The sequence below is a fragment of the Salinarimonas ramus genome, assembly GCF_014645695.1.
GTDB lineage: Bacteria > Pseudomonadota > Alphaproteobacteria > Rhizobiales > Beijerinckiaceae > Salinarimonas > Salinarimonas ramus.
In genome coordinates this window covers 164,110-220,951 of record NZ_BMMF01000003.1, presented here as the reverse complement: position 1 = coordinate 220,951, position 56,842 = coordinate 164,110, and the positions used below count along the sequence as shown (strand labels likewise).

Genomic DNA, 56,842 nt, shown 5'->3' with positions numbered 1-56,842 from the left:
GCGATGAGCAGCGACTGGTGCAGCCGGATCGCCTGCAGGAGCGCCTCGTTGCCGCAATGGCCGAGCAGCTGCACGTGCATCTCGTCCTCCAACGCGTCCAGATCCGCGCCCGTCAGCCGCTCCGGCGCGGCGAGGGCGTCGGCGAGCCGATCCTCCATGCGCGCGAGGAGCGCCTCGGGCGCGCGGGCGAATGCCCGGCGCAGCGCCTCCGGCTCGAGGATGGCGCGCACCTCGTAGAGCTCGCCGACATGGCGGGCCGAGAGCGCCGGCGCGATCCAGCGCGCGCGCTCGCCCTTGCGCACGATCCCCGCCTGCTGGAGGCGCCCGACGACGTCGCGCGCGACGGTGCGGCTCACCCCGTAATGCCGCGCGAGGTCGCTCTCGACGATGCGCCATTGCGCGACGAGGGTGCGCGCCACGATCTCGCTCTCGACCTCGTCGTAGATGCGCTCCCAGGAGGCGACCGAGCGCAGCGGCTCGACGGAGGGCGGTCTGCGAAGGGGCTGCTTCGCGGCGTGAATGGAGCCCGCGCGCACCCGGTAGCCGCGCCCCTCCGCCTTGTCGAGGAGCCCGGCCTCCGCGAGACGCGCCAGCGCCTGGCGCGCGGGAGGGCGGCTCACGCCGAAGCGTGCCGCGACCTGCGTCTCCGTGAGACGCGTGCCGTCGGCGAGGCGCCCGGCCCCGATCTCGTCCGCGAGGATCGTGTAGACCCGCTCGTGCAGGCGCGGCACGGGGCCCGTGATCGGAGGCTCTCGTCGCTCGGCTGGCACCGGCACCTGTCGCAATTCCCGCACGCTGACGTCCGGGACCATGCCCGGGCACAGAGGATAGCCACGCCCGCACGCCCGCGCAATTCGCACGGCGGCGCCGTGGGTTCGCGCATTCGACGAAGATCACCCAAGGTGAGGCTTGCGCTTCGTCTCCAAAAACGTACAGTGCACACAATAGACGTTCTCGAAGGAACGCGCAGGGGAGGAGACGCGATGAGCGGACGGCTCGCAGGAAAGCGCGCGCTGGTGACGGGCGCGGGACAGGGCATCGGCCGGGCGATCGCCGTCGCCTACGCCGCCGAGGGCGCGGAGGTCGTGGCGGCGAGCCGCACCCTGTCCAAGATGCGCGACCTGCCCGAGCGCCACGCCACGATCGCCCCGGTCTCCCTCGACGTCTCCGACGAGCACGCGATCGCGGCCACGCTCGGACGCGAGGAGCCCTTCGACGTCGTCGTCAACGCCGCCGGCTGGGTGCATCAGGGCACGCTGATCGACTGCTCGCTCGCCGATTGGCGCGCGAGCCTCGAGCAGAACGTCACCTCCGCCTTCCTCGTCCTGAAGGCGACGCTGCCGGGCATGATCGCGCGCGGCGGCGGCTCCGTCGTCAACGTCGCCTCCGTCGCCTCCAGCGTCACCGGCGTCGCCGAGCGCGCCGCCTACGGCACCAGCAAGGCGGCGCTGATCGGGCTGACGAAGGCGATCGCGCGCGACCACATCCGCGACGGCGTGCGCGCCAACGCGCTGTGCCCCGGCACGACGAGCTCGCCCTCGCTCGAGGCGCGCATCGCCATGAACGACGATCCCGAGGAGGCGCGCCGTCGCTTCGTCGCGCGCCAGCCCATGGGCCGCCTCGGCACGGCCGAGGAGATGGCGGCGGCGGCGCTCTACCTCGCGAGCGCCGACGCCTCCTTCGTCACCGGCACGGTGATGGTGATCGACGGAGGCCAGACGCTGTGAGCGCGACCGGATCGGAGGGCGCGCTCGAGCGCGTGCGCGAGGCGGACCTCGCCGCGTTCTGCCGCGAGGTCCTCGCCTTCGCCGGCGCGGATCTCGAGACGGCGGACGCGGCGACGCGCGCGATGCTCCACGCCTCCCGGCTCGGCGTCGACAGCCACGGGGTGCGGCTCCTCGACCATTACGTCCGCGTCCTGCGCGGCGGGCGGGTCAACGGCACGCCGATGCTGCGCTTCGACCGCGCGGACAAGCCCGTCGCCATGCTCGACGCCGACCACGCCCACGGGGCGCGCGCGACCTACGCGGCGATGGAGCGGGCCTGCCTCGCCGCGCGCCGCTACGGCATCGGCGCGGTCGGCATCCGCAATTCCTCGCATTTCGGGGCCGCGGGCGCCTATGCGCTCGCGGCGGCGGAGGTGGGCCTGATCGGCCTCGTCGTGTGCAATTCCGACGCCTTCGTGCGCCTCCACGGCGGGGCGGAGCGCTTCCACGGCACGAACCCCATCGCGGCGGCGGCACCCAGCGGATCGGGCCGGCCCTGGCTCCTCGACATGGCGACGAGCGCCATTCCCTACAATCGCATCGTCCTCCACAGGAGCCTCGCCCGACCGCTCCCGGAGGGCACGGCCTCCACCGAGAGCGGGGAGGACACCGAGGAGCCGGATCTCGCGGCGATGCTCGCGCCGCTGGGCGGCGCCTTCGGCTACAAGGGCGCGGGGCTCGCCGGGCTCGTCGAGATCCTCAGCGCGCTCCTCACCGGCATGGGCACGAGCGCGGAGCTCCTGCCCATGACCGGGCCCGATCTCTCGACGCCGCGCGGGCTCGGCGCCTTCGTCCTCGCCATCGACCCGCAGGCCTTCGTCGGCCGCACCGAGTTCGAGGCCGGCATGCGCCGCTACGTCGCCGCCCTGCGCGGCTCCGCGCCCGCGGAGGGCGCACGCGTCCTCGCGCCCGGAGACCGCGAATGGGAGGAGGCCGAGAACCGTGCCCGGCTCGGCATCCCCATCGACCCGCATTCGCTCGAGGCCTTCCGACGCCTGTCGGAAGAGCTCGGCGTGCCCCCACCGGCGTCCATTCAGCGATAGAGGGACCCGAACCCGGCTCCAACGATCGAGCCATTCCAGCGACAAGGGAGGAAAAAGCCATGCGCGTTCACGAGAAGGCCGGAAGGCTCGCCGCACGCTCCGCCGCACGCTCCGCCGCAGCGCTCGCCATCGCCGCGCTCGCCACCGGCATCGGCGCCGGGAGCGCCCTCGCCCAGGAGCACACGCTGCGCTTCAACCACGTGCTCGGTCCCAACGAGCCCTTCCACCGCGGCTTCACCGCCTGGGCCGAGCGCGTCGCCGAGCGCACGAACGGCGGGCTCGAGATCCAGGTCTTCCACTCCGCCCAGCTCGGCGTCGAGGAGGACATCATCGAGCAGATCCGCCAGGGCGCGAACATCGGCCAGAACACCGACGCCGCGCGGCTCGGCACCTACGTCCCGGGCATCGCCGTCGTGAACGGGCCCTACTTCGTCTCCTCCGCCGAGGAAGCGTTCTCGCTCGCCGACGCGCCGACCATGCAGGGCTGGCTCGCCGAGCTCTCCGACCAGCACGGCATCGAGGTCGTGTGCTTCGACTGGGTGCAGGGCTTTCGCAACTTCTTCACCAACGAGGAGATCCGCACGCCGGCCGACCTCGAGGGCCTGCGCATCCGCACGCCGCCGGCGCCGATCTGGCAGGAATCGATCCGCGCGCTCGGCGCAGAGCCCACCGCCATGGCCTTCGGCGACGTCTATCCGGGCCTCCAGCAGCGCGCCATCGACGGCGCCGAGCTGACCTATCCGAACATCACCGCGGGGAACCTGAACGAGGTGCTCGACACCGCCAACGAGACGAAGCACATCCTGCTCGTCAACTTCCAGATCGTCTCCTCGCAATGGTTCGACGGGCTTCCCGCCGAGTACCAGGCCGCCTTGAAGGAGGAGTGCCGCGCCGCCGGCCAGGCGACCTCCGCCGAGATCGCCGCCGCCGCCGAAGCCGCCAAGCAGCAGCTCGTGGACGCCGGCATGACAATCGTCGAGGACGTCGACATGGAGGCCTTCCGCGCCGCGGGCGAGGCCGCCTACGAGGCGCTGGGCCTCTCCGAGGAGAAGGCCGCGCTCCAGGCCGAGATCGGCGGGTGACGCGGGTCGAACCGGGGCCGAGCCTGCGCCGAGACCTCTCCTTCCCCTACAGGGAAGGAGCAGGCTCGCGGCGGACCATGTGCGTACGCGTCACGGAGAGGCCGGCGGAGGCGTCATGAAGCGGATCTACGCGTCTCTCGTGAAGGCCGAGGCCGTCCTCGCCGGCTTCCTGCTGATGGCCATGGTGGGGCTGATCTTCGCGGGCGGGATCGCGCGCATGATGCGCAACCCGCTCAACTGGACGATCGACCTCGCCACCTGCTTCTTCGCCTGGGCGGTGTTCCTGTGCGCGGACATCGCCTGGCGCAACGACAAGCTCATGGCCGTCGACCTGATCGGCCCGCGCCTCCCGGCACGCGGCCGTCATGTGCTCGGCACCCTCAACTACGCGATCATCTGCGTCTTCCTCGGATACGTGATCTATGCCGGCGCCTGGCTCTCCTGGGTGAGCCGGGCGCGCTCCTTCCAGGGCATTCCCGGGGTGAGCTATTCGTGGGTGACGATGAGCCTCGTCGTCGGTGGCGCGCTCCTCCTCGCGACGACGCTGATCAAGCTCGCGCGCCATCTGCGCGGCGGCGCGACGCCGGCGAAAGGAGCGTGAGGCGATGCTCCTCGTCGTGATCGCCTTCGTGGTGCTCCTCGCCATGGGCATGCCGGTGGCCTTCGCCATCGGCATCTCGGGCGCGCTCTTCTTCGTGCAGCATCCCGAGCTGCCCTTCACCATCCCCGTCCAGGTGACGGTCTCGCAGACGCAGAACTTCGCGCTCCTGGCCGTGCCGCTTTTCATCCTGGCGGGCAACTTCCTCAACCGCTCGGGTCTGACGAGCCGGCTCGTCGATCTCGCCTCCGTGCTGACGGGGCGCATGCGCGGCGGGCTCGCGCAGATCTCGGTGACGCTCTCCGCGCTGATGGGCGGCGTCTCCGGCTCGGCCATCGCGGACGCCGCGATGCAGGCGCGCATGCTCGGCTCGGAGATGACGAGCCGGGGCATGACCCGCGGCTTCGCGGCGGGCGTGCTCTCCTTCAGCGCGATCCTCACGCCGATCGTGCCGCCGGGCATCGGCATGATCCTCTACGGCACGATCGGCAACGTCTCCATCGGGCGCCTCTTCGCGGCCGGCATCGTGCCGGCGCTGCTCTTGTGGCTCGCCTTGAGCCTCGCCGTGTGGCTCACCGCCCGTGCCCGCGGCTACCCGCCCCAGCGCACGACGCGCCCGACGCTGAAGGAGGCCTCCTTCGCGGTGCGCGCCGGGATCTGGGCGCTGCTCTTCCCCGTCTTCCTGCTGCTCGGGCTTCGCATGGGCGTGTTCACGCCTTCCGAGATCGGCGCCTTCGCCGTGCTCTACGCCATCGTGATCGGCTCCGTCGTCTATCGCGAGCTCTCCGCGCGCGGCTTCGCCGAGGCGCTGGAGACGAGCCTCTCCGACGTGGGCGCCGTCATGGTGCTGATCGCGCTCTCGGCGATCTTCTCCTACGGCATCGTCTTCGAGCAGATCCCCGCCGCCGTGTCCGCCTTCGTCGTCGGGATCTCGGGCAACCTCGAGATCGCGATGATCCTGATCGTCGCCTGTGTGATCGCCATCGGCTTCTTCGTCGACGCGACGGTGCTGATCATCATCCTCACGCCGATCCTGCTGCCGACGATCCGGGCCCTGGGCGGCGATCCGGTGCATTTCGGCATCGTCTTCATCGTGGCGGCGACGATCGGGAACTTCACGCCGCCGGTGGGGGCGGCGATGTACGCGGTGTGCACCATCCTCGACTGCAGGGTCGGCGAGTACACGCGGGAATCGCTCGGCCTCCTCGCCGCCGTGGCGCTCGTGGCGCTGGCGCTCGTCTTCCTGCCGGGGCTCGTGCTCTTCCTGCCGGACCTCCTCTTCGGCTGAGGCCCGGCGCCGGCGGAGGCGTAATCCCGCGCGGACGCGGCGCCCGTGCACGCCCTCTCTTGCATAAAACCCGCATTCCGCTTATGTGCGGCGCGACAATCCCCGTCCCATCGCGAGCGTCATCACGCGGTCATGGTCGCGCCGGCACACAGGCGCGCCCCGAGGGCGGACCTTTTCGGAAGACACCATGCAGCTGCGCAACATCGCGATCATCGCCCACGTCGACCACGGCAAGACCACCCTGGTCGACAAGCTCCTCTCCCAGTCGGGCGCGTTCCGCGAGAACCAGCGCGTGGCCGAACGCGTGATGGATTCCAACGACCTCGAGAAGGAGCGCGGCATCACCATCCTCGCCAAGGCGACCTCGGTCGTCTGGAAGGACGTGCGCATCAACATCGTCGACACGCCCGGCCACGCCGATTTCGGCGGCGAGGTGGAGCGCATCCTCTCCATGGTGGACGGCGCCATCGTGCTCGTCGACGCCGCCGAGGGGCCGATGCCGCAGACGAAGTTCGTCGTCTCCAAGGCGCTCAAGATCGGCCTCAAGCCGATCGTCGCCATCAACAAGATCGACCGTCCGGACGCGCGTCACCAGGAGGTGATCAACGAGGTCTTCGACCTCTTCGCCGCCCTCGACGCCACCGACGAGCAGCTCGACTTCCCGATCCTCTACGGCTCCGGCCGCGACGGCTGGATGGCGGCTGCGCCCGAGGGCCCGAAGGACCAGGGCCTCGCCCCGCTCTTCGATCTCGTCCTCGACCACGTGCCGCCGGCGGAGGTCGACACCGGCCCGTTCCGCATGCTGGGCACGCTGCTCGAGGCCAATCCCTTCCTGGGACGTATCGTCACGGGCCGCATCGCGTCGGGCGTCGTGAAGCCCAACCAGACGATCAAGGTGCTCGACCGAAAGGGCAACCTCGTCGAGCAGGGCCGCGTCTCCAAGATCCTCGCCTTCCGCGGCATCGAGCGCCAGCCCATCGACCAGGGCGAGGCGGGCGACATCGTCTCCATCGCCGGCCTGTCGAAGGGCTCGGTCGCGGACACGTTCTGCGACCTCTCCGTGGAGGAGCCGATCCAGGCGCAGCCGATCGATCCGCCCACCGTCACCATGTCCTTCATCGTCAACGACAGCCCGCTCGCCGGCACCGAGGGCGACAAGGTGACCTCGCGCATGATCCGCGACCGCCTGATGAAGGAGGCCGAGGGCAACGTCACGCTCAAGATCGAGGAGAGCGCCGACAAGGACTCGTTCTTCGTCTCGGGCCGCGGCGAGCTCCAGCTCGCCATCCTCATCGAGACCATGCGCCGCGAGGGCTTCGAGCTCGCCGTGTCGCGCCCGCGCGTCGTCTTCAAGAAGGACGAGGAGACCGGCGAGACGATGGAGCCCGTCGAGGAGGTCGTCATCGACGTCGACGAGGAGCATTCCGGAATCGTCGTGCAGAAGATGTCCGAGCGCAAGGGCGACATGGTCGAGATGCGCCCCTCCGGCGGCGGTCGCCTGCGCCTCGTCTTCCACGCCCCGACCCGCGGCCTCATCGGCTACCAGTCGGAGCTGCTCACCGACACCCGCGGCACCGCGATCATGAACCGCCTGTTCAAGGCCTACGAGCCCTACAAGGGCGAGATGGCCGGGCGCGTGAACGGCGTGCTCATCTCCAACGAGATGGGCGAGGCGGTGGCCTACGCCATGTGGAATCTCGAGGACCGCGGCCCCATGGTCATCGATCCGGGCGCCAAGGTCTATCAGGGCATGATCATCGGCATCCACACCCGCGACAACGACCTCGAGGTCAACGTCCTCAAGGGCAAGAAGCTCTCGAACGTGCGCTCCACGGGCAAGGACGAGGCCGTGCGCCTCACCCCGCCGATCCGCATGACGCTGGAGCGCTCGCTTGCCTGGATCCAGGACGACGAGCTCGTCGAGGTGACGCCGAAGTCGATCCGCCTGCGCAAGGCGATCCTCGACCCCAACGACCGCAAGCGCGCCGAGAAGCAGAAGGAGGCGCTGGCGGGGTGAGGGATGGTGCGGGCCCTGCCGAGGGGCCCGCATTCACCGCATGCCGAAGCCCCGAACGGGTGCGGCTCTCGCGGAGACGCGGCTGCGGAACATCGCTCCGTCGAGCCGCGGAAAGGTCGTCTGCGCCGTGAACGGCCGCAGGTGCGCGAGCTCGTCGAGGAGATCGGGACCCTCGACGAAGGCATGGTGCCGCTCGACGTCCTCGTCCTGCGTGATCGCCGAGACGGTGAACGGCGGCGGACCTGCCGGGAAGCGCGACTCGATCGTACGGGCGAGCGCTCGCCCGAGGCGCCCGAGGTCGTGCTCCTCGTAGAGCAGGACGAAGAGAGGGATCTCCCCGCTCTCGGCATGGATCTCGCCGACGATCTCCTGCGCATCGTCCGCGCAGGCTTCGCGCGCATCCGCGAGGAAGCTCTCGAGGTCGCTTTCGCGAAGGTCCATCGTCATCTCCTCCATGGGTCGAGCAGTAGCCTCAATGACGCGGATGCACAACAGAAGTTGCATCCGTGTGCTTCGAATAGCTGAGGTGAAGCGCAGCCATGCCGTTGCCGGGAACGTCCCGGCCACGCTCCGCATTGTCCGTGCGACCCATCCGCGCGGATACGCATGCTCGAGATCTGGCTGAAAGCCGCCCACATCGCCGTCCTGTCGCTCTGGGCGGCGGGGCTGGTCGCGCTCCCTGCGCTCATCGGCCCGCGGGGCGAGGCGTCGGACGACGAATACGCGCGGCGCCTGCGCTTCACGCGGCTGGCCTTCGAGCTCGTGATCTCGCCCGCGGCCGTCTTCACGGTCGCGACCGGCGTGGCGCTGATCTTCGTCGCCTCCTGGGAGACGCCCTGGCTCGCGGGCAAGCTCGCGGCCGTGGGCGGAATGGGGCTCCTGCACATGCTCGTCGGGCGCGGGCTGTCGCGTCACGCCGAGCGCCTCGAGCCGGGGCCGGCCGCGCGCGCGCTGATCACGCTGGGCGTCGTCGCCTGCATCGCCGCGGTCCTGGGCTTCGTGCTGGGCAAGCCGATGCTGCCGGAGACGATCTTCCCCGCCTTCATGCGCGACGGTCGCCCCGACGGCTTCCTCGACGGGGTCGACCTGCTCGGCGCCGTCTCAGGGCGTATGCGCGAGATCGCCGCCGCCGGCCTTCTCGTCCCCGTCCTCCTCCGGCGACGCGACGCCGAAGCGGTGCTCGAAGACGAGCTTGCCGCCGTGCCAGCCGGCGAAGCCGACGAGGAGGAGCTGCAGGCCCGACAGCGCGAGACCCCAGGGCAGCACCGCGGCCTCGAAATCCTCGATCCGGTGCGCCCAGTTCAGCGCCAGCACGGCGAGCAGCGTCATGGCGATGACGCCGTGCGTCCACGCCGCGGCGCGGCGGCGCGCGCCCGGCACCAGCATCATCTCGCCGAAGCCCGAGAGCGCGGCGGCGCAGCCCATCAGGAAGGCCGCGCCCGCGCCCCACAGGGCGGAGCGCGCGAAGAACGGATCGAGCGTCCACCAATAGGCCGCGTCCGACGCCGCGACCCAGAAGGCGCCGGCGATGGGAAAGGCGACGAGCATCGCATGGATCGGATGCCCGAACAGGGCCACGCGGCTGTCGAGGTCGCCGAGCGACCGGGGCTTGTCGAGAACGGTCTCGACGATGTTCGAACGGTCCGCGCGCATCTCGTCTCCTGGTCTGGGACCCGCCCCGCGGCGGGCCTCTCGGTTCTCGGGGCGAGCGGGCTCGCCGGCTGCGCGGGCCCGCTCTCGACGCTCGATCCCGCCGGCCCCGCGGCCGCCGACATCGCGCTCCTGTGGTGGGTGATGCTCGCCGGCGCGGTGGCGATCCTCGTCTTCGTCTGCGCGCTGGCGCTCGTCCCCTTCCTTCAAGCGCGGCGGGGGCGTCCGGTTTCATCGCGCGCGCCGCGCGATGCGGTCTGGCTCGTCGGTGGCGGCCTCGCCTTTCCCTTCGCGACGCTCACGGCGCTGATGCTCTGGGCCTTCGTCATCGAGCCCATCGACGACGCCGCGCTGACCGGCGAGGAGCCGGTACGCATCGCCGCGACGGGCCGGCAATGGGTCTGGAGCTTTCGCCACGAGGACGCGCCGGGCGGCGCGCTCGTGCTCGACGGCGTCATGCACGTCCCGGCGGGGCGGCCGGTCGAGGTCGCGCTCGCGAGCGTCGACGTCATCCACTCCTTCTGGGTGCCGCGGCTCGCCGGCAAGCGCGACGCGATCCCCGGACGCGTCAACACGATCACGATCCTCGCCGAGGAGCCGGGCACCTATGCCGGCGTCTGCGGCGAATATTGCGGGGAGGGACACGCCTACATGCGGCTCGACGTGATCGCGCACGCGCCCGAGGCGTACGAGGCGGCGCTCGCGCGTCTCGCCGCCGAGACTGCCGAGCCCGGCGGCACGACCGGGGAGGCGCCGCGATGACCGATCCCGCCACCGCCGCGCGGCGCGCCACCGCGATCCGCCTGCATCGGGCGCTCTACGCGATCTGGGACACGCCGCCGGGCCGGGCGCGTCTCGGCGCGGTGAACCATTCGATCGTCGGGCGGCGCTTCATGCTCACCGCGCTCGCCTTCTTCATGGCGGCGGGCCTGCTCGCGATGCTCCTGCGGACGCAGCTCGCGCTGCCGCTCAACGACGTGCTCGGGCCCGGCGCTTACGCGCAGGTGGTGACGCTGCACGGCACGGTGATGATGTTCCTCTTCGCCATCCCCTTCATCGAGGGCATGGCGCTCTACCTCCTGCCGAAGCTGCTCGGCGCGCGCGACCTCGCCTTCCCACGCCTCTCGGCCTTCGGCTACTGGTGCTACCTCATCGGTGGCTCGGTGGTGCTCGGCTCCATCGCCTTCGGCGCGGCGCCCGACAGCGGCTGGTTCATGTACACGCCGCTCTCGACGAGGCCGTTCTCGCCGGGCATCGGGGCCGACGTCTGGCTGCTGGGCATCACCTTCGTCGAGGTCTCGGCCATCGCCGCGGCCGTCGAGATCACGGTGACGATCCTCAAGATCCGTGCGCCGGGAATGTCGCTGGGGCGCATGCCGATCATGGCGTGGTACCTGCTGGTGACGGCCCTGATGATCCTGGGCGGCTTTCCGCCGCTCATCCTCGGCTCGATCCTGCTCGAGGTGGAGCGCGCCTTCGGCTGGCCCTTCTTCTCGCCCGAGGCCGGCGGCGACCCGCTGCTCTGGCAGCACCTGTTCTGGCTCTTCGGCCATCCGGAGGTCTACATCATCTTCGTGCCCGCCGCCGGCGCGATCTCGACGATCCTGCCGGTCTTCGCGCGCCGCCCCATCGTCGGCTATTCCTGGGTGGTCGCGGCGGTGGTGGCGCTGGGCTTCCTGTCCTTCGGCTTGTGGGTCCACCACATGTTCGCCACGGGCCTGCCGCGGCTCTCGCTCGCGTTCTTCTCGGCGGCCTCGCTGCTGGTCGCGGTGCCCACCGGCGTGCAGGTCTTCGCCTGGCTCGCGACGCTCGCGAAGGGGCGTCCGGTGCTCACCCTGCCGATGCTCTACATCCTGGGCTTCTTCTTCGTCTTCGTGGCCGGCGGGCTGACGGGCGTGATGGTCGCCATCGTGCCCTTCGACGAGCAGGTGCACGACACGCACTTCGTCGTCGCCCACCTGCATTACGTGCTCATCGGCGGCTTCGTCCTGCCGATCCTGGGGGCGATCTACTATTGGCTTCCGCAGATCAGCGGTCGGCTGCCGGTGTTCCGGCTCGGCAAGACGGCGTTCTGGCTCATCTTCGCGGGCTTCAACCTCACCTTCCTCGTCATGCACTGGACGGGGCTGCTCGGCATGCCGCGGCGCGTCTTCACCTACGAGGCGGGGCTCGGCTGGCACGCGCCCAACCTGATCTCGTCGATCGGCGCCTTCGTGCTCACCATGGGCTTCGCCCTCGTGGCGCTCGACCTCTTCCTCCAGCTGCACCACGGCCGCTCGTTCCGGCGAAATCCCTGGAGGGCGAGCACGCTCGAATGGGCGATGCCGACGCCGCCCGCGCCGTATGCCTTCGCGAGCCTGCCGCACGTGACGAGCCGCGATCCGCTCCACGACGACCCGACCCTGCCGCAGGCCCTCGCGGCCGGCGAGGGCTATCTCGGGCGCGTGCGCGAGGGGCGCATGGAGACCCTCGTCGTCACCATGGTGGACGCGAAGCCCGAGCAGATCCTCGTCCTGCCGAACCAGGACTACACGCCTTTGTGGACGGCGCTCTCGCTCGCGGTCTTCTTCGGCTGCATGCTCGCCTCGCTCTATTGGCTTGCGCCGCTCGGGCTCGTCCTGACGCTGGTCTTCGCCTGGCGCTGGGCCGCGAGCGGAGCGATGCGCGTCGATCCGCCCCCCGAGGACGCCGGGCGCGGCGTGGTGCTCCCGCTCCACGTCGCGTCGGCGCGACCGCCGACCTGGTGGGCGACGCTGTTCCTGCTTCTCGCCGACGCGATCCTGTTCTCCTCGCTGGCCTTCGGCGTGATCTTCCTCGCGGCCTTCGCCCCGGGTTGGCCCGCGCCGAGCGCCCCCGAGCTCCCGGGCCTCGCCGCCATCGTCTGCGCCGCCGCCCTCGGCGTCGCGGGGATCGCCGGCCTCGCGGCTGGATGGGCGAACCGCAGCGCGCGCGTCGCCCGCGGGGCGGCGCGCGACGGCTGCCTCGCGTTCACGGCGGCGGGGAGCGCGGTGGCGCTCGGCGGGCTCGGCTGGATGGCGCTCGGCCTCGCGCCGACGAGCCACGCGCATCATGCCGTCGTCGGCGCGCTCCTCGCCTATGTCGCGCTGCATGCGACGGTCGGCCTGATCCTGAGCGCGTTCTCGCTGAGGCTCGCGCTCGGCGGCGCGATCTCGGCGCTGCGGCGCGCGCCCGTGGAGATCGCCGCCATGTGGCAGGTCTATACGGCCGCGACGGGTCTCGTGGCCCTCGTCCTCGCGCTGTGGGCGCCCGAGGCCCTGCGCGCGCCGGAGGCTCTGCGATGAGCGCGCTCTCGCGCCCGATCGGGCTCCTGTGGCTCGTGGGGGGCTTCCTCGTCTGGTCCTCGGCCTTCCTCGTCCTCTACGGCCTGCACGCGATCGGCTGCACGTATGCCTGGGACGCGTCGACCCTGCGGATCGCGCTCCTCGGCGCGTGGGTCGGCCATGTCGTCCTCGCCGGGGCGCTCGTGCCCCTGTCGCGGCGTGCGGGGCGCGGAGAGCGTCCCGACGACCGCGGTGCGGGCTTCGTCGCGCGGGCGTCGCTCGTCCTGTCGGCGGCGGCGCTGGCGGCGACGATCTGGATCGGGCTGCCCGTTCTCGCCTATCCGCTCTGCCGGTAGAGGGCGAGATCCCCGTCGTCGTCCGCCTCCGCGGCATCCGCGCCCGGCAGGAAGGCGTCGATGGCCGCCAGCACCGGCGCGCGGATGGCGTCCACCTCGGTGAGGAGCTCGTGGCGCGCGCCGGGCACGACGAGGGCGTTGCCGGTCTTCAGCCGCGCCGCGAAGCGCTCGACCGCGGGCGTCGAGACCACGCGATCGGCGCCCGCCGCGATCACCAGCGTGGGGATGCGGATCTCGAGGGCGGCGCGCGGCTCCTGGAGACGACGCATCAGGGCGAAGGCCCCGCGTGCCCACCCGATCGTGGGATCGCCGATGGCGCCGTCCTTGAGCGCCGCGGCCGCGTCGGCGTTGCGGGCGTAACGCAGGCGATCGGAAGTGAGGAGGTTGGTCGCGAAGGGCTTCGTCGCCATGGAGGTCTCGCCGCCACCTGGTATCCAGGCGCCGCCGAAGCCCGCGAGCCAGGCGAGCGTCGTCGCCGCATGCGCGAGGCGCGGGCGCGTCACCTGCGCGAGCCCGATCATCGGGGCGAGCGCGACGATGCGCTCCGCCGGCAGCCGCCCGCGCCGGGCGAGGTCGAGGGCGATGGCCGCGCCCATGGAATGGCCGAGCACCGCGTGCGGCCCCGGGCAGTCGCGCGCGAGCACCTGAGCGGCGATCGCCTCGACGTCGCGCGCATAGCGGCCGAAGCGCCCGACATGACCTTTTCGCGGATCGCTCAGCACCCGCTCCGAGCCGCCTTGGCCGCGCCAGTCGAAGGCGACGACGGCGAAGTCGCGGGCGAGGAGGTCGCGGATCGTCTCGAAATACTTCTCGATGAACTCGGCGCGCCCCTGGAAGATCACCACCGTTCCCCGCGGGCTGGGGCAGCGCGCGGGCCAGCGGGCGACGCGCAGCGGCGCGCCGTCGCGCGCGACGATGCGCCCGACGATCGCGCCCTCGGGGATCGGATTTCCAGGCGTGGGGACGAGCTTCATGAGCCCGACCCTAGCTCAGGAGGCGAGCAGCGGGAAGGTGACGCCCAGCGCCCAGGCGAAGGCGACCGCGTTCGCCACGCCGGCCACGAGCGGATGGCCGGTTGCACCGTAAAGGAAGCGCGAGAACAGGCCGTAGACGAGGAGGAAGGCCGCGATCACCGGGACGATGATCACGAGGAAGAACAGCCGCTCGAAATCGAGCGCGACCGCGAGCGCGAGCGAGAGGACGAAGGCGAGCTTCGCCGCCGGATAGCCGAGCCGCGCTGCGCCGGGCCCGCGCGTCGCCCACTCGTCGGCGAGGAAGAAGGGCAGCGTGCCCACCAGCATGAGCGCCACGAGCCAGATCCGCTCGCGCCCCGGCACGAAGCTCGTGACGAACGTGTCGAGCGGCCAGACGATGGCGACGAAGAAGAAGGCGATCGTCGCGGCGAGCGCCAGGGCGAGCCGCCGGCGATCGACGGGGATCGCCCGGGCGGCGCTCCGGTCGCGTCGCCGGATGACGACGAGGCACGCGGCCGCGATCAGGCCGTAGAGCAGGAAATGCGCCGCGAGATAGTCGGCGACGAGGACGGGCAGGACCTGCGTCGGCACGAGCCGCAGGACGAGGGGCGTCGCGATCGCTGGAACGAGGAGGGCGATCCAGAGCCGCCGCCAGGGCAGCCCCGCGCCGATCGGCGCCGGCGCGACCCTCGGCAGGAGACGCGAGAGCGGGCGCGCCGAGACGACGATGCCCGCGAGAAGCAGCAGGATCAGCGGCCCGCGGCGGTCGACGAAGATCGGCTCCGTGCGGGCGATCCCGAAGGTGGCGTCGAGCCAGGCCACCGTCTCGGCCAGCGTCTCGCGCGCATAGAGCACGCCCACGTGCTCGACGCCCTCGGCGAAGACGACGCGCCGCCCCGTGCCGGCGGCGGGGTCGCCGACCGTGGTGCCCTCCGCCACCCGGGCCCCGTCGGCGGCGAGCGCGAGCACCCGCAACGCCTCCTCGCGCAGGCCCGCTTCGAGCCCGCCCACGACGACGAGGAGGTTCTCGGGCTCGTCCGCCGTCACGGCGGGGGAGAACATGGACACGGCGATCGTGGCGGCGACGACGGGCGCGCCGGCGTCCTCGTTCAGCGCGCGCGCCGCCCGCACCACGATGTCGGAGGCCATGGAATGGCCCAGCAGCGCGAGCCTGCCGTCGCCGAGCGCGCGTGCGGCGTCGGCCACCGCTCGCGTCTCCGCGACGAGGGTTCGCGTCGCGCCGTCCTCCTCCACGATGGACCCCGCGAGCGGGCGCGGATTGCGGCCGTGGCCGGCGTAGTCGAAGGCGATCGCGACGTAGCCGTTGCGGGCGAGCGTCACGGCGAAGGCCTGCATGAGCTGGCGCGACCCCGCGAAGCCGTGGGCGATCACCACCGCCGGCCCCGCGGCCTCGTTCGCCGGTCGGTAGACGCTCGCGGGCACGTGCCCGACCGTGACGCGCTCCACGACGAGGGGCCGCGTCGCGGCGTCGAGCCGCCACAGGGCGAACGCGATCGCCGCCGCCGCGAGGAGCGCCAGCACGCCATCGAGAGCCGAGAACCCGAAGCGCCGCGCCATCCGTCTCCCTCGTCCGCTTCCCGTGCCGTCGACAGGGCACGCCGCGACCTTCGCAGCCCGTCCCGCGGGGCGCAATCGCGGGCAGCGCGAGGTGCGTCCAGGGAAGCGCGACAATTTAAGATGATGCAACACGTGTTTATGCACTCGTTTACTTCCGCTCCGTAGAGTTCTGCGTCGGGGTCGGCCCTCCCGGTACCCCCGAGCCGATGGAGCCCGTGATGACGCCATTCGCGCCGCCGCTCGTCCGCGTCGCCGAGACGATGCGCGGGAACGCCGTGGCATGAAGCTCGCGCTGCCGGCCCGCATGCGCGCGACGCGCCCGCGCGAGCACAGGCTCGTCCCGGCGCTCCTGTGCCTGCTCGGGCTCGGCGTGATGCTGCTCGCGCTCCTCCTCTTCAAGGAGGCCGAGACGCTCCGCGGCAACGAGGAGGGCGCGACGGCGGAGCTCGCGAGCCTCGTCGACGCGGTGGGCCTCCAGGCCGCCCTCGCCAAGGACGTCGGGCTGCACGCCGCCCTCGCGGTCTCCGCGCCGGAGGACGAGGCCGCGCAGGCGGCGCTCGCGCGTGCGCTCGCCCTGCAATCCGAGACGCTCGCCGCATTCCGCGAGACCCTCGACCGCGCCCGCGACGCGAACGCCATGCGCGAGGCCTTCACCATCCTCGCCCTCGACGTCTGGGACGTCTCCCGCCTCGCCGAGGCGGTGCGCGACGGGCAGGCGGAGATCGACGCCCTCGTCGCGGCGACGGACGCCGTCGTCGTGCGCTCGGCCGAGCTCGTGGGGATCCTGCGCGACGAATCGCAGGCGATCCAAAACAGCCGTCACGACGAGCAGGCCCTGCTCGAGACGATCGCGGGCGCTCTCGTCGGCTGCCTCATCGCCGTGTGCCTCGTGCCGGCGCTCTTCCTGCTGCATCGTCAGAACCGAAACCTCCACGGCGTCTCCCGCGATCTCGAGGCGGCGGCGGAGGAGCTCACCGTCATGTCCGAGATGGCGCACGTGGCGCCCTGGCACATCGACTGCCGCACGGGCCGCGTGCGCTGGGCCAAGCGCCTGCGCGAGCTCCTGCGCATGCCCGAGGACGCGCTCGAGACCTTCGCCGGCACGCTCGCGCTCTTCGAGCCGGCCTCCGCGGAGCGGCTCGCGCGCCTCGTCGGCGACGCCCGCGAGAACGGGGTGGGCTGGGACGTCGAGCTCACGACCTGCAAGGCGGCCGGCAGCCGCCGGCTGCGCTGCTTCGGCCAGGCGATCCGCGAGGGCGAGGCGGTCGTCGCTATCGCCTCCGCCATGCAGGACGTGACCGACATCGCAAGGGCGCGCGAGCGCTACGAGACCGCCCGCCAGCGCCTCGCCATCGCCACCGAGGGCGCGAATATCGGGCTGTGGGACTGGATGCCCGGCACGAACGAGAACTGGTACAACGAGACTTGGTGGACGATGCTCGGCTATCGCCAGGGCGAGCGTCCCGACGCCATGGAGAGCTGGCTCTCCCTCGTCCATGCCGACGACGTCGCCCCCGCGCAGGAGCGCCTGCACAAGCATCTGCGCGGCGAGGCGGCGGACTACCGCGCCGAGTTCCGCATGCGCGCCGCCGACGGGACCTGGCGCTGGATCCTCGCCGTCGGCCGCGTGGTCGCCCGCGACGACAGCGGAGCGCCGGCGCGCGTCTCGGGCCTGCATCTCGACATCACCGAGCGACGCGAGGCGGAAGCCGCGCTCGCCGAGAGCGAGGGGCGCTTCCGCTCGCTCTCCGCCATGGGCTCGGACTGGTTCTGGGAGCAGGATGCGGAGCTGCGCTTCACCCTGTTCTCGCAGGAGATCAACGGGCTCTGGAAGAACCGCGAGGAGCTCATCGGCAAGACGCGGCGCGATCTGCCCATCGAGCTCGAGAACACGACCTGGGACGAGCACCTCGCCCAGCTCGCCCGGCGCGAGCCCTTCCGCAATCTCGAATACCGCGTGCAGGAGGGCGGCTTCACCCGCTGGTTCCGCATCAGCGGCGATCCGATCTTCTCCGAGGACGGCACCTTCCGCGGCTATCGCGGGGTCGGGACCGACGTCACCGAGCGGCGGCTCGCCATGCAGCAGCTCGTCGAGGCGAGCCGCTCCGCCTCCGAACGCGCGCGCCAGCTTCAGCTCACGCTCTCGCACATGATGCAGGGCCTGACCATGTACGACGCCTCGGCCCGGCTCGTGATCTGGAACGACCGCTATCTCGAGCTGATGGGGCTCGAGCCCGGCGCCGTGCGGCACGGCATGCACCTGGAGGAGGTGTTGCGTCTGCGCGTCTCCGCGGGCTGCTTCTCGGGCGACATCCCCACGACGATGCAGGCCTTCTTCGAGCGGCTCGGCCAGGGCCAGGAGACCCGCGCCGTCATCCGCACCCGCTCGGGGCGCCTCATCGCCCAGACCAACGCGCCGATCCCCGGCGGCGGCTGGGTGACGACCCACGAGGACGTCACCGAGCGCGAGCAGGTCGCCGCCCGCATCAACCACGCCGCCAACCACGACGTCCTCACCGGCCTCGCCAATCGCGGCGCGCTCAAGGTTCGCATGGAGGAGGCGCTCCACGACGACGCCGGGCGCCCCTTCGCCGTCCTCCTCGTCGATCTCGATCGCTTCAAGGCCGTCAACGACACGTTCGGCCACGCCATCGGCGACGGGCTCCTGGTGCAGGTGGCCGAGCGCATGCGCGCGCACGTGCGCCAGGACGACCTCATCGCACGGCTCGGCGGCGACGAGTTCGCGCTCCTCATCCGCGGGCGCGGCGACATCCGCGACGGCTGCGAGGCGCTCGCGCGCCGGCTGCTGGGCGCGCTCACCGAGCCCTTCTCCGTGGAGGGGCGCCAGGTGAGCATCGGCGCCAGCATCGGCGCGGCGCTCGCGCCGATCCACGGGCGCAGCGTCGACGAGCTCCTGCGCAACGCCGATACCGCGCTCTACCGCGTCAAGGCGGACGGGCGGAACGCCTGGCGCGTCTTCGACGGCGATCTCGACGCGGCGGCGCGGGCACGCCGCGAGCTGATCCGCGACCTGCGCGAGGCCATGGCTCGCGGGCAGTTCTCGCTTCACTACCAGCCCATCGTCGACATCGCGACGCGCGAGACGATGGGCGTCGAGACGCTGCTGCGCTGGACGCATCCCGAGCGGGGCATGGTGCCGCCGAGCACGTTCATCCCGCTGCTGGAGGAGACGGGCCTGATCACGCCGGTGGGCGACTGGGTCCTCGCCCAGGCCTGCCGTGAGGCGGCGCAATCCCTGCCGGACGACGTTCATCTCGCGGTGAACGTCTCCCCCGCGCAGCTGCGCAATCGCGGCCTCCTCGACGCGGTCGTCTCGGCTCTGGAGGAGAGCGGTATCGCGCCCGAGCGCCTCGAGCTCGAGGTGACGGAGACCGTCCTCCTCGACGACGACCAGGCGCTCCTCGCCGACCTGCGCCGGGTGAAGGCGCTGGGCGTGCGCATCTCGCTCGACGATTTCGGCACGGGCTATTCGTCGCTCAGCTACCTGCGCATGTTCCCCTTCGACAAGATCAAGATCGACAAGTCCTTCGTGAACGACTTCGTCGAGCGCGAGGATTGCGCCGCCATCGTGTGCTCCATCATCGCGCTCGCGCGCAGCCTCGACATGGTCTGCACGGCGGAGGGCGTCGAGACCGAGACGCAGGCCACCATGCTGCGCGCCGCCGGCTGCGACCTCGCCCAGGGCTACCTGTTCTCGAAGCCCATGCCCATCGCGGCCCTCGGCCTCGCTCGCAGCGACGACGACGACACGCGCCGCATCGCCTGACCACCCCCCGAACGCCCTCCCGCGACAGCGCGTCCCGCCGGCGCGCGCTGGCGAGGCGCGCGCGAATCGGCCATAGAGGCGGAACGGGACGCGAACGGCGAGGCGCGGGTGAGCGCGGCGGCACTGGCGAGAGAAGATCGAACAGGCGAGCGCGCGGACATCGCGCTCGGCGCTCTCGCGCTCGCCCTCGACCGCGCCGGGATCGCCTACGCACCCGACCACCGCACGCTGCTCGTCGCCGATCTCCACCTCGAGAAGGGCTCGGCGCGTGCGCGGCGCGGCTTCATGCTGCCGCCCTGGGACACGCGCGAGACGCTCGCGCGCCTCGCCGCCCTCCTCGACGCCTACCGGCCCGCGCGGGTGATCGCGCTCGGCGACAGCTTCCACGATGTCGGCGGGCCGGATCGGCTCGGCGAGGCGGAGCGCGCCGATCTCGCGGCGCTCCAGGCGGGGCGGGACTGGCTCTGGCTCACGGGCAACCACGACCCGGCTCTGCCGGCGGCGCTCGGCGGCGAGATCGCCGGAGACGTCGTGCTGGACGGCGTGCGGCTGCGCCACGAGCCCGGCGGCGCCGCTTTGCCCGAGATCGCGGGTCACCTCCATCCGGTGGCGAAGGTGCGCCTGCGCGGGCGGGCCGTGCGCGCGCGCTGCTTCGCCCATGACGGCGCGCGGTTGGTGATGCCGGCCTTCGGTGCCTATGCGGGGGGGCTCAACGTCTGCGACGCGGCCTTCGCGCCGCTCTTCCCCACGGGCTTCACCGCCCACGTCGCCGGGCGCGAGCGGCTCTACGCGCTCGCCTCCGCCATCCTGTGCGACGACCGCGGCACGCCTCAGGCGGCGAGCGCCTTCGCCTCGGCGAGGTCGCGCACGAAGTCGGCGTAGCCCTTCGCCTTCGCCTCCTCGTCGGGCAGGCGCAGCAGGTAGGAGGGGTGGACCGTGACGTAGCCCGGCAGCGCCGGCGCGTCTTCGTCGTTCGCGATGTCCCGGGCGAAGCTGGCCGGGCCGCGGGACTTGAGCAGCGGCATCTGCTTGCCCGTGAGCGCAGTGAGGGCGGTAGCGCCGAGCGCGATCACGAGCTGCGGGCGCACCAGCTCCAGCTCCTGCATCAGCCACCAGCGATAATGCTTGATCTCGCCCAGCGACGGCTTCTGGTGGATGCGCCGCTTGCCGCGCTCCACGAACTTGAAGTGCTTCACCGCATTCGTGACGTAGCACGCATCACGGTCGATCCCGACCTCGCCGAGCGCCTTGGCCAGCATGCGCCCGGCGGGCCCGACGAAGGGGCGGCCCTCCTGGTCCTCGACGTCGCCCGGCTGCTCGCCCACGAAGGCGAAGACGGGCTCGATCGGCCCCTCGCCGATCACGGCGCGGCGCGAGAAGTCGGCCGGCGGCTCGTAGGCGCGGATCTGCGCGGCGAGCGCGTCGAGCGAGGCGGGGCGCTCGCGGGCAATCATCGCGTCGAGGGCGGCGCGGGGCTCGCGTTTCGTCGGCATGGTGGGCTCCCTGTCCATCATGCCCCCAACGCGCGAGGCGGCGCCTCGGACGAGATCGGGGATGATCTCGGCCTCGGGGAGGTTCTTCCAGTATTTCTTCGGCATCTCGGCGCGCATGGCGGTGGGGTTGACCCGCGCGGGATTGAAGATCGCGCCGTAATAGTCCCGCCAGCCGTCCTCGAAGCCGTCCTTCGCCGGAGCGTCCTCCTTGCGCCCCGGCGGGCCGTAGGCGAGCCGCTCGCGGTCCCAGTGGATCGAGCCGTCGGGCGTGTAGATCGACCAGAGCATCGCGCCGAAACGGTCCCGGAAGAAGGGCCCGACGGCGCGTAGGATGTGGTGGTCGGGCTCGAACCAGGCGGCGTAGCGCTCGGGCTCGGCCCCCTCCACCTGCCGGAAGCGCACGAAGGCGTGCATCTTGTGGATGTCGCGCCCGATATTGCGCTTCATCACGTGGAGCTGATGCATCAGCGGATCGGCGACGATCTCGGCAAGCCGCCGCTCGCCGTGGAGGACGCGCCAGACGAGCTCGTAGAGGAGCGCCCAGCGCGCGGGATCGCGATGCATGGCGACGGTCGCGATGATCGGCGGCACGCTCTTGGGCAGCGCGAGGGGCGGGGCCTCGCCGATCTCGGCCTCCGGCAGCAGGCTCGCATTGCCCGCCTCCTCGAAGACGACGTCGCGCGGTGCGAGGCCTTCCGCAACGAGGGCGCGCGCGGCGCGACGAAAGCCGTCGAGATCGGGGCCCTTCTCCAGCGAGACGCGGCGCATCAGAACAGCGTCAGCTGCTCGGCCGGGCGCTGCACGAGCCGCGCCCGCAGGTCCTGCCGGTCGAGGAGCGCGCCCGGCGTGTGGTCGCTCGTCACGAGGAAGGCGCGCGCACGCTTCACCGAGCCCGCGAGCCGGGCCACGTCGTCGAGGCAGAGCCGCCTATGGCGGCGCGCGACGAGGATCTTGTCCACCGCCTTGGCGCCGAGCCCCGGCACGCGCAAGAGCGTCTCGCGATCGGCCCGGTTCACGTCCACGGGAAAGCGCTCGCGGTGCTTGAGCGCCCAGGCGAGCTTCGGGTCGACCTCGAGATCGAGCATGCCGTCGACGGCGCCGGCTGCGATCTCGTCCACCTCGAAGCCGTAGAAACGCAGCAGCCAGTCGGCCTGGTAGAGCCGGTTCTCGCGCTGCAGGGGCGGGGGCTTCAACGGCAGCATCCGGCTCGAATCCGGGATCGGCGAGAAGGCGGAATAATAGACGCGCCGCAGCTTGTAGCCGGAATAGAGCGCGGTCGAGGTCCGCAGCACGTCGGCGTCGCTGGACGAATCCGCGCCCACGATCATCTGCGTCGATTGACCGGCGGGCGAGAAGCGACGGGCGGTGCGGGAGGTCTTGCGCTCCTCCTTCGCCTCGGCGATGCGCTCGGTCATGCGGCCCATGGCGCCGCGGATCGTGCCGTCGTCCTTCTCCGGCGCGAGCGTCTTGAGCGATTCGCGCTGGGGCAGCTCGATGTTGATCGACAGCCTATCGGCGTAGAGCCCAGCCTCCTCGATGAGGAAGGGGCTCGCCTCGGGGATGGTCTTCAGGTGGATGTACCCGCGAAAGCCGTGGACCTCGCGCAGCGTCTTCGCCACGCGGATCATCTGCTCCATCGTGTAGTCTGCGTTCTTGACGATGCCCGACGAGAGGAACAGCCCCTCGATGTAGTTGCGCTTGTAGAAATTCAGCGTCAGGTCGACGACCTCCTGCACGCTGAAGCGTGCCCGCTCCACGTTGGAGGAGCGGCGGTTCACGCAATAGACGCAATCGAACAGGCAATAGTTCGTCAGCAGGATCTTGAGCAGCGACACGCAGCGCCCGTCCGGCGTGTAGGCGTGACAGATCCCGCTGCCCCCCGTCGAGCCCAGCCCATCCGTGCGCGACGTGCGCTTGGGCGCGCTCGACGAGGCGCAGGACGCGTCGTACTTGGCCGCGTCGGCGAGGACGCGCAGCTTGCGCGAAAGGGCGGGATCCATTCGGGGAGGATGGCGCGGGTTCGCGTTTCGTTCAAGGAGGTAGGATGTCGCGGGCAGGAGGCGTGGACGTCGGTCACTGCTCTCCTTCCCTGTAGGGGAAGGTGGCTCGGCGCAGCCGAGACGGATGGGGCGCGAAGCGTTCGGCGGAGCCGAATTGGACGTGACCATCCTAACACCGAGGTTTCCGCTTCGCGGAACACGCCTTCGGCGTGCCCCATCCGTCCCGCCGCTGCGCGGCGCGACACCTTCCCCTACAGGGAAGGAGAGCGCTTCGGCGACCGACCCGTCGGGGCCTCCGGCTGAGCCGTCCACAGCCCCGTCGCCCCCATCCCCTCGACACCCGCGCCCGCAGATTGGATAAGGAATGGGCGGCGGATCGGGACACGGGGAGAGCGCAGCGATGGCGATCATCAAGGACCCGGGTTTCGTCCATCTCCACGTGCACTCGTCCTACTCGCTGCTCGAGGGCGCGCTGCAGATCGGCGCCCTCGCCAAGCTCGCGCTCGCCGATCGCCAGCCGGCGCTGGCGCTGACCGATACGAACAACCTCTTCGGCGCGCTCGAATTCTCCGAGAAGCTGTCGGGATCGGGCATGCAGCCGATCGCCGGCGTGCAGCTCACGACCTGCTTCGAGACGCCCGATCCAGCGCAGCGCCAGGGCCCGGCCGCCATCGCCGCCGGGCTCGCCAACGTCGTGCTGCTCGCACAGACCGAGGAGGGCTACCGCAACCTGATGCGGCTCGTCACGCGGGGCTATTTCGACGTCCCGCTCGGCGCGAGCCCGCAGGTCTCGCTGGAGGCGCTCGCGGACCACGCGGAGGGCGTGATCGCGTTGACCGGCGGGCTCGGCGGTCCGCTCGATCGCGCCTACGCCACCGGCCGGCCCGAGCTCGCGGCGGCGCGCCTCTCCGCGCTCGAGGCGATCTACCGCGATCGGCTCTACGTCGAGATCCAGCGCCACGGCCTGGAGGAGGAGCGCGCGGTGGAAGGCGCGCTCGTGGCGCTCGCCGACGCGCGCGGCCTGCCGCTGGTGGCGACGAACGAGCCCTTCTTCGCCAAAGAGAGCGATCACGAGGCGCACGACGCGCTCCTCGCGGTGGCCGAGGGGCAGGTCGTCGCCAACACCGACCGCCGCCGGCTCTCGCCGGAGCACCGTTTCAAGACGCGCGCGGAGATGGCCGCGCTCTTCGCCGACATGCCCGATGCGCTCGCCAGCACCGTCGAGGTGGCGATGCGCTGCTCGTATCGGGTGACGACGCGAAAGCCGATCCTGCCGCGCTTCACCGCGGACGTGGAGGGCGTCGACGGCGAGGAGGCCGAGAGCCTCGAGCTCGAGCGCCAGGCCCGCGAGGGGCTCGTCGCCCGCCTCGCCGCCCACGGCATCGCGCCGGGCACCACGCGGGAGGAATACGAGAGCCGGCTCGAGTTCGAGCTCGGCATCATCCGGCGGATGAAGTTCCCCGGCTACTTCCTCATCGTCGCCGACTTCATCAAGTGGGCCAAGGACCACGACATCCCGGTCGGGCCGGGCCGCGGCTCGGGCGCGGGCTCGCTGGTCGCGTGGTCGCTCACCATCACCGACATCGACCCGCTGCGCTTCGGCCTCCTCTTCGAGCGCTTCCTCAATCCCGAGCGCGTCTCGATGCCGGACTTCGACATCGACTTCTGCGTCGAGGGCCGTGAGGACGTGATCGCCTACGTGCAGCGCCGCTACGGCGAGCCGCAGGTGGCGCAGATCATCACCTTCGGAACGCTGCTCGCCCGCGGCGTGCTGCGCGACGTCGGTCGCGCGCTCGCCATGCCCTTCGGGCAGGTGGACAAGCTCTGCAAGCTCGTGCCGCAGAACCCGGCCAAGCCCGTGACGCTCGAGCAGGCCATCGCCGACGAGCCGAAGCTGCGCGAGGCGGCCGAGCAGGAGGAGGTGGTCGAGCGCCTGCTCGCCATCGCCCAGAAGCTGGAGGGGCTCCACCGCCACGCCTCGACGCACGCCGCCGGCGTCGTCATCGGCGACCGGCCCCTGCAGGAGCTGGTCCCGCTCTACCGAGACCCGAAGACCGGCATGCGGGTCACGCAGTACAACATGAAATGGGTCGAGCAGGCCGGCCTGGTGAAGTTCGACTTCCTCGGCCTCAAGACGCTCACCGTGCTGCGCAACGCCGTCGACCTCCTGAAGGAGCGCGATGTCGCCGTCGACCTCTCGAACCTGCCCCTCGACGACGCGACGACCTACGAGATGCTCGGCCGCGGCGAGACGGTGGGCGTGTTCCAGGTGGAATCGGCGGGCATGCGCAAGGCGCTCGTCGAGATGCGGGCCGACCGCATCGAGGACCTGATCGCGCTCGTCGCGCTCTACCGCCCGGGCCCGATGGCCAACATCCCCGTCTATTGCGAGCGCAAGCTCGGCCGCGGCGAGGCCGAGAGCAAGTGGTACCCGCATCCCAAGCTCGCGCCGATCCTGCGCGAGACCTTCGGGATCATCGTGTACCAGGAGCAGGTGATGGAGGTGGCCAAGCTCTTGGCCGGCTACTCGCTCGGCGACGCCGACCTCCTGCGCCGCGCCATGGGAAAGAAGATCAAGGCGGAGATGGACAAGCAGCGCGTCCGCTTCGTGGACGGCTGCAAGGCCAACGGCATCGACGAGGCCAAGGCCGACGAGATCTTCGACCTCCTCGCCAAGTTCGCCGATTACGGCTTCAACAAGTCCCACGCCGCCGCCTACGCGGTGGTGTCCTACCAGACGGCGTATCTCAAGGCGAACCATCCGGTCGAGTTCCTGGCGGCATCCATGAACCTCGACATCGACAACACCGACAAGCTCTCGGAATTCCGCCGCGAGGCGCAGCGCCTCGGCATCCGGGTGGAGGCGCCCTCCATCAATCGCTCGCAGGTGCGCTTCTCCGTGAAGGACGGTGCCATCCGCTACGCGCTCGCCGCCGTGAAGGGCGTCGGGCGCCAGGCCATGGAGGCGATCGTCGCCGCGCGCGGGGACGTGCCCTTCGAGGACCTCGCCGACTTCGCCCGGCGCCTGCCGCCCAAGGCCGTGAACAAGCGGATCCTCGAAAATCTCGTCTGCGCCGGCGCCTTCGACGATCTCGAGCCGAACCGCGCCCGAGCCTTCGCCGCCGTGGAGCCGATGCTGTCCCTCGCCGCCCAGGCGGCGGAGGCGGAGACGACGGGCATCGTCGACATGTTCGGCGGGCTCGCGGCGGCGGAGGTCTCGCTGCGCATCCCCGATCACGAGCCCTGGACGGCGTCCGACCGGCTCCAGCGCGAATACGACGCGGTCGGCTTCTTCCTCTCGGGCCACCCGCTCGACGAATATTCCGAGCTCCTCGGCAAGCTGCGCGTCCAGCGCTGGAGCGAGTTCGTGCGCTCGGTGCGGGCGGGCGCCAGCGTCGGGCGCCTCGCCGCCACCGTGCTCGACCGCCAGGAGCGGCGCACCAAGTCCGGCTCGAAGATGGGCATCCTCCAGCTCTCGGACCAATCCGGGCATTTCGAGGCGATCCTGTTCTCGGAAGGCCTCCAGCGCTTCCGCGACACGCTGGAGCCCGGCACCGCCGTCATCGTGCAGGTCCAGGCCAGCGCGGAGGGCGAGGACGTGCGCGCCCGCATCGCCGACGCGCAGCCGCTGGAGGAGGCCATCGCCAAGCACCAGAAGGCGATGCGCATCTTCCTGCGCGACGACAAGGCCATCCGCTCCGTCCAGGAGCGCCTGCGCGCCAAGGGCGAGGGCGAGGTCTCCCTCGTCCTCATCCTGGAGGGCGGCGAGCAGGAGGTGGAGGTGAAGCTGCCGGGCAAGTACCTCGCCTCGCCCCAGATCGCCGGGGCGCTGAGGGCGGTGCCGGGGGTGGAGCACGTGGAGATCAGTTGAGCGGCGAGGCGGGTCGCCATTGCTCGGATCCCGCGAAGCGGGTAATCCACCGCGCTCGCGGGAAACCTGATCCATGCACCTCGCCCGTCTCCTCCTCGCCCCCGGCCCCGACTTCCTCACGCATCCCGTGGAGGAGGCGCGGCTCGTCTTCGGCGGTATCGAGGGCGATCTCCACGCCGGGGCGACGCGCAAGGCGGATGCGCGCACGCCGTGGCACGCGCGCGGGACGACGATCGCCAACACGCGGCAGGTGTCGCTCGTCTCGCTCGACGAGCTCGCGCTGGTCGCCGCCGCGCTGGAGGTCGAGGCGGTCTACCCCGCGCATCTCGGCGCGAACCTCGTCCTCGCGGATGCCCCCGATCTCACCGCGACGGCGCCCGGCACGCGGATGATCTTCCCTTCCGGTGCCACGCTCTTCGTGACGGAAGCCAACCCGCCCTGCCGCCAGCCCGGCCGCAAGATCGCCGCCGCCGAGGGCCGTCGCGAGCTGGAATTCGCCTTCGTCAAGGCGGCGAAGGGCAGGCGCGGTCTCGTCGCGCTCGTCGAGCGCGAGGGCGCGATCCGGGCGGGAGACGCGATCAAGGTGCTCGCGCCGACGCGGGGCTGAGGCGCCGCCTGGTCCCAGCCCGGCCGCTGCGCGTCCGCAGCGCTTGCATTCGCGCGCACGAGCCCGTATATGGCGCGCCATCCCACACGCGGAGCCATGTCGTGCCACGAGGGCACGGCGACCCCGGTGCCGGCTGATCAAGCCGGAACGCGGCTCCGCGGAGGTTCAACCGGAGAGACGAGATTATGGCCCTTCCCGATACGTCCATGCGTCAGCTGCTCGAGGCCGGCGCGCATTTCGGCCACCAGTCGCACCGCTGGAACCCGAAGATGCTGCCCTTCATCTTCGGCACCCGCAACAACATCCACATCATCGACCTCGCCCAGACGGTGCCGATGTTCTACCGCGCCCTGCAGGCGGTGAGCGACACGGTCTCCCGCGGCGGTCGCGTGCTGCTCGTCGGCACGAAGCGCCAGGCCCAGGAGGCCGTGGCGGACGCGGCGAAGCGCTCGGCGCAGTATTACGTCAATTCCCGCTGGCTCGGCGGCATGCTGACGAACTGGAAGACGATCTCGGGCTCCATCTCGCGCCTGCGCAAGGTCGACGAGATCCTCGAGGGGGGCGGCCAGGGCCTCACCAAGAAGGAGCGCCTGATGCTGACCCGCGAGAAGGAGAAGCTCGAGCGGGCTCTCGGCGGCATCAAGGACATGGGCGGCGTGCCCGACCTCATCTTCGTGATCGACACGAACAAGGAGCAGCTGGCGGTGAAGGAGGCGACGCGCCTCGGCATCCCGGTGGCCGCCATCGTCGACACGAACTGCGATCCCGACGGCATCACCTTCCCGATCCCGGCCAACGACGACGCGGGCCGCGCCATCGCGCTCTATTGCGACCTGATCGCCCGCGCGGCGCTCGACGGCATCTCCCGCTCGCAGGGTGATCTGGGCATCGACATGGGCGCCTCCGAGGCCCCGATGGTCGAGGAGCTGCCCGAGGAGGTCGCGACCTCGTCCGAGCAGACCGATCGCTTCGAGCGTCTCGCCGCCCCGCGCGGCGCGCCGGACGATCTCTCCAAGCTCAACGGCGTCGGCCCGGAGATGGAGCAGAGCCTCAACGACGGCGGCGTCTTCCATTACTGGCAGATCGCGGCGCTGACGGACGAGGAGGCGGCCGCGCTGGACGCCGACCTCAAGCTCAACGGCAAGATCATCGCCAACGGCTGGGTCGCCCAGGCGCGCTCGATGATCGAGGCCGCCGCGGCGTAAGCCTTCGACGGGCATTCGAGAGGGGCGCTTGCCGGCCCCGGCGTCATCGGACCGTCGCGTTCTTGCGATGTGTGTCGACGACGCGCCCGAGACGACATCAGCCCGGCGTGCCGACGAGGACCGCCGGGCTCCTTTCATGACGGAGACCCGAGATCATGGCGAACATCACCGCGGCGATGGTGAAGGACCTGCGCGAGAAGACCGGCGCGGGCATGATGGACTGCAAGAACGCGCTCGGCGAGACGGACGGCGACATCGAGGCCGCCATCGACTGGCTGCGCAAGAAGGGCCTCGCCAAGGCGGCGAAGAAGGCCGGCCGCGTCGCGGCCGAGGGCCTCGTCGCCATCGAGCTGCGTGAGGGCACCACGGCCGGCATGGTCGAGGTGAATTCCGAGACGGACTTCGTCGCCCGCAACGAGCAGTTCCAGAGCTTCGTCTCCACCTCCGCCAAGCTCGTCCTCGACAGCGACGGGACCGTCGACGGCCTCAACGCCGCCTCCTATCCGGGCGCCACGGGCACGGTCGGCGAGAAGCTCCAGGAGCTCATCGCCACGATCGGCGAGAACATGACGCTGCGTCGCACGGCGAAGGTGAGCGTGGCCAAGGGCGTCGTCGCCTCCTACATGCACGGCGCCGTCGCCGAGGGCCTGGGCAAGATCGGCGTGCTCGTCGCGCTCGAGTCCGAGGGCGCGAACACCGACGAGCTCGCGACGCTCGGCCGCCAGATCGCCATGCACATCGCCGCGACGAACCCCGTCGCCGTCGACGCCTCGGGAATCGACGCCGCGACGGTCGAGCGCGAGTCCGCGATTCTGCGCGACAAGAACGCCGGCAAGCCGGACCACGTCATGCAGAAGATCGTCGAGAGCGGGCTGAAGTCCTACTACAAGGAAGTCACGCTGCTCGAGCAGTCCTTCGTGCACGACACCTCCAAGAGCGTCGCCCAGGTGCTCGAGGAGGCCAAGGGCAAGGTCGGCGGTCCGATCAAGATCGGCGGCTTCGTTCGCTATGCGCTCGGCGAGGGCATCGAGAAGGAAGAGAGCGACTTCGCCGCCGAGGTCGCGGCCCAGGCCGGCGTGAAGGCCTGATCCGCACGCTCTCCGAGCCGGCATGAACGAGGGCTTCCGCCACCGGCGGGAGCCCTTTTCGCTTCCGGAGCCTCGCCCAGGCGCGGCTCAGCCGCAGCCGTCGGGACGCCGCCACATGGCGCTCTACCGGGAGCTGTCGCGCCGGCGCCGAACGGGGGAGGGGCTCGGCCGCTGACGCCCGAGCCTCCGCGGCGATGCGGGCGCAGACGACGTTCGCCCGAGACGCGCCGAAAAAAACCGTCCGGCCGCCTTGCGCCCGTGGCGGCCCGGCGGCAGTGTGCCGCCCGCCGGGCCGATCGGGCGTGAGAAGACGGGAGACTGCAGCGTGGCGATGCCCTACAAGCGAATTCTGGTGAAGCTCTCGGGCGAGGCGCTGCAGGCCCCCGACGGCTATTGGCTCGAGGCCCAGACCCTCGCGGCGCTCGCCGGCGACATCGCCCGCGCCAGCGAAGCCGGCTTCCAGATCGCCCTCGTCATCGGCGGCGGCAACATCATCCGCGGTGCGCGCATGAGCGCGGCCGGCTGGATCGACCGCGCCACCGCGGATTCCATGGGCATGCTCGCCACCGTCATGAACTCGCTCGCGCTGGAGACCGCCCTCAACGCGGCGGGCGTGCCCGCGCGCACCATGTCGGCGGTCTCGATGCCGACGATCTGCGAGACCTATGCCCGCCAGCCCGCGCTCCATCACCTCGACAAGGGTCAGGTCGTGGTGCTCGCCGGCGGCACGGGCAACCCGTTCTTCACCACCGACACCTCCGCCGTGCTGCGCGCCGCGGAGCTGCGCTGCGACGCGGTGCTCAAGGCGACGCAGGTCGACGGCGTCTATTCCGCCGACCCCAAGCGCGACCCCAACGCCAAGCGCTACGAGCGGCTCACCCACGACGAGGCCATCGCCGCCGACCTCAAGGTGATGGACACCGCCGCCTTCGCGCTCGCCCGCGAGCAGCGCCTGCCCATCGTCGTCGGCAGCGTCCACGCGCCCTCCTCGGTCGCCGCCATCCTGGAAGGCAGCGCGCCCGCCACCGTCGTCGCCCCTTGATGCGCAGCCGTCTACGGCGTAAGCCGGGTCGGAATTGGCATTGAGGCGAGAGACCGATGAGCGACGATTTCGACATCAATGACGTTCGGCGGCGTATGCAGGGCGCGGTGACGTCCCTGAAGAACGACCTGTCCGGCCTGCGTACGGGGCGCGCGTCCGCGAGCCTCGTCGAGCCGATCACGGTCGAGGCCTACGGCGCCGCGATGCCGATGAACCAGGTGGCGACGATCTCCGTGCCCGAGCCGCGCCTGCTCTCCGTCCAGGTCTGGGACCGGGGCATGGTCAACGCGGTGGAGAAGGCGATCCGCGAGTCCGATCTCGGGCTCAACCCGCAGACGGAAGGCCAGGTCATCCGGCTGCGCATCCCCGAGATGAACGAGCAGCGCCGCAAGGAGATGGTCAAGGTCGCCCACAAATACGCGGAGGAGGCCCGCATCGCCATCCGCCACGTGCGCCGCGACGGTCTCGACACCCTGAAGAAGCTCGAGAAGGACGGCCTGATCTCGCAGGACGACGAGAAGCGCCAGGCGGGCGACGTCCAGAAGGTCACCGACGAGCACGTGGCCGAGGTCGATCAGGTCGTCGCCGCCAAGGAGAAGGAGATCATGCAGGTCTAGAGCGACCGGCATGGCTTCTCCATCATGGTATCCTCCCGCGCAGCGAAGGCGGAGATCCTGGCCATCATGACGCAAGGGCGCGAGAGCGACGCCGCCATATCGGAGCACGCGCATGGCCGCTGACAGCGCCGCCACGGCCGCCCTCGCAGCCTCCGCCCCGCGGGAGGAGCCCCGCCACGGCGGGGCCTCGATCCCCCGCCACGTCGCCATCATCATGGACGGCAACGGCCGCTGGGCGGCCAAGCGCGGCCTGCCGCGGGTCGAGGGCCATCGCCGCGGTGTGGAGGCCGTTCGCCGCGCCGTCGAGCTCGCCGGCGAAGCGGGCGTGCGCTACCTGACGCTCTATTCCTTCTCGGCCGAGAACTGGACGCGCCCCGCCGAGGAGGTCTCGGACCTCATGGGGCTGCTCAAGCGCTTCGTGCGCAACGACCTCGCCACGCTCCACCGCAGCAACGTGCGCGTACGCATCATCGGCGAGCGCGAAGGGCTCGCCCGCGACATCCTCGGCGTGCTCGACGAGGCCGAGACGCTGACGCGGGCCAATACCGGCCTCACTCTCGTCGTGGCCTTCAATTACGGCGGGCGCCAGGAGATCGCGCGCGCGGCCCGCAGGCTCGCCGAGGAAGTCGCGGCCGGGCGCCTGCGGCCCGACGAGATCACGGTGGATCGCATCTCGGCCACCCTCGACACCAGCGACATCCCCGATCCGGACCTGATCCTGCGCACGTCGGGGGAGCAGCGCGTCTCGAACTTCCTGCCCTGGCAGAGCGCCTATTCCGAGCTCGTCTTCCTGCCGGACCTCTGGCCCGATTTCGGGCGCGAGGCCTTCGAGCGGGCGCTCGCCGAGTATGGCCGCCGCGAGCGCCGCTTCGGCGGGCTCGAGCCTCGGGCGCTCTGACATGCCGGCTCCCGGTCCGCAGCAGGGCGGGCGCGGCTTCCTGCGCTCCGAGACCGGCATCCGGCTCCTGTCGTCCCTCGTGCTCGTCGCGCTGGCGCTGGCGAGCGCGTGGGCGGGGGGGCCCTTCCTCGCGGCCTTCTGGCTCCTGGCGGCGGGCGCCGCCGCCATCGAATGGCGCCAGGTGGGCAAGCTCGAGCGGCCGCTGCCGATGCGCTTCGCGCTCTTCGCGGGCATCCTCGCCGCCTCGATCCTCTCCGTCGTCGATCCGCCGAGCGCCGTCGTCCTCGTCGTGGCCGCGCTGGCGATCCTCGCGGTCCTCGCCGCGGGGCGCGGCAGGCGCGACCGCGTCTGGGGCCTCGTCGGGCTCGGCGTCACCACGATCCTCGCCACGGCCCCCGTGCTCGTGCGCGAGCACCCCGCGCTCGGGCTCACCGGGCTCCTGTGGATCTTCGCCGTCGTCTGGGGCACGGACGTCGCGGCCTATTTCACCGGGCGCGCACTGGGCGGGCCGAAGCTCGCGCCGCGCATCAGCCCCGGCAAGACCTGGTCGGGCTTCTTCGGCGGGCTGGCCGTAGGCACGCTGCTCGGCACGCTGGTCGCCGCGATCGGCGAGGGGCTCGGCTGGGAGCGCCCGCTCTCATGGTTCGCGCTCGTCCTCCTCGCGGCGCTCGCCTCGGTCGTCGGGCAGATCGGAGACCTCGCCGAATCGGCGCTCAAGCGGCACTTCAAGGTGAAGGATTCGAGCAAGCTCATTCCCGGCCACGGCGGCGTGCTCGATCGCATCGACGCCTTCACCGCGGTCTGCGCCTTCGTGCTGGCCGGCCTCGCCCTCGCGGCGCTCGCGGGCTGAGGCGGCTGTCGGCGAGCGACGAACGGGCGCGCGTGACAGGCGGCGCGCTTTGTCCCATAAGGAACGCGACGCGGGAGTGCTTATGCCGTCCAACGAAACCAGCGCCGCCGCCCCTCGCCGAATCACGATCCTCGGCGCCACCGGCTCCGTCGGCCGCTCCACGGTCGACGTGGTGCGCGCCCATCCCGAGAGCTTCGTGGTGGAAGCGGTGGTGGGCGGTCGCGACGCCGCCGCCCTCGCCGATCTCGCCATCGCGCTCGACGCCCGCTTCGCCGCCGTGGCGGACGAGGCCGCGGGCCCCGCGTTGAAGGATGCGCTCGCCGGCAGCGGCATCGCCTGCGGCGCCGGCGAAAGCGCCGTCCTCGAAGCGGCCGAGCGCGAGGCGGACGTGGTGCTCGCCGCGATCTCGGGCGCCGCCGGGCTCGCGCCCACGGTCGCCGCGATGAAGCCGGGGCGCACCATCGCGCTGGCCAACAAGGAATGCCTCGTCTCCGCCGGTGTCGCCTTCATGGCGCACGCCGCGCGCATGGGCGTGACGCTGCGCGCCGTCGATTCCGAGCACAACGCGCTGGAGCAGGCGCTGCGCGCCGGGCGGCGCGAGGACGCGATCGCGCTCACCCTCACGGCCTCCGGCGGACCCTTCCGCACCTGGGAGCGCGCGCGCCTCGAGCGGGCGAGCGTCAATGAGGCGCTCGCGCATCCCACCTGGTCGATGGGCGCCAAGATCTCGATCGATTCGGCCACCCTGATGAACAAGGGCCTCGAGCTCATCGAGGCGCACCACCTGTTCGGCATGCCGGCGGATCGCCTCGAGGTGCTGGTGCACCCGCAATCGATCGTCCACGGCCTCGTCCATTGGCGCGACGGCTCGATCACCGCGGGCCTCGGCGCGCCGGACATGCGAATTCCCATCGTCAACGCGCTCTCGCTCGGCGACGCGCGTCTCGATCTCGACCTGAAGCGGCTCGATTTCGCCGCGCTCGGCGGCTTCACCTTCGAGCCGGCGGACCGCGAGCGCTTCCGCTGCCTGGCGCTGGCCGAGGCGGCGATGGCGGCGGGCGGCGGGGCGCCGACCGTGCTGAACGCGGCGAACGAGATCGCGGTCGCCGCCTTCTGCGCCGGGCGCATCGGCTTCTTCGGCATCGCGGAGGCGGTGGAGCGCACGCTCGACGCCATGAGCGCGACGACGCTGCCGGCGCCCGCGAGCGTCGCGGACGCGTTAACGCTGGACGCACAAACCCGCGCGCGCACGGAAGAAATCCTGCAAGATCCGAAAGCTCCGCGAGATCGGAGAATCTTGCAAGATCGGGCTCCGCGCCCGATCTGACGAGGATGTGACGGACGAACGGGGAAGCCCGCGCGAGGACGCGTCGGGCGGCCCACCCATTCCTGCGACGGCGCCGCGAGGCCAGCGGCGAAAAGGAGACGACGATGGAATTCCTGGGCGCGATCGGCGGCGGCGCGATCGACATCCTCTTCGGCTATCTCGTCCCGTTCATCTTCGTCCTGGCGATCGTCGTGTTCGTGCACGAGATGGGGCACTTCCTCGTCGGGCGCTGGTGCGGGGTGGGCGTCCAGGCCTTCTCCATCGGCTTCGGGCCGGAGCTGATCGGCTGGAACGACCGTCGGGGCACGCGCTGGAAGGTCTGCGCCGTGCCGCTGGGCGGCTACGTCAAGTTCTTCGGCGACGCCGGGGCGGCCTCCACGCCGGACAATTCCGGCCTCTCGCAGATGAGCGAGGCGGAGAAGGCGCTGAGCTTCCACCACAAGCCCGTGGCCCAGCGCGCGGCCATCGTCGCCGCGGGCCCGATCGCGAACTTCATCCTCGCCATCCTCGTCTTCGCCGCCGTGTTCTGGGCGAACGGCCGCACGGTGCTCGCGCCGCAGGTCGACGTGGTGCTCGAGAACAGCGCCGCCGAGCGCGCGGGCTTCCAGTCCGGCGACCTCATCGTCGAGATCGACGGGCGCTCGATCGTCAGCTTCAACGACATGCAGCGCATCGTCTCCTCCTCTGCGGAGGACCGGCTCGCCATCGTCGTGGAGCGCGCCGGCGAGCGCGTCACGCTGGAGGCCACGCCCGAGCGGCGCGTGGCCGAGACCGCCTTCGGCGCGCAGCGCATCGGCATGCTCGGCATTCAGGCGGCGAACACGCCCGACGCCATCCGCCACATCGAGTACGGGCCTATCGAGGCGATCGGGCTCGGCGCTTACGAGAGCTATTTCGTGGTCGAGCGGACCTTCGACTATCTCGGCCAGCTGATCACCGGGCGCGAGAGCGCCGACCAGCTGTCGGGCCCGATCCGCATCGCCAAGGTCTCGGGCGAGGTGGCGGAGGCCGGCGGCATCGTCTCGCTGATCACGCTCATGGCCGTGCTCTCGGTCTCCATCGGCCTCATCAACCTCTTCCCCGTCCCGATGCTCGACGGCGGGCACCTGATGTTCTACGCGGTCGAGGCCGTGCGCGGTCGCCCCTTGAGCGAGAACGCGCAGGAGATCGGCTTCCGGATCGGCTTCGCGCTCGTCATCTTCCTGATGCTCTTCGCCACTTGGAACGATATCGTTCACCTTATCGACCCGTTGACCCCCGACGGGACGTGACAGGAAGGCCACGGCAGGGCAAAAATCCTCTCGGGTGGAGGACAGAGCGGTTGCTTAGCCGCTCGACTCGGGTAGAAGCGGGATTTGACCAGAACGGTCGGCGGGCGCCTTCGGGAGCCCTTCGGTCCGCGCGGCAACCCGTGGCAATCAAGAACGAGACGGGCCTTACATGTCGATGACAGTGGAACGCCGGCGTAGAGCGGCGAAGCGCACCTCCGTCGCACTCGCGGCGCTGATGGCGACCTTCACCGTGAGCGAGGCCCTGGCGCAGCAGGTCGTCGTGCGCGGAAACAGCCGCATAGACGACGAGACCATCCGCGCCTACGTCACCGGCGTGAGCGCCGAGGAGGCGCGCAGGAACCTCGTCGCCACCGGCTTCTTCTCCGACGTGCGGGTGAGCCGCCAGGGCGGCCAGCTCGTGGTGAACGTCGTCGAGAACAACGTCGTCAACCGCGTCGCCTTCGAGGGTAACCGCCGGCTCCAGAGCGAGGCGCTGATCCCCGAGCTGCAGACGCGGGCGCGCCAGCCCTACAATCCGGCCACCGTCGCCGCCGACGTGGAGCGCATCCAGGAGATCTACCGCCGCACGGGCCGCGCCCTGGCGACGGTCTCCTCGCGCATCGTCGACCTGCCGGACGGCCGCATCGACGTGGTCTTCACCGTCGACGAGGGATCCAAGACCGGCATCCGCCAGATCAGCTTCACGGGCAACGAGGCCTTCTCGGACGGCCGCCTGCGCGACGTGATGACCTCGACGGAATCGAACTTCCTGTCCTTCCTGAAGACGACGGACGTCTACGATCCGGACCGCCTCGCGGCGGACCTCGAGCTCATCCGCCGCTACTACCTGCGCAAGGGCTACGCGGACTTCCGCGTCGTCGGCACGGACGTGCGCTTCGACGAGCAGCGCGAGGGCTACGTCATCGACATCGCCGTCGAGGAGGGCCAGCTCTACCGCGTCGGCAACGTCGACATCGATTCGCGCATCGCGGACGTCCCCACCGAGGAGCTGCGCCGGCGCGTGCTCACCCGCGAGGGGCAGGTCTACGACGCCACCGCGGTCGAGCGGACGCTGGTCGACCTCACGACCGAGGTGGCGCGCCGCGGCTACGCCTTCGCGCAGGTCCGCCCCGCGGGCGAGCGCGACCCGGCGGCCGGCGTCGTCAACATCACCTACATCGTCGAGGAGGGTCCGCGCGTCTACATCGAGCGGATCAACATCCGCGGCAACACGCGCACCCGCGACTACGTCATCCGTCGCGAGCTCGATCTCGGCGAAGGCGACCCCTACAACAAGGTCCTGATCGACCGCGCCGAGCGCCGGCTGAACAACCTCGGCTTCTTCGAGCGCGTGCGCATCTCCAACGAGCCGAGCCTCTCGCCGGACCGCGTCATCCTCAACATCGACGTCGAGGATCGGCCCACGGGCTCGTTCTCCATCGCCGGCGGCTATTCCACGGCGGACGGCTTCATCGGCGAGGTCTCGCTCTCGGAGGCGAACTTCCTCGGTCGCGGCCAGGCGGTGCGCATCGCCGGTTCCTGGGGCGAGCGGACGTCGGGCTTCGACTTCTCGTTCACCGAGCCGTACTTCCTCGGCTACCGCCTGTCGGCGGGCGTGGACGTGTTCTCGCGCTTCTCCGAGGCGTCGAACACCGGGCGCTACGACTCGCGCACCACGGGCGGGACGCTGCGCTTCGGCGTGCCGATCACCGAGCAGTTCTCGGTCACCGCGCGCTACTCGCTCTACCAGCAGGATCTCGACATCCCGGTGATCTTCCGCGACAACAACCCGGCCAACGGGGAAGCGTCGCTGGCGCTGAAGGAAGCCGAGGGCGAGACGCTGACGTCGCTCGTCGGCCTCACCTTCACCTTCAACTCGCTGGACAACGTGCGTAACCCGCGCGAGGGCCTCTACGCGGAGCTGCGTCCGGAGATCGCCGGCCTCGGCGGCGACTCGGAATTCTTCCGCATCACGGCCGACGCGCGCTACTACCACGAGATCTTCGAGGACGTGGTGGGCATCGCCCGCGTCCAGGCCGGCCACATCGCCGCGCTCGGCAGCGAGGATCTGCGCATCCTCGACCACTTCTTCCTCGGCCCGTCGCTGGTGCGCGGCTTCCGACCGTCGGGCATCGGCCCGCGTGACGTCTCGTCGGCGGACGTGGCCAACGCGCTGGGCGGAACGACCTATTTCGGCGGCTCGCTCGAGGTGCAGTTCCCGCTGCCGCTCGTGCCGCGCGACTTCGGCTTCCGCGGCGCGGTCTTCGCCGATGCCGGCTCGCTCATCGACTACGAGGGGCGCCGGGTCTTCTCCGGCGGCCAGACGATCGTCGTCGACGACAACGACGAGATCCGCTCGTCCATCGGCGCCTCACTGCTGTGGGCGTCGCCCCTGGGTCCGCTGCGCTTCGACTACGCCTACGTCCTCTCGCAGGCCGACGGCGACCGCACGCAGGCCTTCCGCTTCTCGGGCGGGACGAGCTTCTGACGCAATCCGCGTGCCGGGCGATCCGGCGCGCGGTCCGACGATGGCCGGGCGCGCGGGGGGAGGGACCCCTCCGCGCGCTCGTTCGTTCGTCCCATGCGCGCTGCACGAAGGCGCAGCGCGATCCTGCACCGCGACCCGCCGCAGCCAGGAGACGCCCCTTGCCGGAGCCGCTGTTCTTCCCCAAGGCCGCGCCGATCACGCTCGACGAGATCGCCGCGCTCGCCGGCGTCCCGCTGCCCGAGGGCGCCGATCCGCAGGCCGCGTTCGACGAGGCCGTGCCGCTCGAGCGCGCGGGACCGCGCTCCGTCGCCTACATGGACAATCCGCTCTATGCCGAGGCGCTCGCGGAGACGGCGGCGGGGCTCGTGCTGGTCTCGAAGCGCTTCGCCGAGCGCGTGCCGGCCCAGGCCCTGACGCTCGTGTGCGCCGAGCCCTACCGTGCCTTCGCCGCGGTGCTGGCGCGGCTTCACCCCAGCGCCATGCGCCCGGGCTCGTGCTTCGAATCGGTGGGCGTCTCCCACGGCGCCCTCGTCCATCCCACCGCACGCATCGAGCACGGCGCGGTGATCGATCCCGGCGCCGTCATCGGCCCGCATGCGGAGATCGGCCGCGGCACCACGGTGTGCGCCAATGCCGTCGTCGGCCCGCATTGCCGCATCGGGCGCGACTGCGCGATCTCGGCGGGCGTCACGCTGGCGAACGCGCTCGTCGGCAACCGCGTCATCCTCCATCCGGGCGTGCGCATGGGCCAGGACGGCTTCGGCTTCGCCATGGGCCCGCGCGGTCACGCCAAGGTGCCCCAGGTCGGCCGCGTCATCGTCCAGGACGACGTCGAGATCGGCGCCAACACGACGATCGATCGCGGCTCGGGACGCGACACCGTCATCGGCGAGGGCACCAAGATCGACAACCTCGTCCAGATTGCGCACAACGTCGTCATCGGCCGCCATTGCGTGATCGTCTCGCAGGTCGGCATCTCCGGGAGCGCGACGCTCGAGGATTTCGTCGTGCTCGGCGGGCAGGTCGGCGTCGTCGGTCACGTCACGGTGGGCATGGGCGCGCAGATCGCGGCCACGAGCAACGTCAACAGTGACGTGCCCGCGGGCGCGCGCTGGGGCGGAACGCCCGCCAAGCCGGTGCGCGAGTGGTTCCGCGAGATCACGGCCGTCAAGGCGCTTGCATCACGGCGCGTTTCCGCCAAAGACGAGAAGGAATGAGGCCCTGCGGGCGAGAGCGAGGAAGGGAGCGACACGCATGAGCGAGACCATCGGAGAGACGAGCCCGTCGACGCTCGAGGCCGTCGACATCGTCGAGATCCTGGAGCTCCTGCCGCACCGTTATCCGTTCCTGCTCGTCGATCGCATCCGCGACATCGACGGCGACCGCGCCTGCGTCGGCATCAAGAACGTCACGTTCAACGAGCCGCAATTCACCGGCCACTTCCCCGTGCGGCCGATCTTCCCCGGCGTGCTCATCTGCGAGGGCATGGCGCAGACGGCGGGCGCCATCTGCGTGCTCGCTCAGCGCGGGCAGAAGAAGAAGCCCGAGCAGGTCTTCTTCATGACCATGGACAAGGTGAAGTTCAGGAAGCCCGTCCAGCCCGGCGACGTGCTGGAGTACCGGATGACCAAGCTCAACCAGCGCCGCGCCATGTGGTGGTATCGCGGCGAGGCCTATGTCGACGGCACGCTCGTCGCAGAGGCCGAGCTCTCTGCCATGCTGGTGCTCACGTGAGCGCGGCGATCCACCCGACAGCGATCGTCGAGGACGGCGCCACCCTGGGCGAGGGCGTGAGCGTCGGCCCGTTCTGCCGGGTCGGTGCGGACGTGACGCTCGGCGACGGCGCCGTGCTCGAGAGCCACGTCGTTGTGGAGGGCCACACGACCATCGGTGCGCGTACGCGCATCCACCCCTTCGCCTGCCTCGGCGGCCCGCCTCAGGATCTGAAGTTCGACGGCAGCCCGACGCGCCTCGTCGTCGGCGCGGATTGCACGATCCGCGAGGCGGTGACCATGCATCGCGGCACGCCGCAGGGCGGCGGCGAGACGCGGGTGGGAGACCGCTGCTTCATCCTCGCCTACGCCCACGTGGCGCACGACAACCACATCGGGAACAACGTCGTCCTCACGAACACGGCGATGCTCGGCGGGCACGTGACGATCGGCGACTTCGCCATCGTCGGCGGCGGCGCCGGCATTCATCAGTTCGTGCGCATCGGCGCCTACGCCTTCGTCGGCGGCCTCGCGGCGGTGGAGCACGACGTCATCCCCTACGGCATGGCCATCGGCAACCGCGCCGATCTCGCCGGCCTCAACCTCGTGGGCCTCAAGCGCCGCGGCTTCTCCCGCGAGGCGATCCACACGCTGCGCCGCGCCTATCGCGAGCTGTTCGAGGGCGAGGGCACGCTCGCGGCCCGCGCCGACGCCGTCGAGGCGCGCCACGGCGAAAGCCCTCAGGTGCGCGAGGTGCTCGACTTCGTGCGTAGCGCCGGCAAGCGCTCGATCATGACGCCCGCCGCGCGCTCCGCCGCCACCGCCGCCTCGGGAGCGAGCGACTGACCATGGACGGCGCGGGGCCCGTCGTCGTCGTCGCCGGATCGGGGGCGCTGCCGGGGCAGCTCCTCGCCGCCCTCGACGCCGCCGGTCGGCCCTGCCGCGTCATCGCGCTCGGCGGCTTCGCGGATGCGCCGATCCGGCGCCGCGCCGACCGCACGATGAGCCTCCTCGACGTCTCGGGCGTCCTCGCCCAGCTCGCCGAATGGCGGCCGTCCGCCGTCACCCTCGCCGGCGGCGTCGCCCGGCCCTCGCCCGCGGCGCTGGCGAGCGGCGTCGCCGCGTGGCGCAACAGGCGCGAGCTCGCCGAGATCTTCGCGCGGGGCGACGATCACCTCCTGCGCGGCGTCGTCGCGCTCCTGGAGCAGGAGGGGCACGTCGTCCTCGGCGCCCACGAGATCGCCCCCGACCTCCTCGCGCCCGCGGGTCTCCTCGGCAGCGTCCGCCCTGGCCCCGAGCACCGGCGCGCCATCGAGACCGGCTTCTCCTGCCTCGCCGCGCTCTCGCCCTTCGACGTGGGCCAGGCCTGCGTCGCGATGGAGGGGCGCGTGCTCGCCATCGAGGGGCCGGAGGGGACGGACCGGATGCTCCGGCGTGTCGGCATGCTCGGGCGTGGCGCATTGGGGCTGGGGACGCTCGGGCTCGGCGGGATCGGGCGCGCGATCCCCTTCCTGCGCCGCGCCGAGCCCGTCGGCGGCGTTCTCGTCAAGGCGGCGAAGGCGGGCCAGGATCGGCGCGTCGACCTCGCCGCCAGCGGCCCGCGCACCGTCCGCAACGCGGCCCGCGCCGGCCTCGCCGGCATCGCGCTCGGCGCGGGCGCGACGCTGACCATCGATCGCGAGGCCATGATCGCGGAGGCGAACCGGGCGGGGCTCTTCCTCGTCGGCGTCGATCCCGCGAGACCCGGAGAGATCCCGTCATGAGCCGCGAGGCACCGCTCATCTATCTCATCGCCGGCGAGGAATCGGGGGACGCGCTGGGCGCGGGGCTGATGCGCGCGATCCGCGCGCGGGTGCCCGGCGCCCGCTTCGTGGGCATCGGCGGGCGGCGCATGGCGGGGGAGGGGCTCGACAGCCTGTTCCCGATGGCGGAGCTCTCCATCATGGGCATCCTCCCCGTTCTCGCGCGCCTGCCCTCGCTCCTGCGGCGCATCGACGAGACGACGAAGGCGGTACTGGCCGCGGAGCCGGACGCCCTCGTCCTCATCGATAGCCCGGACTTCACCCATCGTGTCGCGCGCCGCGCGCGCCGCAAGCGGCCGGACCTCACGGTGATCAACTACGTCTCTCCCACCGTCTGGGCCTGGCGGCCGGGGCGGGCGCGCAAGATGCGGGCGTATATCGACCATGTGCTCGCCTTGAAGCCCTTCGAGCCGGCGGCTCACGCCCGCCTCGGCGGCCCGCCCTGCACCTATGTCGGCCATCCTCTCATCGAGCACACGGATGAGCTGCGCCCGGCGCCCGGCGAGCGCCGCCCGATCGGGGAGGGGCCCCTCGAACTTCTGGTGCTGCCCGGCAGCCGCCGCTCGGAGGTCTCGCGGCTGATGGCGCCCTTCGGCGAGGCGATCGGCCGCCTGCGCGAGGCGCTGGGCGGGCGCGAGATCGCGCTGACGCTGCCGGCCGTCGACCACGTCCTGCCGCTCATCGAGGCGGGCGTGCGGGACTGGCCGATCGCGCCTACGATCGTCCACGGCGAGGAGGCCAAGCGCGCCGCCTTCCGCCGCGCGCACGCCGCGCTCGCGGCGTCCGGCACCGTCACCCTCGAGCTCGCGCTCGCCGCCGTGCCCATGGTCGTCGCCTACAAGGTCTCCAGGCTCGAGGAGCAGCTGAGATGGCTGCTCACGGTGGACACCATCGTCTTGGCCAACCTCGTCCTCGGCGAGAAGGCGATCCCGGAATTCGTCCAGGCGGATTGCCGCGGCGACACGCTCGCCGCCGCGCTCGCCCCCCTCGCCGCCGACACACCTGCCCGCCGCGCCCAGCTCGACGCCTTCGCCCGCATCGACGCCGCCATGGATCTCGGCGGCGAGACCCCGAGCGAGGCCGCCGCGCGGGTGACGCTGGAGACGATGGCGAAGTGAGTGCTGTGGGCGGCTTGTGGACCTCCAGCGATATTCAAGGTAGCTGTTCCGTAGGCGAGCGACCTTGATTCGTATCGCAATTCGTCTTACGTGTCGTTGGTGCGTACGGAATGGAATTCGAGTGGGACGAGGCCAAGGGCCGGATCAATCTGGTCAAGCACGGAATTGCGTTCCGCGAGGCCGTCCTCGTCTTTCTCGATCCTCGCCGGTGCACGTGGCGGGATGACCGTCAAGACTACGGCGAGAGCCGATGGCTGACGGTCGGCATCGTGCGCGGACAAGCTTGGTGCGTGGTACACACGCAGCGTGCCGGTGTGACGCGCATCATATCCGCTCGGAAGGCGAGCGCACGCGAGAGACGCCTCTATGCAGAAGGTCCGATTCACCCTCGACCCCAATGATCCTCCAGAGCTGTCGGACGAGACCGCCGCTCGGTGGGATGCGCTCGACGACGCGGACATCGACTTCAGCGACGCGCCCGAGCTCGATCCGACCTTCTGGCGCCAGGTGGAGCCGCACACGCCCGGTCCGAAGCCGACGGTGACGATGAGGGTCGATCCGGAAGTCGTCGCATTTTTCAAGCAGGAAGATCCGAAGGGCTACACGCGCCGGATGGCCGACGTTCTCGCGGCCTACGTGAAGGCCAAGGCGAAGACCTGAGAGCGGCGTCGCGGAGACCATGTGGGTCCCTTGCGCCTTGACGGCATCGCCCCCGCATGTCGCCATGCGCGCTCCCGAAGAAGCCTCGTGACCCGATCCCCATGACCGTCCGCGATCGCCTGGAGAGCGTGCTCTCCCGCCTCGAAGCCCGCGCCGCCGAGGAGCGCGTCTACACCCGCATCTACGCGCAAGCCGCCCGCGCCGCCGCGGATGCCGCCGACGCGCGGCGCAGGGTCGGCGTCTCTCTGGGGCCGCTCGACGGGGCGCTCGTGTCGATCAAGGACCTGTTCGACGTCGCCGGCGAGCCGACGACGGCCGGCTCGAAGATCCTGCGCGACGCGTCTTCCGCGGACGCCGACGCGCCCGTCGTCGCGCGGCTTCGTCGCGCCGGCGCGGTGATCGTGGGCAAGACCAACATGTCCGAGTTCGCCTTCTCCGGCATCGGCATCAACCCGCATTGGGGCACGCCGGGCAACGCCGCCGATCCCGCCCGCGTCCCCGGCGGCTCGTCGTCCGGCGCGGGCGTGAGCGTGGGGGAGGGGACCTGCGACATCGCCATCGGCACCGATACCGGTGGCTCCGTGCGCATCCCCGCCTCGCTCAACGGCGTCGTCGGCTTCAAGCCGACGGCCTCGCGCGTCCCGACGCGCGGCGCCTATCCGCTCTCGCGGACGCTCGATTCCATCGGGCCGCTGGCGCGGACGGTCGCGCACTGCGCCGCCGCCGACGCGGTGATGGCGGGCGAGGAGCCCTCCACCCTCGACGCCATGCCGGTGGCGGGCCTGCGCATCGGCGTGCCGCGGGGGCTGCTGTTCACGCAGACCGAGGACGTCGTCGCGCACGCCTTCGAGGCGACGCTCGAGCGTCTCGCCGCGGCGGGCGCGCGCATCGTCGAGCATCCGATCGACGATCTCCTGGAGGCGATGAACGAGGCGGCGACGCGGGCGGGCGCGCCCCTCGTCGCCATCGAGGCCGCGGCGGTCCACGCGCAGATGCACGAGCCCCACGCCGCCGGCTACGACCAGAACGTCCTCGCCCGCATCCGCCTCGGCGCCGGGATCGGGGCAGCGCCCTATCAGGCCTATCTCGCGACGCGCGAGGCGCTCGTCGCGGCCATGGACCGGCGGCTCGCGCCCCTCGACGTCCTCGCTCTGCCGAGCACGGCGACGACCGCGCCGCCGATCGCGACGCTGGAGGCGGATTCGGACGCGTTCCGCGCCGCCAACATCCTGATGCTGCGCAACACCAGCATGGGCAACCTCTTCGACCTCACCGGCATCAGCCTGCCGATGCCGGGCATGGCGCGTCCGGCCGGCCTCATGCTGATGAAGCGGCGCGGGCACGATCGCACGCTTCTCGAGGTCGCAGCCGGCATCGAGGCGGCGCTCGGCTGTTGACAAGAGGCGCCGCGACCGACGGCCCCGCTTCCCAGGCGCCGTCTCGCGTCGTACGCCGAAGGCGCGAACGAGGCGACCCGAGGAGGGCGGCGTGCGGCTGCGGATCACGACCTGGAACATCAACTCGGTGCGCCTGCGCCTGCCCCTCGTCCTGCGCCTCCTCGACGAGCAGGCGCCGGACGTGCTCTGCCTGCAGGAGACCAAGTGCCCGGACGACAAGTTCCCGTCCTCCGATCTGCGCAAGGCGGGCTACGAGCACATCCACTTCGTCGGGCAGAAGGGCTATCACGGCGTCGCCATCCTCTCGCGCCTGCCCTTCGAGGCGCCGGAGACGATGAGCTTCTGCGGCAAGGCCGACGCGCGCCACATGTCCGTGCGCCTCGCCGCCGGCGCCGGGGCGGCCGCGGGTATGGTCATCCATAATTTCTACGTCCCCGCCGGCGGGGACGTGCCCGATCCGGCGCTCAACGAGAAGTTCGCCCACAAGCTCCAGTTCCTCGCGGAGATGCGCGCCTGGTGCGCCACGGCCCGCCCGACCGCCTCGCCGGCCGTGCTCGTCGGGGACCTCAACGTCGCCCCGCTGGAGCACGACGTGTGGAGCCACAAGCAGCTGCTCGACGTCGTCAGCCACACGCCGGTGGAGACGCAGGCGCTGGAGACCCTGCGCGGCGAGGCCGGCTGGGCCGACGCCGCGCGGGTGCTCACGCCGGAGCCCGAGAAGATCTACACCTGGTGGAGCTATCGCTCGCCCGATTGGGCGAAGGCGAACAAGGGCCGGCGCCTCGACCACGTCTGGCTCTCGCCGGACCTGATGGGCACCTGCCGCAGCGTCGAAATCCTCCAGGACGCCCGCTCCTGGGACCGCCCCTCCGACCACGCGCCGGTGACGGCGACGCTGGAGCTGTGAGCGCTCTTCCCGCGACGCTCTGGTCCTCCCTCGCCTGCGAGACGCCGCGCCTCGTCCTGCGTTCGCTCGTGCCGGAGGACGCGCCTGCGCTGCGGGCGATCACCGACGATCCGGCGGTCGCGCCCTTCGTCTCCTTCCTGCCGCACCCGTTCGGCCTCGACGACGCGCGGGCGTTGATCGCGCGCAATCGCGAGGGGGCGAGCGAACGATTCCTCGGGATCTTGCGCGAGGCGACGCTCGTCGGCGTGATCGGGGCCCATGCGCACGCCCCGATCGACGGGCGGGAGGCGATCGAGATCGGCTACTGGCTCGCGCCGACGGCGCGCGGTGCCGGCATCGCCCGCGAGGCCGCCCGCGGGCTCGTCGCGCGCCTGCGCACGCTCGCCCCCGACGCCCGCGTCGTGGCCGAGGTGACGCCCGAGAACGCCGCCTCGCGCCGGCTCCTGGAAGACGTCGGCTTCGTCGCGACCGGCCGTTCCGGCGAGCGGCCGGGGCGGGGAGTGATGGTGCTGAAGAGCATCACCTAACGGAAGCTTCGTACCTTGCGAGAGTAGTCAATTCGAATCGTTTCGATGCGAGAGGATGAACTCGTCCGAAACCAACGCAATCTTGCCGCTCATAAACACTTGATTCATCGCTTACGTGGTGAAATCCGAACGCGCGCCACTCAGGTCCCTGCGCGCACAGGAGGTCACGACAATGCGCACGCTCGCCACTTTCGCCGCCGGCATCCTGTTCGCCGCCGGCCTCGCCACCGCGGCTCACGCCGATCTCGCGCCGATGGAGATCGACGGCGCCACGACCGTCGACGCCGACGGCGTGATCGAGCTGGTCACCTCGACGCCCAACCTCGTCATCCTCGACAACCGCAGTCAGGGCGACTACGACGCCGGCCACATCGAGGGCGCCATCCGTCTCATCGACACCGACATCGCGAGCGAGGCGGACATCGCCGCCCATGTCGGCGCCAAGGAAGATCCGGTCCTCTTCTATTGCAACGGCCTCTCCTGCGGCCGCGCCGCCAACGCCGCCATCAAGGCGGTGAACTACGGCTATTCGAACGTCCACTACTATGCGCTGGGCATGGAAGAGTGGAAGGAGCGCGGCCTGCCGCTCGTGTCGAACTGATCGCCGACCTTCTCTCGTCGTCCCCACCGGAGCCGAGCCCGCCATGACGGAGCGTAAGAAGCTCATCGCCATCCTCGTCGCGTCCGCGATACTCAATTGCGTCGCGGCGATCGGCGTGATGTCCCTCGTCACGAGCCGCTACGAGACGGCCGTCCACGACGCGACGGCCGCGCAGCTCGGCTCCATCATGAACGGCTACGTCGCCGACGTGGCCTGGGGCGAGTACACGGACACGGTCACCGCGCTCGCGGCTCAGATCGCGCAGGTCGGCGACCTGCGCGCGGCCGCCGGTGCGGGCGACGCCGCCGCGGCCCGGGCGCTCCTGCCGGAGATGCTGCGGCGGGACGCCGTCACCTCGGGCGCCGTCGCGGTGTCCGGCATCTCGCTCTACGGGGCCGACGGCGGGCGCATCGCCGAGCACGCCGTCGCCCCCGATTTCTCCGCGCCGGCCAGCATTCCCGAGCGCCTCGCCGAGCGCAGCGGCAGCGCCGCGCTGGAGACGCTCGTCGTCAAGTGGGCGCAGGACGGTGCGCCGCGCATCGCCGCGATCGTGCCGGTGGGCGGGCTTCGCGTCGTCGGCTATCTCGTCGTTCACGCCGATCCGCTGCACGCGCTCGCGCACGCCGATCGCACGCTCGGTCTCGAGCTCGCCTTCCTCGCGCGCGACGGCGCGCGGGTCCTCGCCGATCCCCAAGGCTATGCCCTGCCGGAGGACGCCGTGCCGGCCTCGGCGACGCTGCCCGTCATAAACGCCGAGGGCGAGCACACCTTCGACATCGCGGCGCGGTGGGACGTCTCCTCCTCCGCCGCGACCATGGACGCCACCAAGGTCTTCTCCATCGCGGTTCTCGTCGCCGCCGTCGCCGCGGTGAGTATCGCGACCATCGCCCTCGTCTTCCAGGTGATGCGGCGCATCGCCCGCAAGGAGGCCGAGGCCGCCGAGGCGGCCATGCAGGAGCGCATGGCCGAGGAGGAGGAGCGCCGCCGCGCGGACGAAGCGCGCCGGGCGGAGCTCACCGCCGAGCGCCGTCGCGAGATGATGGCGATGGCGGACGCGCTCGATTCCTCCGTCGCCGGCATCGTCTCCGCGCTCTCCAGCGCCGCCGAGCAGATCGAGGCGTCGGCCGGCAGCCTCGTCGATCTCGCCGCGACGACGACGAGCCGCGGGCGCGAGGTGGGCGCCGCCTCCGAGCGCGCCAGCGCCGACGTCCAGACCGTCGCCTCCGCGAGCGAGGAGCTGAGCCTCTCCATCTCCGAGATCGGCGGGCGCGTCTCGCAGGCCTCCGACATCGCCGGCACGGCGGTCACCGAGGCGACGTCGGTGAGCGACAAGGTGCGCGCGCTGGGCGATGCCACCGCCCGCATCGGCGACGTCGTCGATCTCATCGACGCCATCGCGGCGCAGACGAACCTGCTCGCGCTCAACGCGACCATCGAAGCCGCGCGGGCGGGGGAGGCCGGCAAGGGCTTCGCGGTCGTCGCCGCCGAGGTCAAGACGCTCGCCGCCCAGACCGCCAAGGCGACGGAGGAGATCACCGGCCAGATCGGTTCCGTGCAGTCCGCGTCCGGCGAGGTGGTCGCCGCGATCGAGGGGATCAGCCGCACGATCCGCGAGATCAGCGGCATCTCCACCCAGGTCGCCGCTACCGTGGAGCAGCAGCGCGCGGCGACGAGCGAGATCGCCCGCTCCGTCTCCCAGGCGGCCACGGGCGCCGCGGGCATCGCGGGCAACGTCTCGGAGGTGACGAACGCGGCTGCCGAGACCACCGACAAGGCATCCGAGCTGCGCTCCGCCTCCGGCGCCCTCACCGAGCAGGCGGACCGCCTGCGCCGGGAGATGGGGGCGTTCCTGGAGCGGCTGCGGGCGGCGTGATGCGGCTCACGCACGAACAGGCTACGGAAGAACGGGCACGTTCTCCAGTCTCGCCGCTCGCCGAAGCGCGCTGTCCCTGGTTGCGAGGGGCAGCCGTGTGCGGCACGCCAAGGCGAGATATGCGGCATCGTAGGCGGAGAGGTCGTGCATCAGAGCGTAATCCAGAACCTCTCCTGTTTCCGCAGGCTCTGCGATCTTCACGGGAAGCTGCCTCAGCTTGGATGCTGCCAGGACGAGCCGGTCGCGCTCGATCCGTCCTCTTCGATGAGCAACGACGAGCGCATTACGCACCTCGTGCATGAAGAGGTCGGGCACGAGAGCGGCTCCCTCCGCCAACAGCGATGCGAGGGCATCGACGGACTCGTCTCTCTCGTCAGGCATCAACCATGAGAGTGCGATCGAAGCATCGACGACGAAGGGCATCAGTAACGATGCCCTTCGTGCTTCCACGCTGCGATCTCGTCCGCACTCACGGGCTTCAGCCCGGGGCCGTCGCGGAACGCGAACATGTCGGCGATCGCCGCACGACGCCGTTCCTTGTCGTCGATCGGGACGAGGCGCGCGATCGGGCGCTCGCCGCGCGCAATGACGAATTCGTCGCCCGCTTCCACTTTCGCGAGAAGCTGCGAGAGATGCGTCTTCGCATCCGCGACCTTCACCGTCTCAGACATGATCACCCTCCTCCAGCTTCCCCGAAGATCGTGGTTCGACAGAAGTTAGTCAAGGGGTTGGTCAACTCGCCTCACCCCATGCGCTCCCCGACCCGCATCAGGTCCCGCGTCAGGCTCTCCAGCTCGGCGGCGAGGATGGCGTGGATGCCGGCGGCGGCCTTGGGGTATTCCTCGAGTACGCGACGCATCAGCGGTTGGGTGAGGCGGATGACGGTCGTGCGCTCGCGGGCCGTCGCGGTGGCAGGGCGGCGGGTCTCGGCGAAGAGCGAGGCGGCGCCCACGAGGTCGCCCGGGCGCGCCACGACGATCGGCTTACCGCCCTCGACGTCGAGGCCGATCTCACCCTCGGCGACGACGTAGCCGCATTCCGCGCGGTCGCCCTTGCGGAACAGGGCCTCGCCCTGGCGCAGCCGGCGCTTGTCGGCGGCGAAGGCGAGGAGGCGCAGCCCGTCGCGATCGATGAGGCCGATCAAGGGCGCGCTCGCGAGGAGCGCGATATCGTCGTCGAGGGACATCGCGCCCGGGCTCGCGATCAGGGCATGAGCTTGTAGCCGCCGCCCTCGGTGACGAGGAAGCGGGCGGCGGAGGGGTTCGGCTCGATCTTCTGGCGCAGCCGGTAGATGTGCGTCTCCAGCGTGTGGGTCGTCACGTTGGAATTGTAGCCCCACACCTCGGCGAGCAGCGTGTCGCGGGAGACCACCTTCTGCCCGGCGCGGAAGAGGAAGCGCAGGATCGCCGTCTCCTTCTCGGTGAGCTTGAGCTTCGATCCCTTCTCGGAGACGAGGAGCTTCGCGCCCGGACGGAAGGAATAGGGCCCGATCTGGAAGATCGCGTCCTCGGAGGCCGCGTATTGGCGCAGCTGCGCGCGGATGCGCGCCAGCAGCACAGCGAACTTGAAGGGCTTGACCACGTAGTCGTTCGCCCCGGCCTCGAGGCCGAGCACGGTGTCGGCGTCCGAGCCCTGCGCGGTGAGCATGATCACCGGCGAGCGGAAGCCGTGCTTGCGCATGAGCTTCACGCCCTCGCGCCCGTCCATGTCGGGCAGGCCGACATCCATGATGACGAGGTCGATGCGCTCGCCCTGGACGGCCTTGATGGCCTCGCCCGCACTCTCGGCGGTGGTGACGACGAACTCGTCGTAGAGAGCGAGCTGCTCGGCGAGCGTGTCGCGCAGATCCTGGTCGTCGTCGACGACGAGTATCCGGTTGGCGTTCGACATGGGAAGCGTTCCTCGACGAAGGAGCCGTCTCGCTCACGGCTCTAGACTAAACCGCCGCGCCTCGGCAACAAGTCGCTGCCGGGGCGCGAACGGGGTTACCCCCAGGGGAAACATGCCGCCGGCGGCGCGAGAGAGGACGAGGCGGCATGGGAACCGGGGTGATCGATCGCATCGTGGTGCGCCGCGCGCCGGGAAGCCGGCATCGCGGCTGGGTGGTCGCGGGCCCGCTCGTCCTGCCCTGCGCGCTCGGCAGCACGGGCATCACGCACGACAAGCGCGAGGGCGACGGCGCGACGCCGGCGGGGACGTTCCGCATCCTCGGCGCACTCTGGCGCGCCGATCGTGGCCCCCGGCCGGCCCTCGCCCTGCCGCTTTCCACGATCGGCCCGCGGGACGGCTGGTGCGACGCGCCGCGCGACCGCAACTACAATCGCCCGGTGCGCCTGCCCTATCCCGCGAGCGCGGAAGAGATGCGGCGCGCGGACGGGCTCTACGATTACGTCCTCGACCTCTCCGCCAATCGCGGGCCGATCCGCAAGGGCCGCGGCAGCGCCATCTTCCTGCACGTGGCGAAGCCCGGCTTCTCGGCGACGCAGGGCTGCGTCGCTTTGGAGAAGGCGGCCTTGCGCCGCCTCCTCCCGCTGATCGGTCGCAGGACGCGCGTCGTCGTGATCGGCTGATCGCCCGCGCGCGCCGGCCGCACTCGTCAATGCCCGTGGCCGCCCGGCGCCATGCGCGAGCCCATCGCACCCACCGCGAACGTCACGGGCACCTCGCCGGCATTCTCGAAGACGAGCGTGCCCTCGAAGCTCTCGCCCTCCGCGAGGGGGCGCTTCAGGCCCATGAACATCACGTGGTAGCCGCCGGGCTCCAGCGCGACGCTCTCGCCCGCCGGGATCTCGAGACCGCCTTCCACGGGCGCCATGCGCGCCACGCCGTCCACCATCTCCATGGAATGGACCTCGAAGCGCTCGGCGATTTCGGTGGCGCCGCCGAGGAGGCGATCCGCCGCCGCGCCGGTGTTGGTGATGGTGAGGTATCCGCCCGCGACCGGGGCGGCGCCCGGCGTGGCCCGCGACCAGGGCGTCTCGACGACGATGTCGCCGGCCTCGAAGGTCTCGGCGAGGACGGGCGCGGCGGAAATGGCCGTGGCGGCGAAGGCGAAGGCGAAGGCGAGCGCGGCGGCGCGCATGCGGATGAAGGTGTTCATGATCGTGTCTCTCCGTCGGATCTGTCGATCCGGATCGCTGATGCAGTCGGGATGAAGCGAGAGGCGATCAGGAAAGGGGTGGCGCGCGCGCACCGACGGGCGCTTTCGCCGTGCGGGGGCATGTCGTCTCGAACTGCACCGGCGCGCGCACCAGCGGGGCCGCCACGCGGGCGACGAGCGACGGCGCGGGGCCCGGCGTGAGAAGCGGCCCGCCGGGACCGGTGCCGAGACGGCAGGCGTGGAGGCACGGGTCGCGCGGGTCGTCGGCGGGCATCGAGCCGTCGACCGGGCACCAGACGGTGGCGCCGCCGAGCGGGCTCTGTGTCGAGAGCGCCAGCGCGCTCGACAGGCCCCCGAGGAGACCGCCGAGCACGAGCGCGTAGAGCGCGACGACCGCGATCGTCGTGCGCAGCAGACCCGGGCGTCGCGCGGTGGTGCTCATGCTCGGCATGTACGGCGGCCGTCTCCGGCGCGCAAGCGCGGTGCGTGCTCTCAGGCGAGGATCACGACGCCCCGAGGATCACGACACCCCGAGGATCACGACACCCATGGCGACGATCGTCCACACCGTGGCGTAGGCGCCGAGCGCGAGGCCGCGCGTTCCCCGCGGCATGATCCCCGTGTGCGGCGCGGCTTGCGCCGAGACGCTCGCGGGGCGGATGAAGCGCAGCGTCGCCCAAGCGCCGAAGACGCCCCAGAAGCCGCTGATCAGGAGGAAGAGGTGCATCACCCCCCAGCCGATGCTCGGCGGGCCGGCGATCAGCCCGAAGACGGGCAGCGTCGACAGGAGCGGCCAGAGCGCGAGGACCGGTGTCAGCCCGATATAGGCGAGCTGCGCGGTGAAGTTCGTCGCCGGATCGAACGAGGCCGCACGGGCGTGCCCTCCCGCGTCCACGAGTGTCCGGTGCTCCATGCCTCATGCCCTCCACGCTCGGGACGCGGCGTGCGACCCTCGCGGAACCTTACGCACAGGTCGCTCGTGCGGACCTCCCCCTCCAAGCGCGGCATTTCGACCTGCGCGAGCCGATCCGAGCGGCCCGCGACCCCACCCAAAGTGCGATATCACCCTACCTTGCCGCGCGCGCGTCCGCTCCTTTAACGTGCCGCCAACAACGCGCGCCCGGACGCTTCGTATCCAAGTCCGGCGCCACCAGCGTGATGCGGGGAGAGACGCCATGTCGGACAAGATCTACGAAGTCTCGCGGGACTGGGCCGAGCGCGCCTATGTCGACGCGGCGCAGTACCGCGCGATGTACGAGGCGAGCGCCGCCGACCCGGAGGCCTTCTGGGCCGAGCACGGCAAGCGCATCGACTGGTTCACGCCCTACACCAAGGTGAAGAACACGACGTTCGGCCCCGGCGACGTCTCCATCAAGTGGTTCGAGGACGGCACGACCAACGTCGCCTACAATTGCGTCGACCGGCATCTCGAGACCCGCGGCGACCAGGTGGCGATCATCTGGGAGGGCGACGACCCGAGCGAATCCAAGCGCATCACCTATCGCGAGCTTCACGCCCACGTCTCCCGCTGGGCCAACGTGCTGCGCAACCGCAACGTCCAGAAGGGCGACCGCGTCACCATCTACCTGCCGATGATCCCGGAGGCCGCCTACGCGATGCTGGCGTGCGCGCGGCTCGGCGCCATCCACTCCATCGTCTTCGGCGGCTTCTCGCCGGACGCGCTCGCCGGTCGCATCGAGGATTGCGGCTCTCGCTTCGTGATCACCGCCGACGAGGGCCTGCGCGGCGGCCGCAAGGTGCCCCTCAAGGCGAACGTCGACGCCGCCTTGAAGCGCCTCGCGGCGGACGCCGTCGACCACGTCGTCGTGGTGGAGCGCACCGGCGGCAAGGTCGAGATGGATCCCGGCCGCGACGTCTACTACCACGCCGCCGCCGAGATGGTGACGGACGAGTGCCCCTGCGAGGAGATGAACGCGGAGGATCCGCTGTTCATCCTCTACACGTCCGGCTCCACCGGCAAGCCGAAGGGCGTGCTGCACACGACGGGCGGCTATCTCGTCTACGCCGCGATGACGCATCAATACGTCTTCGACTACAAGGACGGCGAGGTCTATTGGTGCACCGCCGACGTCGGCTGGGTCACGGGCCACAGCTACATCGTCTACGGCCCGCTCGCCAACGGCGCGACGACGCTGATGTTCGAGGGCGTGCCGACCTACCCCTCCATCTCCCGCTTCTGGGACGTGGTGGACAAGCACGACGTCAACATCTTCTACACCGCCCCCACCGCCATCCGCTCGCTGATGGGCGCGGGCGAGGAGCCGGTGACGAAGACCTCGCGCAAGAGCCTGCGCCTCCTCGGCTCGGTGGGCGAGCCCATCAACCCCGAGGCTTGGGAATGGTACCACCGCGTGGTGGGCGAGGGGCGCTGCCCCATCGTCGACACCTGGTGGCAGACGGAGACCGGCGGCATCCTGATCACGCCGCTGCCCGGCGCCATCGCCCAGAAGCCGGGCTCGGCGACGCTGCCCTTCTTCGGCGTGAAGCCCGAGATCGTGGACGCCGAAGGCAAGGTGCTCGAGGGCGCCTGCGAGGGCAACCTCTGCATCGCCGACAGCTGGCCCGGCCAGATGCGCACCGTCTACGGCGACCACGAGCGCTTCGTGCAGACCTACTTCTCGACCTATCCGGGCAAGTACTTCACCGGTGACGGCTGCCGGCGCGACGCCGACGGCTATTACTGGATCACGGGCCGCGTCGACGACGTCATCAACGTCTCGGGCCACCGCATGGGCACCGCCGAGGTGGAGAGCGCGCTCGTCGCCCACCCGAAGGTCTCGGAAGCCGCCGTGGTCGGCTACCCGCACGACATCAAGGGCCAGGGCATCTACGCCTACGTCACGCTGATGTCGGGCATCGAGCCCTCCGACGAGCTGCGCGCCGAGCTCGTCAAGCACGTGCGCCAGGAGATCGGCCCCATCGCCACCCCCGACAAGATCCAGTTCGCGCCGGGCCTGCCCAAGACCCGCTCGGGCAAGATCATGCGCCGCATCCTGCGCAAGATCGCCGAGGACGAGTTCGGCGCGCTCGGCGACACCTCGACGCTGGCCGACCCGGCCGTGGTGGACGACCTGATCGAGCACCGGCAGAACAAGCGCAGCGCGGCCTGAGGGCTGCGAGAAGCTGAGTGACCGAAGCCCCGGTGGTCGTTCGAGACCTCCGGGGCGTTCGCGTGTCTGGTGACCCCGGCGTCCTACGAGAAAAGGGTTGCGTTCGCACCACCGATGCTCTTCCGCTTGCGCGTGTTTCTTCCGCCCGCGAGCCCTCGCCCATGACCATCCCCCTCGACCCTCACACCCGCCACAAGTCCCTCCTCGCTCCCCTGCGCCTCGCCATGCGCGATTTCGCGGAGGTGCCCGTTCGGGCGGCGCTGGATCGGGTGTTCGCGCCGGGGGCGCGGGTGCGGATGTGCCATCCGTTCGGGGATCTCGCGGGGCCGCAGGCGCTCTACGAGGCGGCGTATGCGCCGCTCGTCGCGGCCATGCCGGATCTCGAGCGGCGGGACTACATCGTCGTCGCCGGGCCGGCGCCGGAGGGGGAGGACTGGGTCGGCTGCGCGGGGGATTACGTCGGGACCTTCGAGCGGCCCTTCCTCGACGTCCCGGCGAGCGGGCACGTGGCCTCGTTCCGCTTCCACGAGTTCTTCAGGTTCGTCGAGGGCCGCGTCGTCGAGATGCAGGCGATCTGGGACCTGCCGGAGCTGATGATGGAGGCGCGCGCCTGGCCGCTCGCGCCGAGCCTCGGGGCCGAGCGGCGCGCGCCCGCGCCGGCGACGCAGGACGGGCTCGTGCCGGGGCCGTACGATGCGCAGGCCGGCGCGGCGTCCTGCGCGCACATCGTCGCCATGCTGCAGGCGATGATCCGCCATCCCGGCGAGGGCGGGCCCGAGGTTATGGAGCTCGAGCGTTTCTGGCATCCGCGCTTCACCTGGTACGGCCCCGCCGGCATCGGTACCGCGCGGGGCGTGCGCGGCTTCCGGAACTGGCATCAGATCCCCTTCCTGGCGGCCATGCCCGACCGCGGGCGGCACCCGGAGGGGACCTCGCACCATTTCTTCGGCGACGGGCCGTATGCCGCCGTCACCGGCTGGCCGAACATGCAGCAGACGCTCACCGGCGGCGGCTGGCTGGGCCTGCCCGCGACGGGGCGGCGCATCACGCTGCGCAGCCTCGACTTCTGGCGGCTCGAGGACGGGCTGATCCGCGAGAACTGGGTCCTCGTCGACCTCCTCGACGCGCACGCGCAGCTCGGCCTCGACGTCCTCGCCCGCATGCGCGCGTTCAACAAGGCCCGCCCCGGCTTCGACCGGGAGACCGGGCGCGCCCTCGCTTGAAATCGGGAGGCCGGCATGGCCATCTCCGGATCACGCCTCCGAAAGAGACCCGACCATGCCCATCGACGAGAGCCTGCCCTTCATCCCCGTGCGCATCGCGGTGCTGACCGTGTCGGACACCCGCGACCTCGCGCAGGACCGCTCGGGCGACACGCTCGCGTCGCGCGTCGAGGCGGCGGGGCACGTGCTCGCCGATCGGGCGATCGTCAAGGACGAGGTGGCGGCGATCCGTGCCCGGGTGCAGGGCTGGATCGCCGATCCGGGGATCGACGTCGTGATCACGACGGGCGGCACCGGCTTCACCGGGCGCGACGTGACGCCGGAGGCGATCGAGCCGCTCTTCGAAAAGCGCATGGAGGGCTTCTCGGCGGTGTTCCACCGCATCAGCTACGACAAGATCGGTACCTCGACCCTGCAATCGCGCGCCACCGCCGGGGTCGCGGGCGCGACCTACGTCTTCGTGCTGCCCGGCTCGCCCGGCGCCTGCAAGGACGCCTGGGACGGCATCCTCGGCCCGCAGCTCGACTACCGCCACCGCCCCTGCAACTTCGTCGAGATCATGCCGCGCCTCGACGAGCACCTGAAGCGGGGCAAGGCGCAAGGCTGAGACGGTG

General features: G+C 71.1%; 52 protein-coding genes (1 of these 52 cut by a window edge). 38 read left to right on the top strand and 14 right to left on the bottom strand.

What is annotated here, in order from left to right; all coding sequences use genetic code 11:
- A protein-coding gene (locus tag IEX89_RS05620) for a GntR family transcriptional regulator (RefSeq protein ID WP_210317581.1) crosses the window boundary here: on the bottom strand, positions 1-731 show its 5' portion. 253 nt of this gene lie to the left of the window's left edge; 731 of the gene's 984 nt are visible here — the first part of the coding sequence; it begins with the start codon at positions 729-731; its stop codon lies off the left edge, out of view.
- Between the two features lie 252 nt (positions 732-983).
- On the opposite strand from IEX89_RS05620, the gene IEX89_RS05615 reads away from it, so the two are divergent.
- From IEX89_RS05615 to typA, 6 genes are all read left to right on the top strand, one after another.
- Positions 984-1,727, top strand: coding sequence for an SDR family oxidoreductase (locus IEX89_RS05615; RefSeq protein WP_188910502.1), 744 nt, complete (start codon positions 984-986; stop codon positions 1,725-1,727).
- Positions 1,724-2,809: an Ldh family oxidoreductase gene (locus IEX89_RS05610; protein ID WP_244645108.1), complete on the top strand. Its 1,086-nt coding sequence runs from the start codon at positions 1,724-1,726 to the stop codon at positions 2,807-2,809. Before IEX89_RS05615 ends, IEX89_RS05610 begins: the two co-directional genes overlap by 4 nt.
- Positions 2,810-2,868: 59 nt before the next feature.
- Positions 2,869-3,891 (top strand): C4-dicarboxylate TRAP transporter substrate-binding protein, encoded by a 1,023-nt coding sequence (locus tag IEX89_RS05605; RefSeq protein ID WP_188910500.1) that lies wholly within the window; start codon positions 2,869-2,871, stop codon positions 3,889-3,891.
- A 115-nt stretch (positions 3,892-4,006) separates the two neighbouring features.
- On the top strand, positions 4,007-4,492 hold the full coding sequence (locus IEX89_RS05600; RefSeq protein WP_188910498.1) for a TRAP transporter small permease: 486 nt from the start codon (positions 4,007-4,009) through the stop codon (positions 4,490-4,492).
- Positions 4,493-4,496: 4 nt separating this feature from the next.
- Positions 4,497-5,777, top strand: coding sequence for a TRAP transporter large permease (locus IEX89_RS05595; protein WP_188910496.1), 1,281 nt, complete (start codon positions 4,497-4,499; stop codon positions 5,775-5,777).
- A gap of 187 nt (positions 5,778-5,964) precedes the next feature.
- Positions 5,965-7,794 (top strand): translational GTPase TypA, encoded by a 1,830-nt coding sequence (gene typA / locus IEX89_RS05590; protein ID WP_188910494.1) that lies wholly within the window; start codon positions 5,965-5,967, stop codon positions 7,792-7,794.
- 33 nt (positions 7,795-7,827) lie between these two features.
- Here typA and IEX89_RS24865 read toward each other — a convergent pair whose 3' ends face one another.
- Complete coding sequence (locus tag IEX89_RS24865) at positions 7,828-8,709, bottom strand: hypothetical protein (RefSeq protein ID WP_244645107.1); 882 nt, start codon at positions 8,707-8,709, stop codon at positions 7,828-7,830.
- Positions 8,710-8,895: 186 nt separating this feature from the next.
- Complete coding sequence (locus IEX89_RS24235; protein ID WP_244645106.1) at positions 8,896-9,342, bottom strand: DUF2231 domain-containing protein; 447 nt, start codon at positions 9,340-9,342, stop codon at positions 8,896-8,898.
- 3 nt (positions 9,343-9,345) lie between these two features.
- On the opposite strand from IEX89_RS24235, the gene coxB reads away from it, so the two are divergent.
- From coxB to IEX89_RS05570, 3 genes are read left to right on the top strand one after another with little or no spacing between them, the layout of a single operon-like run.
- A complete protein-coding gene (coxB, locus tag IEX89_RS24230) occupies positions 9,346-10,206 on the top strand; it encodes a cytochrome c oxidase subunit II (RefSeq protein WP_244645104.1) in 861 nt (286 codons plus the stop codon).
- The gene (gene ctaD / locus IEX89_RS05575) at positions 10,203-12,746 is read left to right on the top strand and encodes a cytochrome c oxidase subunit I (RefSeq protein WP_188910488.1); all 2,544 of its coding nucleotides are present in this window, start codon (positions 10,203-10,205) and stop codon (positions 12,744-12,746) included. Before coxB ends, ctaD begins: the two co-directional genes overlap by 4 nt.
- A complete protein-coding gene (locus IEX89_RS05570; protein ID WP_188910486.1) occupies positions 12,743-13,081 on the top strand; it encodes a hypothetical protein in 339 nt (112 codons plus the stop codon). The genes ctaD and IEX89_RS05570 overlap by 4 nt, the downstream gene beginning before the upstream one ends.
- Here IEX89_RS05570 and IEX89_RS05565 read toward each other — a convergent pair.
- Positions 13,063-14,055 (bottom strand): alpha/beta fold hydrolase, encoded by a 993-nt coding sequence (locus IEX89_RS05565; protein ID WP_188910484.1) that lies wholly within the window; start codon positions 14,053-14,055, stop codon positions 13,063-13,065. The two genes, IEX89_RS05570 and IEX89_RS05565, sit on opposite strands and share 19 nt — an antisense overlap.
- A 15-nt stretch (positions 14,056-14,070) precedes the next feature.
- The gene (locus IEX89_RS05560) at positions 14,071-15,633 is read right to left on the bottom strand and encodes an alpha/beta hydrolase (protein ID WP_188910482.1); all 1,563 of its coding nucleotides are present in this window, start codon (positions 15,631-15,633) and stop codon (positions 14,071-14,073) included.
- Positions 15,634-15,913: 280 nt separating this feature from the next.
- On the opposite strand from IEX89_RS05560, the gene IEX89_RS05555 reads away from it, so the two are divergent.
- Together IEX89_RS05555 and pdeM are read left to right on the top strand one after the other, a co-directional pair.
- Positions 15,914-19,420, top strand: coding sequence for a sensor domain-containing protein (locus tag IEX89_RS05555; protein ID WP_188910480.1), 3,507 nt, complete (start codon positions 15,914-15,916; stop codon positions 19,418-19,420).
- A gap of 108 nt (positions 19,421-19,528) precedes the next feature.
- Positions 19,529-20,302, top strand: a complete 774-nt coding sequence (gene pdeM, locus IEX89_RS05550) for a ligase-associated DNA damage response endonuclease PdeM (RefSeq protein ID WP_373290553.1) — start codon at positions 19,529-19,531, stop codon at positions 20,300-20,302.
- On the opposite strand, the gene IEX89_RS05545 is transcribed toward pdeM, so the two are convergent.
- Together IEX89_RS05545 and IEX89_RS05540 are read right to left on the bottom strand one after the other, a co-directional pair.
- Positions 20,251-21,681 (bottom strand): UdgX family uracil-DNA binding protein, encoded by a 1,431-nt coding sequence (locus tag IEX89_RS05545; protein WP_188910478.1) that lies wholly within the window; start codon positions 21,679-21,681, stop codon positions 20,251-20,253. The genes pdeM and IEX89_RS05545 overlap by 52 nt on opposite strands.
- On the bottom strand, positions 21,681-22,913 hold the full coding sequence (locus IEX89_RS05540; RefSeq protein ID WP_188910475.1) for a putative DNA modification/repair radical SAM protein: 1,233 nt from the start codon (positions 22,911-22,913) through the stop codon (positions 21,681-21,683). The genes IEX89_RS05545 and IEX89_RS05540 overlap by 1 nt, the downstream gene beginning before the upstream one ends.
- A gap of 400 nt (positions 22,914-23,313) precedes the next feature.
- Between IEX89_RS05540 and dnaE the strand changes: the two genes are divergently transcribed.
- The 23 genes from dnaE (at position 23,314) to IEX89_RS05425 (ending at position 48,774) form a co-directional block, all read left to right on the top strand.
- Positions 23,314-26,784, top strand: coding sequence for a DNA polymerase III subunit alpha (gene dnaE, locus IEX89_RS05535; protein ID WP_188910473.1), 3,471 nt, complete (start codon positions 23,314-23,316; stop codon positions 26,782-26,784).
- Positions 26,785-26,857: 73 nt separating this feature from the next.
- Positions 26,858-27,391: an MOSC domain-containing protein gene (locus tag IEX89_RS05530; protein WP_188910471.1), complete on the top strand. Its 534-nt coding sequence runs from the start codon at positions 26,858-26,860 to the stop codon at positions 27,389-27,391.
- 185 nt (positions 27,392-27,576) lie between these two features.
- Positions 27,577-28,596 carry a 30S ribosomal protein S2 gene (locus tag IEX89_RS05525; protein ID WP_188910469.1) on the top strand — a complete coding sequence of 340 codons (1,020 nt, stop codon included), beginning with the start codon at positions 27,577-27,579 and terminating at the stop codon, positions 28,594-28,596.
- A 155-nt stretch (positions 28,597-28,751) separates the two neighbouring features.
- The gene (gene tsf / locus IEX89_RS05520; protein ID WP_188910467.1) at positions 28,752-29,684 is read left to right on the top strand and encodes a translation elongation factor Ts; all 933 of its coding nucleotides are present in this window, start codon (positions 28,752-28,754) and stop codon (positions 29,682-29,684) included.
- Positions 29,685-30,015: 331 nt separating this feature from the next.
- The gene (pyrH, locus tag IEX89_RS05515) at positions 30,016-30,726 is read left to right on the top strand and encodes a UMP kinase (protein ID WP_188910986.1); all 711 of its coding nucleotides are present in this window, start codon (positions 30,016-30,018) and stop codon (positions 30,724-30,726) included.
- 56 nt (positions 30,727-30,782) lie between these two features.
- On the top strand, positions 30,783-31,343 hold the full coding sequence (gene frr / locus IEX89_RS05510; RefSeq protein ID WP_188910465.1) for a ribosome recycling factor: 561 nt from the start codon (positions 30,783-30,785) through the stop codon (positions 31,341-31,343).
- 112 nt (positions 31,344-31,455) lie between these two features.
- A complete protein-coding gene (locus tag IEX89_RS05505) occupies positions 31,456-32,241 on the top strand; it encodes an isoprenyl transferase (RefSeq protein ID WP_188910463.1) in 786 nt (261 codons plus the stop codon).
- A 1-nt stretch (position 32,242) separates the two neighbouring features.
- Entirely contained in the window at positions 32,243-33,091 is an 849-nt protein-coding gene (locus IEX89_RS05500; RefSeq protein WP_188910461.1) for a phosphatidate cytidylyltransferase, read from the top strand.
- A gap of 82 nt (positions 33,092-33,173) precedes the next feature.
- On the top strand, positions 33,174-34,418 hold the full coding sequence (gene dxr / locus IEX89_RS05495) for a 1-deoxy-D-xylulose-5-phosphate reductoisomerase (RefSeq protein ID WP_188910459.1): 1,245 nt from the start codon (positions 33,174-33,176) through the stop codon (positions 34,416-34,418).
- A 104-nt stretch (positions 34,419-34,522) separates the two neighbouring features.
- Complete coding sequence (rseP, locus tag IEX89_RS05490; protein WP_188910457.1) at positions 34,523-35,689, top strand: RIP metalloprotease RseP; 1,167 nt, start codon at positions 34,523-34,525, stop codon at positions 35,687-35,689.
- 169 nt (positions 35,690-35,858) lie between these two features.
- Positions 35,859-38,177 carry an outer membrane protein assembly factor BamA gene (bamA, locus tag IEX89_RS05485; protein WP_188910455.1) on the top strand — a complete coding sequence of 773 codons (2,319 nt, stop codon included), beginning with the start codon at positions 35,859-35,861 and terminating at the stop codon, positions 38,175-38,177.
- A gap of 158 nt (positions 38,178-38,335) precedes the next feature.
- Positions 38,336-39,394, top strand: coding sequence for a UDP-3-O-(3-hydroxymyristoyl)glucosamine N-acyltransferase (gene lpxD, locus IEX89_RS05480; RefSeq protein WP_188910453.1), 1,059 nt, complete (start codon positions 38,336-38,338; stop codon positions 39,392-39,394).
- A 37-nt stretch (positions 39,395-39,431) separates the two neighbouring features.
- Entirely contained in the window at positions 39,432-39,911 is a 480-nt protein-coding gene (fabZ, locus tag IEX89_RS05475; RefSeq protein ID WP_188910451.1) for a 3-hydroxyacyl-ACP dehydratase FabZ, read from the top strand.
- Positions 39,908-40,735, top strand: coding sequence for an acyl-ACP--UDP-N-acetylglucosamine O-acyltransferase (lpxA, locus tag IEX89_RS05470; protein WP_188910449.1), 828 nt, complete (start codon positions 39,908-39,910; stop codon positions 40,733-40,735). The genes fabZ and lpxA overlap by 4 nt, the downstream gene beginning before the upstream one ends.
- Before the next feature lie 2 nt (positions 40,736-40,737).
- A complete protein-coding gene (locus IEX89_RS05465; protein ID WP_188910448.1) occupies positions 40,738-41,652 on the top strand; it encodes an LpxI family protein in 915 nt (304 codons plus the stop codon).
- Positions 41,649-42,809 carry a lipid-A-disaccharide synthase gene (gene lpxB / locus IEX89_RS05460; RefSeq protein WP_188910445.1) on the top strand — a complete coding sequence of 387 codons (1,161 nt, stop codon included), beginning with the start codon at positions 41,649-41,651 and terminating at the stop codon, positions 42,807-42,809. The genes IEX89_RS05465 and lpxB overlap by 4 nt, the downstream gene beginning before the upstream one ends.
- A 110-nt stretch (positions 42,810-42,919) precedes the next feature.
- On the top strand, positions 42,920-43,210 hold the full coding sequence (locus IEX89_RS05455; RefSeq protein WP_188910443.1) for a BrnT family toxin: 291 nt from the start codon (positions 42,920-42,922) through the stop codon (positions 43,208-43,210).
- On the top strand, positions 43,176-43,469 hold the full coding sequence (locus IEX89_RS05450) for a BrnA antitoxin family protein (RefSeq protein ID WP_188910441.1): 294 nt from the start codon (positions 43,176-43,178) through the stop codon (positions 43,467-43,469). The genes IEX89_RS05455 and IEX89_RS05450 overlap by 35 nt, the downstream gene beginning before the upstream one ends.
- A gap of 101 nt (positions 43,470-43,570) precedes the next feature.
- Complete coding sequence (locus IEX89_RS05445; RefSeq protein ID WP_188910439.1) at positions 43,571-44,866, top strand: amidase; 1,296 nt, start codon at positions 43,571-43,573, stop codon at positions 44,864-44,866.
- Between the two features lie 91 nt (positions 44,867-44,957).
- Complete coding sequence (locus IEX89_RS05440; protein WP_188910437.1) at positions 44,958-45,773, top strand: exodeoxyribonuclease III; 816 nt, start codon at positions 44,958-44,960, stop codon at positions 45,771-45,773.
- Positions 45,770-46,300: a GNAT family N-acetyltransferase gene (locus IEX89_RS05435; protein ID WP_244645103.1), complete on the top strand. Its 531-nt coding sequence runs from the start codon at positions 45,770-45,772 to the stop codon at positions 46,298-46,300. The genes IEX89_RS05440 and IEX89_RS05435 overlap by 4 nt, the downstream gene beginning before the upstream one ends.
- A 172-nt stretch (positions 46,301-46,472) precedes the next feature.
- Positions 46,473-46,901 (top strand): rhodanese-like domain-containing protein, encoded by a 429-nt coding sequence (locus IEX89_RS05430; RefSeq protein ID WP_188910434.1) that lies wholly within the window; start codon positions 46,473-46,475, stop codon positions 46,899-46,901.
- A gap of 43 nt (positions 46,902-46,944) precedes the next feature.
- Positions 46,945-48,774 (top strand): methyl-accepting chemotaxis protein, encoded by a 1,830-nt coding sequence (locus IEX89_RS05425; RefSeq protein WP_188910432.1) that lies wholly within the window; start codon positions 46,945-46,947, stop codon positions 48,772-48,774.
- A 21-nt stretch (positions 48,775-48,795) separates the two neighbouring features.
- Here IEX89_RS05425 and IEX89_RS05420 read toward each other — a convergent pair whose 3' ends face one another.
- The 4 genes from IEX89_RS05420 to IEX89_RS05405 form a co-directional block, all read right to left on the bottom strand.
- On the bottom strand, positions 48,796-49,197 hold the full coding sequence (locus IEX89_RS05420) for a type II toxin-antitoxin system VapC family toxin (RefSeq protein ID WP_188910430.1): 402 nt from the start codon (positions 49,195-49,197) through the stop codon (positions 48,796-48,798).
- A complete protein-coding gene (locus IEX89_RS05415) occupies positions 49,197-49,445 on the bottom strand; it encodes a type II toxin-antitoxin system Phd/YefM family antitoxin (RefSeq protein WP_188910428.1) in 249 nt (82 codons plus the stop codon). The genes IEX89_RS05420 and IEX89_RS05415 overlap by 1 nt, the downstream gene beginning before the upstream one ends.
- Before the next feature lie 71 nt (positions 49,446-49,516).
- Positions 49,517-49,960, bottom strand: coding sequence for a cyclic nucleotide-binding domain-containing protein (locus IEX89_RS05410; protein WP_188910426.1), 444 nt, complete (start codon positions 49,958-49,960; stop codon positions 49,517-49,519).
- Positions 49,961-49,977: 17 nt separating this feature from the next.
- The gene (locus IEX89_RS05405) at positions 49,978-50,664 is read right to left on the bottom strand and encodes a response regulator transcription factor (protein WP_188910424.1); all 687 of its coding nucleotides are present in this window, start codon (positions 50,662-50,664) and stop codon (positions 49,978-49,980) included.
- Between the two features lie 146 nt (positions 50,665-50,810).
- Here IEX89_RS05405 and IEX89_RS05400 point away from each other — a divergent pair, with 146 nt between their 5' ends.
- Positions 50,811-51,344 carry a L,D-transpeptidase family protein gene (locus IEX89_RS05400; RefSeq protein WP_188910422.1) on the top strand — a complete coding sequence of 178 codons (534 nt, stop codon included), beginning with the start codon at positions 50,811-50,813 and terminating at the stop codon, positions 51,342-51,344.
- A gap of 26 nt (positions 51,345-51,370) precedes the next feature.
- Here IEX89_RS05400 and IEX89_RS05395 read toward each other — a convergent pair whose 3' ends face one another.
- The 3 genes from IEX89_RS05395 to IEX89_RS05385 form a co-directional block, all read right to left on the bottom strand.
- The gene (locus tag IEX89_RS05395) at positions 51,371-51,874 is read right to left on the bottom strand and encodes a copper chaperone PCu(A)C (protein ID WP_188910420.1); all 504 of its coding nucleotides are present in this window, start codon (positions 51,872-51,874) and stop codon (positions 51,371-51,373) included.
- A 67-nt stretch (positions 51,875-51,941) separates the two neighbouring features.
- Complete coding sequence (locus IEX89_RS05390) at positions 51,942-52,325, bottom strand: hypothetical protein (protein WP_188910418.1); 384 nt, start codon at positions 52,323-52,325, stop codon at positions 51,942-51,944.
- 69 nt (positions 52,326-52,394) lie between these two features.
- A complete protein-coding gene (locus IEX89_RS05385; protein WP_188910416.1) occupies positions 52,395-52,787 on the bottom strand; it encodes a hypothetical protein in 393 nt (130 codons plus the stop codon).
- Positions 52,788-53,049: 262 nt separating this feature from the next.
- Between IEX89_RS05385 and acs the strand changes: the two genes are divergently transcribed.
- The 3 genes from acs to moaB all read left to right on the top strand — a co-directional run bounded on the left by acs (position 53,050) and on the right by moaB (position 56,835).
- Positions 53,050-55,005: an acetate--CoA ligase gene (gene acs / locus IEX89_RS05380; RefSeq protein ID WP_188910414.1), complete on the top strand. Its 1,956-nt coding sequence runs from the start codon at positions 53,050-53,052 to the stop codon at positions 55,003-55,005.
- A 161-nt stretch (positions 55,006-55,166) separates the two neighbouring features.
- Positions 55,167-56,228, top strand: a complete 1,062-nt coding sequence (locus IEX89_RS05375) for an ester cyclase (RefSeq protein WP_188910412.1) — start codon at positions 55,167-55,169, stop codon at positions 56,226-56,228.
- Between the two features lie 55 nt (positions 56,229-56,283).
- Positions 56,284-56,835 carry a molybdenum cofactor biosynthesis protein B gene (gene moaB / locus IEX89_RS05370; RefSeq protein WP_188910410.1) on the top strand — a complete coding sequence of 184 codons (552 nt, stop codon included), beginning with the start codon at positions 56,284-56,286 and terminating at the stop codon, positions 56,833-56,835.
- The last annotated feature ends 7 nt before the right edge of the window (positions 56,836-56,842 follow it).

Coding starts and splice junctions, on each gene's coding strand:
- IEX89_RS05565 (WP_188910484.1), bottom strand. CDS start 14,055: ATGAAGCTCGTCCCCACGCCTGGAAATCCGATCCCCGAGGGCGCGATC.
- dxr (WP_188910459.1), top strand. CDS start 33,174: ATGCCGTCCAACGAAACCAGCGCCGCCGCCCCTCGCCGAATCACGATC.
- lpxB (WP_188910445.1), top strand. CDS start 41,649: ATGAGCCGCGAGGCACCGCTCATCTATCTCATCGCCGGCGAGGAATCG.
- rseP (WP_188910457.1), top strand. CDS start 34,523: ATGGAATTCCTGGGCGCGATCGGCGGCGGCGCGATCGACATCCTCTTC.
- IEX89_RS05525 (WP_188910469.1), top strand. CDS start 27,577: ATGGCCCTTCCCGATACGTCCATGCGTCAGCTGCTCGAGGCCGGCGCG.
- dnaE (WP_188910473.1), top strand. CDS start 23,314: ATGGCGATCATCAAGGACCCGGGTTTCGTCCATCTCCACGTGCACTCG.
- IEX89_RS05600 (WP_188910498.1), top strand. CDS start 4,007: ATGAAGCGGATCTACGCGTCTCTCGTGAAGGCCGAGGCCGTCCTCGCC.
- IEX89_RS05425 (WP_188910432.1), top strand. CDS start 46,945: ATGACGGAGCGTAAGAAGCTCATCGCCATCCTCGTCGCGTCCGCGATA.
- moaB (WP_188910410.1), top strand. CDS start 56,284: ATGCCCATCGACGAGAGCCTGCCCTTCATCCCCGTGCGCATCGCGGTG.
- IEX89_RS05390 (WP_188910418.1), bottom strand. CDS start 52,325: ATGCCGAGCATGAGCACCACCGCGCGACGCCCGGGTCTGCTGCGCACG.
- tsf (WP_188910467.1), top strand. CDS start 28,752: ATGGCGAACATCACCGCGGCGATGGTGAAGGACCTGCGCGAGAAGACC.
- IEX89_RS05445 (WP_188910439.1), top strand. CDS start 43,571: ATGACCGTCCGCGATCGCCTGGAGAGCGTGCTCTCCCGCCTCGAAGCC.
- IEX89_RS05570 (WP_188910486.1), top strand. CDS start 12,743: ATGAGCGCGCTCTCGCGCCCGATCGGGCTCCTGTGGCTCGTGGGGGGC.
- ctaD (WP_188910488.1), top strand. CDS start 10,203: ATGACCGATCCCGCCACCGCCGCGCGGCGCGCCACCGCGATCCGCCTG.
- IEX89_RS05530 (WP_188910471.1), top strand. CDS start 26,858: ATGCACCTCGCCCGTCTCCTCCTCGCCCCCGGCCCCGACTTCCTCACG.
- fabZ (WP_188910451.1), top strand. CDS start 39,432: ATGAGCGAGACCATCGGAGAGACGAGCCCGTCGACGCTCGAGGCCGTC.
- IEX89_RS05430 (WP_188910434.1), top strand. CDS start 46,473: ATGCGCACGCTCGCCACTTTCGCCGCCGGCATCCTGTTCGCCGCCGGC.
- frr (WP_188910465.1), top strand. CDS start 30,783: ATGAGCGACGATTTCGACATCAATGACGTTCGGCGGCGTATGCAGGGC.
- IEX89_RS05395 (WP_188910420.1), bottom strand. CDS start 51,874: ATGAACACCTTCATCCGCATGCGCGCCGCCGCGCTCGCCTTCGCCTTC.
- IEX89_RS05375 (WP_188910412.1), top strand. CDS start 55,167: ATGACCATCCCCCTCGACCCTCACACCCGCCACAAGTCCCTCCTCGCT.
- IEX89_RS05540 (WP_188910475.1), bottom strand. CDS start 22,913: ATGGATCCCGCCCTTTCGCGCAAGCTGCGCGTCCTCGCCGACGCGGCC.
- IEX89_RS05500 (WP_188910461.1), top strand. CDS start 32,243: ATGCCGGCTCCCGGTCCGCAGCAGGGCGGGCGCGGCTTCCTGCGCTCC.
- IEX89_RS05405 (WP_188910424.1), bottom strand. CDS start 50,664: ATGTCGAACGCCAACCGGATACTCGTCGTCGACGACGACCAGGATCTG.
- coxB (WP_244645104.1), top strand. CDS start 9,346: ATGGATCGGATGCCCGAACAGGGCCACGCGGCTGTCGAGGTCGCCGAG.
- IEX89_RS05385 (WP_188910416.1), bottom strand. CDS start 52,787: ATGGAGCACCGGACACTCGTGGACGCGGGAGGGCACGCCCGTGCGGCC.
- acs (WP_188910414.1), top strand. CDS start 53,050: ATGTCGGACAAGATCTACGAAGTCTCGCGGGACTGGGCCGAGCGCGCC.
- IEX89_RS05545 (WP_188910478.1), bottom strand. CDS start 21,681: ATGCGCCGCGTCTCGCTGGAGAAGGGCCCCGATCTCGACGGCTTTCGT.
- typA (WP_188910494.1), top strand. CDS start 5,965: ATGCAGCTGCGCAACATCGCGATCATCGCCCACGTCGACCACGGCAAG.
- IEX89_RS05560 (WP_188910482.1), bottom strand. CDS start 15,633: ATGGCGCGGCGCTTCGGGTTCTCGGCTCTCGATGGCGTGCTGGCGCTC.
- IEX89_RS05455 (WP_188910443.1), top strand. CDS start 42,920: ATGGAATTCGAGTGGGACGAGGCCAAGGGCCGGATCAATCTGGTCAAG.
- IEX89_RS05555 (WP_188910480.1), top strand. CDS start 15,914: ATGAAGCTCGCGCTGCCGGCCCGCATGCGCGCGACGCGCCCGCGCGAG.
- pyrH (WP_188910986.1), top strand. CDS start 30,016: ATGCCCTACAAGCGAATTCTGGTGAAGCTCTCGGGCGAGGCGCTGCAG.
- IEX89_RS05420 (WP_188910430.1), bottom strand. CDS start 49,197: ATGCCCTTCGTCGTCGATGCTTCGATCGCACTCTCATGGTTGATGCCT.
- IEX89_RS05450 (WP_188910441.1), top strand. CDS start 43,176: ATGCAGAAGGTCCGATTCACCCTCGACCCCAATGATCCTCCAGAGCTG.
- IEX89_RS05415 (WP_188910428.1), bottom strand. CDS start 49,445: ATGTCTGAGACGGTGAAGGTCGCGGATGCGAAGACGCATCTCTCGCAG.
- IEX89_RS05505 (WP_188910463.1), top strand. CDS start 31,456: ATGGCCGCTGACAGCGCCGCCACGGCCGCCCTCGCAGCCTCCGCCCCG.
- IEX89_RS05595 (WP_188910496.1), top strand. CDS start 4,497: ATGCTCCTCGTCGTGATCGCCTTCGTGGTGCTCCTCGCCATGGGCATG.
- IEX89_RS05410 (WP_188910426.1), bottom strand. CDS start 49,960: ATGTCCCTCGACGACGATATCGCGCTCCTCGCGAGCGCGCCCTTGATC.
- IEX89_RS05465 (WP_188910448.1), top strand. CDS start 40,738: ATGGACGGCGCGGGGCCCGTCGTCGTCGTCGCCGGATCGGGGGCGCTG.
- IEX89_RS05400 (WP_188910422.1), top strand. CDS start 50,811: ATGGGAACCGGGGTGATCGATCGCATCGTGGTGCGCCGCGCGCCGGGA.
- bamA (WP_188910455.1), top strand. CDS start 35,859: ATGTCGATGACAGTGGAACGCCGGCGTAGAGCGGCGAAGCGCACCTCC.
- IEX89_RS05605 (WP_188910500.1), top strand. CDS start 2,869: ATGCGCGTTCACGAGAAGGCCGGAAGGCTCGCCGCACGCTCCGCCGCA.
- IEX89_RS24235 (WP_244645106.1), bottom strand. CDS start 9,342: ATGCTCGTCGCCTTTCCCATCGCCGGCGCCTTCTGGGTCGCGGCGTCG.
- IEX89_RS05615 (WP_188910502.1), top strand. CDS start 984: ATGAGCGGACGGCTCGCAGGAAAGCGCGCGCTGGTGACGGGCGCGGGA.